We start from the raw sequence: 45,087 nt of genomic DNA, 5'->3' as shown, positions 1-45,087 counted from the left end.
GCGGAACGGATGAAACAAATTCCGGAACAGTACAGGGGCAACTTGTTACTTGCTTTCGTACAATCTCCCCTGCCAGGTATCGCGTTCCTTCAGGCGTTTCTCCACCTTAGCCACGAATTCATTATTTTTTAGTCCCCAGCGCGGGGCAATCAGCAACTCAGGTGGGGCCTGGCTGATAAACCGCTCCACAATAATTTTCGGGTTGAGCAGCTCGAGGTAATCCACCGCCAGTTCGATGTATTCTTCAGCAGAAAAAAGGTGAAACTGTTCGGGATTTTCACGGAACTGTTTTTCCATTACCGTGCCTTTGTGGATTTGCAGTTGGTGTAATTTTAAGTTATTAACAGGGAGTTGTGAAATAACTCGTGCCTGATTCAGCCAGTCTTCCCGGGTTTCACCGGGAAGTCCCAGGATCAGGTGTGCACCATTATTGATTCCTCTGCGGTTGGTTTCTTCCAGCGCCCAAACCGATTCAGCAAAAGTATGCCCCCTGTTGATTTTCTCCAGCGTGCTGTCGAGATGCGATTCCAACCCGAATTCCACCATCACATACACTTTTTTGCTCAGTTCTTCCAGGTAATCGAGTAATTCCTTTTGCAGTGCATCAGGCCGGGTGGAGATGACAAGACCCACTATTTTTGGGTGTTGCAGTGCTTCTTCATACAGTTCAATCAAATTTTTCAGCGGTGCGTAAGTGCTGGTGTAGGCCTGGAAATAGGCCAGGAACCGTATCGATTTGTATTTCTTCTCAAAAAAACGAATGCCCTGTTCTATCTGGCTGGTCACGCTGTTCTCGAGGTTGCAGTAGGCAGGTTTAAACGTTTTGTTGTTGCAGTAAGTGCAGCCGCCATACCCTTTTTTGCCGTCGCGGTTGGGGCAGGTAAATCCGCCGTCAACCGACACCTTCTGCACCCGCTCCGAAAACAGGTTCCTGAAATAGGTTGAAAAATCGTTGTACCGTTTTGAATGCCCCCAAATGAATTTGTATTCCGTCATTGTTAAATTATTTGCCGTGCAAAATTACTTAAAAATTATCTGCTGAAAATGTTAGCTTTACCTGTTCAAAAAATATTGAAAACTTTATGCCTTCAGAGGGTGTTGAAAATTTTAAATAAAGATTCTTATTTCTATTTTTAAGTACTTTAAAATGACTATATATGCTTTCGAAAAAAGATGAACAACAAATAAAAGAACGGGGAAGCCGGCCTGAGACCGTGCTACAACAAATTGAAAATTTTAGGAAAGGCTTTCCTTATCTTGAAATAAAAGAAGCTGCAACCCACGATAATGGCATCATCAGCCTGAGTGAAGAGGAGGTAAAACAAAACGGTGATTTTTTTGCTGAAATGATTGACCGCGGAATTACGCCGCTTAAATTTGTGCCTGCATCAGGAGCTGCCAGCCGGATGTTTAAAGCGTTGTTTGAAGCTTTGAAAGATTGCGAACAATCAGATACCCCCGATGAAACGTTGGTGAAAAGCGCCGCTGCCAGGCAATTTCTGGCTAATAAAGAAAAATTTGCCTTTTATAATAATTTGGAAATTGCCGTGGGGGAGGGGCATGTGAAGAAAAATTGTCGGAGCTGGATTGATTTTCTGCTAAATGAAAAAGGATTAAATTACGGCTCGCTTCCCAAAGGGTTGCTGAAATTTCATAAATATCCGGATGGCGAGCGCACTCCTTTTGAAGAGCACCTGGTTGAGGCTTCAAGCTATTCAACCGACAAAAAAAATATTGCACGCCTTCATTTTACCGTGTCGCCTGAGCATCAAAAAGGATTTAAGGAACTTCTGAACGAGATAAAAGATAAATACGAAAAGTTACTGAACGTTACCTTCGAAGTTTCATTTAGCTTGCAGAAACCTTCAACTGATACCATTGCTGTTGATTTAAAAAACGAACCGTTCAGAGAGCCCGATGGCAGCCTTCTTTTTAGGCCTGGCGGTCATGGTGCACTCATTGAAAATCTGAACGATCTGGATGCTGATTTGATTTTCATTAAGAACATCGACAATGTTGTGCCCGACCACCTGAAGCAAGTTACCATAGATTACAAAAAAGCGTTGGCGGGTGTGCTTTTAAAATTACAGGAAAAGATTTTCAGGTATCAAAAATTTTTGAACGAAAGGCATCCTTCGGCGCTCGACAGTGCTTTTTTGGCCGAGGCAGCCAATTTTCTGGAGCATACACTGAATATTAAGCCACCGAGAAATCAGTACTATACTGAAAAGGAGGAATTGTACCATTATCTGAGGGAAAAATACAACCGACCGTTACGCGTTTGCGGAATGGTGAAAAACGAAGGCGAACCCGGTGGCGGACCATTTCTGGCCCTGAATCCTGACGGTACCGTTTCGCTGCAAATTGTGGAGAGCACACAAATTGACCCGGAAAGTGTTCAGCAACAAAATATTGTGAAAAATGCCACGCATTTTAACCCGGTTGATTTGGTTTGCGCGGTAAAAAATTACAAAGGCGAAAAATACGACCTGACACAGTTTACTGATCCGGCAACAGGTTTTATTTCGAAAAAATCGAAAGACGGAAAGGATTTGAAAGCCCAGGAACTGCCCGGTTTGTGGAACGGAGCCATGAGCAACTGGAACACTCTTTTTGTTGAAGTTCCTGTTGAAACCTTTAATCCGGTGAAAACGGTCAACGATTTGTTAAGGGAACAACACTTGTAAAAAAACAAGTTTCTTTATTCGGTGTGAATTATTAATTTTGCCCTTTCATTTTTGGAGGATTGATGAATCAGGAAGAACGAAATTTTATTAATGATGAAAACCTGGACGAGGCACTGAGCCGTTTTAAACGGTCATTGGTTTCAGGCAGGAAAAAGTACTTTGATGTTTCTGAATTTGAGGGAATTGTTGAGTATTTGCTCGATGAAGGTGATATAAACGCCTCTGAAATTGCAGCCCGGCAGGGAATTCAAATTCACCCCGGCGCGGTACCGCTCCAGTTAAAGTATGCCCAGGTGTTGCTTAGCAAAGGGAAATATGAAAATGCCCTCAACTATTTAGACCTGGCCGAACAACTGGAAGCTGCCAATCCTGATGTGCACCTTATGAAAGGTTCGGCATGGCTGATTCTGGGCGACGACCGCAATGCAGAAAAGTCATTCAGGCGCGCCCTGAAAGCAGGAGCAACCGAAGAAGACGATATTCTCTACCACATTGGAGCTGCCTATATTCAGGCCGGCGAAGTGGAAAAAGCAGTGAGCTATTTCGAACGTGCGCTGGATAAGAATCCGGCAAATGAACAGGCATTGTACGATCTGGGCTTTTTCAGCGATCAGTTGGGCGATTTCGATAAAAGTATTGAATATTACAACCGCTACCTCGACAGCAATCCATTTAATTACTCTACCTGGTTTAACCTGGGAATTACCTACAACAAAGCAGAAAATTATAAAAAAGCCATTGAAGCGTATGAATTTTCCCTGGCACTGAACGATACTTTCAGCCAGGCACTGTTCAATATTGCCAATGCGCACGCCAATGCCGGTAATTTTAATGAAGCTATTGAGCGGTATAATGAATTTTTGGAAATTGACCCGGATAATGATGATGCCTGGTGTTACATTGGCGAATGTTACCTCAACCTGGAAGATTATTTCCAGTCGGAATTTTTTTACCAGAAAGCCATTAAGCTGAATCCTGAAAACGATACGGCCTGGTTTGGTATTGGCCTTATTATGTGGGTGGAAAAAAAATACAGCGAAAGCATTGTCTTTATTAACAAAGCGCTGAAGCTTGACAATGATAATTCAGAATATTGGCTCACCCTGGCCAGGGTTTACAACGATTACAACAAATTGGAAAAAGCCACCGATGCCTTGAAAACGGCTGCACGCCTCGAACCCGGAAATGCTGAAATCTGGCTCACATGGGTGGATGTTCTCTTAAAATTCGGGGAGACCCAAAATGCACTTCGCATACTCAAAACCGGCATGAAAAAGAACAGCGATGTGCTGCTTAAATACCGCCTGGTTAGCCTTCTGCTGGAAAATAAAGAGGAAGAACAGGCACTGGCTGTTCTCGATGATGCTATGGACCAGGAATTTGTGCAGGTTAACTATTTGTTCGATATTTATCCCAAAGCCCTCAAAAATAAACGCCTGAAAAAACAGGTGGATAACTACCGCAAAAAATATATGTAGATTTCATTGCTGTCCGTTTTCTTCTGCACAATTATTTTGTTGCAGTTCTCAAGCAAAGATTAGTTTTATAATTAAGTCCCTGATTTAACGATTAATTTGACGGGTATGGAAAGTGGACTACCTACAACGTTCTTCGGAGCGATTGTCCCAATAAATCTCAAAGTCCGCTTTTTTCCCCTTTTGAGGGGAAATGCCTGCGTAAGGAATGTGGGATGGCAGGCAATGGGGTATTGAGGGGGACAAGGACGGATTTATCCGGCCAGGGGGTAAAATATCTTCCAGTACTCACTTTATATTTTGCAGCATTTTACTGGCATTTCTGTTTTTACTGTTTATTTGCATGAGAATTTGAAAATTTGAAAGGCTTAAAATGAATTTGTTCCTAAAGAATTGCTGATTCAATACAAGGCTGAAACCTATACAACTGAAATGGATTATACCCTATTTTTTAGGATAATTTTTCTGAGGGACATGAAATCTGGTTAATAGAATTCCGGAGCAATTAGTAATCAATGAGATTAATTGACCCGTTTAGTGTTTGAGCATCTATTTCGATTTTGCTATTTGTCATTTGGAATTTCTCCATTGTACTTTCTGTACAAATCCGGTCTCAAATTTTTTGTGCGTTCCACCGCCTGTTGGTGTTTCCAGTCGTCCACCATCTGGTCGTTGCCACTGAGCAAGATATCCGGTACTTTCATGCCTTTGTACTCCGCAGGCCGTGTGTAAACCGGCGGGCTGAGCAGGTTATCCTGAAACGAATCGGTGAGGGCAGAGGTTTCGTCGGACAAAACCCCCGGAATCAGCCGCACCACGCTGTCGGTAATTACAGCCGCAGCCAGTTCGCCGCCTGTTAAAACATAATCGCCAATCGAGATTTCTTTGGTGATGAAATGGTCGCGCACCCGCTGGTCAACCCCTTTGTAATGCCCACATAAAATAATGATGTTCTTTTTCAGCGAAAGCGTGTTGGCTTCTTTTTGGTCGAATAGCTTTCCGTCGGGGGTTGTAAAAATGATTTCATCGTATTCTCGTTTTGATGTCAACGATTCAATGGCTTTTTCAATGGGCTGAATGGCCATTACCATCCCTGCTCCCTTGCTGAAAGCATAATCATCTACACGCCGGTGTTTGTCATCCGAAAAATCGCGCAGGCTGTGCACGTGAATTTCAGCCAGTCCTTTTTCCTGCGCCCGTTTTACAATGGAATAATTCAATGGACTTTCCAGCATTTCGGGCAAAACTGTAATAATATCGATGCGCATAGTATTTTTTTGCAAAAGTAAAGATTTATTCGGGTTGAGCAGGAATCAAAATTTTGCTTTGTTTGGGAGAAATACAACAAGTATGTAAGCATCTAATAATTTAAATGTTTATATAAAATGACATAAATGCAGTTGGTCTTGTCTGGATGTGGTCATATTGTCATAAAAGACAATTGAGTATTAAATGTTTTGGCAGATTTTTGGGGTTGGAACATGGATTGATAATGAAGAACTGAAATTGAAAATAAAAAATTGAAAATAAAAAATTTTAGGAGGAAATGATATGAACTTAGTAAGATTTGAAAATCCGTACCGTACCGTAAACCGTAATTTAGTTGACGATTTGTTCAATAATTTGTTGAGAAACGATTACGATGAAAACTACCTGAACGATTGCAATTGTAAACCAGCTACCAACATTTTGGAAAAAAACGATACGTTCAAAATTGAACTGCAGTTGCCCGGTTTTAAAAAAGACGATGTTCAGCTGAATTATCACGAAAATATATTAACCGTGAAAGTTGAACTTCCTGAAAATAATGAAGAAGAGAATAAAAAAGAGGAAGAATTCAAATACGAACGTCGTGAATTCGGAGTTTACAATTTTGAGCGCAAGTTCAGAGTGCCGAAAACTGTAGATGGCGAAAAAATTGAAGCTCATTTTGAAAACGGAATACTGGAACTGGTACTTCCCAAAAAAGAGAAAGCACTTGAAAAAGAACCGGTTGATATAAAAATTAACTAAAGCAGGGTAACAAATAAAAAGCAGAGGATAGGTAGAAAGGCCTGGCATTATGCCGGGCTTTTTTTGTACCTTTTTTTGGGATGTTGTTAAAGAATCTTTTTTAAATTTAAATTAAGTGTTATTTTTACTTTTTATAAACTTCGGAAATCAACTATAACAAAACAATAAAAATCATGCTTGAACAACTGAAAGAACAAGTATTGCAGGCTAATCTCGATTTGGTGAAACACGGCCTTGTTGTTTTCACGTGGGGAAATGTTAGTGGAATCGATCGTGAAAATGGCATGGCAGTAATTAAACCCAGCGGAATTCCCTACGAAAAAATGCGGCCCAAAGACATGGTTGTGCTCAATTTGTACGGGCAGGTTGTTGAGGGGGAATTGAAACCTTCGAGCGATGCACCAACCCACCTGGTGCTCTACCGTCAATTCGAAAATATTGGCGGAGTTGTACATACCCATTCCGAGTGGGCCACAAGCTGGGCACAGGCCGGTTACGATATTCCCGCCCTGGGAACAACTCATGCCGACTATTTTTACGGCGAAATCCCCTGTACGCGCAAAATGACTCATCAGGAAATTCAGGAAAATTATGAACAGGAAACCGGGCGGGTGATTCTCTCCCGTTTTAAAGGGTTGAACCCCGATGAAATTCCCGGAGTGCTGGTAAACAATCACGGGCCTTTTGCCTGGGGAACCGATGCGGACAATGCCGTGCACAACGCGGTAGTGCTCGAAGAGGTGGCCAAAATGGCTTTCCGCACATTGATGCTGAACCCCGAAGCAGAAATGGGTAAAACCCTGCTCGACAAACATTTCCTCCGCAAACACGGTAAAAACGCATATTATGGACAATAAAATTCTTAAAAATATGGACGAAAAATATACAATAGGTTTGGATTATGGTACCGATTCGGTCCGTTCGTTAATAGTGAATGTGGAAACAGGCAAAGAAGTGGCCAGTGTAGTTTACAATTATCCCCGCTGGAAAGCCGGAGAATATTGCAATCCGCCGGTTAACCAGTTTCGCCAGCACCCAAATGATTATCTTGAAGGGCTGGAATATACCATAAAAGAAGCGTTGAAACAAGCGCCTGAAGACGTGGCCGGGAAAGTGGTGGGAATTTCTGTCGATACAACTGGGTCCACACCGGTGGCGGTGGATGAGAAAGGCATTCCGTTGTCGCTGACCACCGGTTTTGAAGAAAACCCCAATGCCATGTTCGTGCTGTGGAAAGACCACTCCGCAGTGAAAGAAGCAGAAGAAATCAACCAGCTGGCCCGCAAATGGGACATCGATTTCACCAAATATGAAGGAGGGATTTATTCCTCAGAATGGTTTTGGGCGAAAGTGCTGCACATTATTCGCGAAGATGCAGGAGTTTTCAGGGCAGCTTATTCGTGGGTGGAACACTGCGACTGGATTCCTGCAGTTCTCACCGGAAATACCAACCCGAAAACTTTGAAACGCAGCCGTTGCGCAGCAGGGCATAAAGCCATGTGGCACGAGGCATTTGGCGGACTACCTTCCGAAGAATTTTTAACGGCACTCGACCCGATGCTGGCCGGACTGCGCGAACGCCTCTACAAGGAAACTTTTACCTGCGACGTGGCTGCAGGAACTCTCTCGGAAGAATGGGCTGAAAAACTCGGACTTCCCAAAAATGTAGTGGTGGGGGTGGGGGCTTTCGATGCCCACCTTGGCGCAGTTGGAGCTGAAATTGAACCGTATTATCTTTCAAAGGTGATGGGAACTTCCACCTGCGATATGTTGATTGCCCCGTCGGATGAAGTAGGCGACAAACTGGTGAACGGCATTTGCGGCCAGGTTGACGGCTCCATTGTTCCCGGCATGGTAGGCCTGGAGGCCGGGCAATCGGCTTTTGGCGATATTTATGCCTGGTTTAAGCAGGTGCTGGAATGGCCGCTGACCAACATCCTGGCAAAATCGGATTTGATAGATGAAACCACCAAACAAAAGCTGATTGAAGAAACTTCGGATAAAATTATTGCTGAATTAAGCGAGGCTGCTGCTAAGGTTCCGCCGGAAGAAAGCGGAATTGTGGCACTCGACTGGATGAACGGACGGCGCACACCCGATGCCAACCAGGCGTTGAAAGGTGCAATCACCGGGCTGAACCTCGGCTCTGATGCGCCTCGGATTTTCCGTGCACTTGTGGAGGCCACTGCATTTGGTTCTAAAGCCATTAACGACCGTTTTATGGATGAAGGTGTTCGCATCGATGGTGTTATTGCACTGGGCGGTGTGGCTAAAAAATCACCGTTCGTAATGCAAATTGTGGCCGACGTGCTGGATATGCCCATTAAAGTTGCCCGTTCCGAGCAGGCTTGTGCACTGGGATCCGCAATGGCAGCTTCAGTTGCAGCAGGAGTTTATGCCAATACTTCTGAAGCACAGAAAAAAATGGGCAGCGGTATTGAAACCGAATATCATCCAATTCCTGAAAATGTGGAGAAGTACAAACTGTTGTACGAGAAATACAAAAAACTCGGAAAGTTTATCGAATTTGATTATTAGGCCGGGGAAAACACTATTGATTAAAAATGAGCTGATTTTTTTTGGTGAACAAACTAAACCTGGAATCTGAAAGCGTCTTGAGTGCTTTAAACAGGATGGAAGCGACAGGTAATTTCTGCCAAAACGATGAAAAAAATACAATTTACCGGATTATTTTTTGAATAAATCAAAATTAATTAATATGTTTGTAGTGCAATGCGTTCTGCATTGCATGTGTGTTTGGGGGTTAAAATTGAGGGCAGCTGTTGAGCTGTCCTCTTCTTTTTTATATACCTTGCATCCCAAATTAAATTTATGAAGAATCACAATTTACACTGCCCAAAACCTGAAGTGGGCTTTGTCAACATGTTTTTGATTTATGTTGAAAAGCATTTTTGAAACCAATCAAAATTTTATAAATTGCAGCACAGTACAGCACAGCACAACGTGAGAAGTGAAGAGTATTTCCACCTTCATTTTATTACGGTGGACAGACAGTCTCACTTGACAACTCTTCACCTGGTGACTTTAAGCTCACCTGGTGAATAATATAAAATGCAATGCAAATTACTCATTCAAAAATAAATAACTATGGCAAACAGATTAATCGGGAGGAATCCCAAAGTAGGTATCCGTCCTGTCATCGACGGACGTGAACGGGGCGTACGCGAATCGCTCGAAGAACAAACTATGAACCTGGCAAAAGCCGCAGCGCAGCTCATTGAAGAAAACCTGCGTTTTCCGGGTGGGGAAGAAGTGGAATGTGTAATTGCTGATACAACTATTGGCGGTGTGGCTGAGGCTGCTTTTTGCGCTGATAAGTTTGAACGCGAAGGGGTAGGGGTGTCGTTAACGGTTACTCCATGCTGGTGCTACGGCACCGAAGTGATGGATGCCAATCCGCTTGTTCCCAAAGCTGTTTGGGGATTTAATGGCACTGAACGGCCCGGTGCAGTTTATCTCGCGGCAGCACTTGCCGGTTACACTCAAAAAGGGTTGCCTGCATTTGGTATTTACGGCCGCGATGTGCAGGATGCCGGCGATAATTCCATTCCTGAAGATGTGAAAGAAAAAATTATCCGGTTTGTGCGTTCGGCGCTGGTCGTGGCTCAAATGAAAGGAAAATCGTACCTCTCGCTGGGTTACACATCAATGGGAATTGCCGGCTCAATGGTGAATCCCGATTTTTTCCAGGATTACCTGGGCATGCGCACCGAGTTTGTGGATATGAGCGAAGTGAAACGCCGCATTGACGAAGAAATTTACGATAAGGAAGAATTTGAAAAGGCATTAAAGTGGACCCGGGAAAACTGTACTGAAGGCGATGACTACAATAAGCCCGAGGTTCAGGTTGATCGTGACCGAAAAGACAAGGAGTGGGAGACAGTGGTGAAGATGACACTGATTTTCCGCGACCTGATGATTGGTAACCCGAAATTGAAAGAGGCCGGTTTTGGTGAAGAATCAAATGGAAGAAATGCCATTGCAGGCGGTTTTCAGGGGCAACGCCAATGGACCGATTATTTACCCAACGGCGATTTTTCTGAAACCTTGTTAAATTCATCATTCGACTGGAACGGTATTCGCGAAGCTTATGTGTTAGCTACCGAAAATGACAGTCTCAACGCCGTTCCAATGTTATTCGGCCATTTGCTCACCAATACGGCGCAGATTTTTTCTGATGTGCGTACCTACTGGAGCCCCGATGCTGTAAAACGGGTTACCGGCAAAACGTTAACGGGGGTGGCAAAAGACGGGATCATCCATCTTCTCAATTCAGGTTCAACAACACTGGATGCAACCGCCCAGCAATGCGATGAAAACGGTAATCCGGTAATGAAACCTTTCTGGGATATTACGGAAGAAGAGGTTGAAAAATGCCTTGCTAAAACCCGTTTTTGCCCTGCCGATCGCGAATATTTCAGGGGAGGCGGTTTTTCCAGCCAGTTTAAAACCGAAGGCCAGATGCCGGTTACCATGTCGCGCATTAATATGGTAAAAGGGCTCGGACCGGTTCTTCAACTGGCCGAAGGCTATACCGTTGAGCTGGACGATGAGGTTCATGAAATACTGAATGAACGGACAAATCCAACCTGGCCAACCACCTGGTTCGTGCCTCGGATAACCGGGAAAGGTGCCTTTAAAGATGTTTATTCGGTTATGGCCAACTGGGGTGCCAACCACGGGGCTATCAGTTACGGGCACATTGGTGCCGATTTAATTACCCTGGCATCAATGCTGCGCATTCCGGTAAATATGCACAACGTGGATGAAGACAAAATTTTCAGGCCCAGTGCATGGAATGCTTTCGGTGAAGATAAAGAAGGATCTGATTACCGTGCCTGCGCCAATTTCGGGCCGGTTTATAAATAATAGCTGTGAGGTTGTCTCAAAAGTCCTCATAGATGTCATTCTGAGCGAAGTTCCTGTCGATGACATATTTATGTAATATAATGTTTGTAAATAAATTGATAAATGACAAAAATCAAATTTCAAATAAGCACCAAAATCAAAAAAAACAATTTTCGAAACAAGACATAGTTAAAAATTTTGGAATTTAAAGAAATGCAACATTGGAATTTATTTGTGATTTGTGATTTGTATTTTGGATATTACTGTCATCGTCTCATGCCAACATGACAAATTAGCTTGAACCTTAACTTTTGAGACAGCCTATTCAAAAGAAAATGAAAATACCTGAATTACATATCATTAAACCGGCCGGGCAAACCAAAATTCAGCAGTTGGTGCATTCCATCACGGAAGCCATCAGCAATGGAACGTTAAAAGAAGGTGATGTGTTGCCTTCGGTGAACCGGCTGAGCAGCCAGAGCGGTTTTTCGCGCGACACGGTTTTTAAGGCGTACAGCATCCTGAGAAAACGTGCCGTAATAGAATCGGCACCCACCAAAGGCTATTTCGTGGCCAACGAAACGTACAAGGTTTTTATGCTGCTCGACGATTTTAGCGCGTTCAAAGAGCAGTTGTATCAATCGTTCCGCAAAAACCTGCCCGAAGCCTATTCGGTGGATTTGTTGTTTCATCATTACAACGAAGAAGTTTTTTATCAGCTGATTCAAAACAGCCTGGGGCGCTACAGCATGTATATTGTTATGAATATCGACCACCGAACCATTTCACCGGTTTTGGATAAAATCGATCCCAACAAATTACTGGTGCTCGATATGGGCAACGCTTCCGGAAGAAACAGAAATTATTTGGTACAGGATTTCAATCGGGCGGTTTTGCAATGCCTTGAAAAAGGGTTTCCGCAGTTGAACAAATACGATGAGCTGATAATGGTTTATTCGGAAAAAGATACGCCTCACCCGGCTGAATCAGTTACTGCTGTAAGGCGGTTTTGCGAAAGCCATCAAATCGCTTTCAGAAAAATAAACCGTGTGAATGCTGTTCCGTTAAAAAAGGGACAGGCCTGGTTCGTGATCCGCGATGCCGATTTGGTGGAGGTAATAAAAAAATGCCGGGTCAATAAACTGAAACTCGGGCAGGATGTTGGGGTGATCTCCTATAACGACTCTCCCATGAAGCAAATTGTCGGTGGCGGAATCTCAGTCATGTCAGTCGATTTCGAAAAGATGGGTGAACTGGCAGCCCGTTTTGTTAAAAATAAACAGCCCATTGAAAAAGTATTGCCAACTTTTTTAACTTTGAGGGAATCTTTGTAAGAAGTTGTCTTCATGGTTTTGTTTTTTTAAGTTATAAATTTGGATAATTACAGTTTCCAATGAATCAAAGAGATAAACATATTGCTTCTCAAATAAGAGCTAAAATTAAGGAAGTTGACCCAAATGCTAAAGTCGTTTTGTATGGCTCAAGAGCACGCGGCACTTCCGGGAAATCTTCCGATTGGGATGTTTTGGTCTTGCTCGACATAGAAAATGTGGATTTGAAAACCGAACAGAAATTCCGGCATTCGCTTTTTGATTTGGAACTGGAGATTGAAGAACCCATTTCCGTTTTTGTTTATTCCAATAATCAGTGGGAATCGAAATACAAAGTGACCCCGTTTTATAAAAATGTGAAAAGAGAAGGTATCGTTTTGTAAAATGGCTAATCTAAAAGATTATATAAATTATCGGGTCGAACGAGCTGAAGCAACTTTTCAGGATGCTGTTATATTGTATAATACGAAGAGCTGGAATTCATGTATTAACAGGTTGTATTATGCAAGTTTCTACATGGTTAGTGCTTTGCTTTTAAAAAATGAAATCGAAGCCAAAACTCATAATGGAGTTCGGATTAACTTTTTCAAGGAATTCATAAAAAACGGTGAAATTGATAAAAAATTTGGAAAACTTTACACCGATTTATTTGCCTGGAGAAATGAAGGTGATTATGCTGATTTTATCGATTTCGATGAAGAAATTGTAAACTCAGTTTTACCTTTTACGAAAGAGTTTTTGGAGTTACTTCGAGAAAAAATAGATCAAAATCAACTATTTAAACAAGACAATTAAGATTATGAAAATGGATAAATTTACAGTGCTTTTTTTGTTTTTGGTGTTTTCATTTAATATAAATGCACAAGAAATGTTTCAGAAATATGAAGGCCAAAACATTGGAAATCCAAAGTTAAAAGGGGATTTCAGTTTTGATAAAAGGGAACAGTCATTTACCGTTGAAGGATCTGGGTACAATGTCTGGTTTGATCGAGATGAGTTTTATTTTGTGTCGCAGGAAGTAGAAGGAGATTTTATTTTTTCGGCCAGGCCTGAATTTGTAGGCGAAGGTGTTGACCCACACCGGAAATTGGGACTGATGATCCGGAATACCAAAGAGGAAGATGCTGTTTATATGGATGCAGCCGTTCATGGCGACGGCCTCACGTCGTTGCAATTCCGCGACAAGCGTGGCGGGGAAACCCACGAGATTACGTCAGAAATTAAAATGCCTGATTTTATTCAGGTGGAAAGAGAGGAAGATGAGTTTATTTTCAGGGCTTCGAAAAATGGTGCACCGCTGGTTGAGGTGGGGCGGGTTGTCCTGGCTATGTCGCCATCGGTTCACGTGGGGATGTTTGTGAGTTCGCACAACGAAGAGGTGAAAGAAAAAGCGAAGTTTTGGAATGTCCGGTTTGAAAAACCGGCTGCCGAAGATGTTGACGGGTATCAAACCCCTTCACCCAGCAGGCTCGAAATCATCAACATCGGGTCGGGCATTCGCGAAGTGATTTACGAAACCGAAACCCATATTGAAGCGCCCAACTGGTCGCGGAACGGAAAGTTCCTGGTGTATAATTCCGGAGGGAAATTGTATAATTTCGATTTGAAAAAACGAACACCGGAATTGATTAACACCGGAGATGTGACGGCCAACAACAACGATCACGGAATTTCTTTCGATGGAAAAACACTGGCAATAAGCAGCAGCACAGAAGATAACGGTCAGCGCCGTTCCATTATTTACACGGTTCCGATTGAAGGAGGTACCCCGTTTCGGGTTACATCCAATGGTCCGTCGTACTGGCATGGCTGGTCGCCCGACGACGAGTGGCTGACTTATTGTGCCGAACGCAACGGGAATTATGATGTATATAAAATTCCCGCAACCGGAGGCGAGGAAATCCGACTGACCACTTCCGAAGGACTGGACGACGGGCCCGAATATTCACCCGACAGCAAATACATTTACTTCAATTCGGTGCGCAGCGGAAGCATGGAAATATGGCGGATGAAACCCGATGGTTCGGAGCAGGAACAGGTGACAGACGACAAGTTTCAGAACTGGTTTGCCCACCCGTCGCCCGACGGAAAGTGGCTGATTATGATTTCTTATCCTCCAGAGGTTCCGGCTGGCTCGCACCCGCACAACAAAAGGGTAATGTTGCGGTTAATGCCGGCAAACGGTGGCGAAATCAAAACGATTGCCTTTTTATACGGCGGCCAGGGAACCCTTAATGTACCTTCGTGGAGCCCCGATTCGAAAAAAGTGGCTTTTATGAGTTATACGTATTAATACTTTTTGGGGAACAGAACCTATTGAAATGAAACTGAAACACCTGATATATTATTCTATCCTGATCTATTCACTCGGTGCTTGTACAACCGTACCCGGAGAAGACAGCATCTTAATGGAACGAACGCCTACTCTGAAACCCGATTATTCAGCAATTACCATCCCGTTCAATATTGCGCCGCTCAATTTTTTTGTCGAAGAAAAAGGCGATGCCTTTTTTGTGGTTGTGGAAGGAGCAAATGGTTCTTCGCTAACTGCTTCATCGAAAAACGGGAAAATTCAGTTTAATGAAAAAAAGTGGAAAAAACTGCTGGAACAAAACCGGAACAGGCAACTGGTTTATACTGTTTATACCGAAAATGATGAAGAATGGCGCAAGTTTCAGTCGTTTAATCAAACCGTAGCAGATGCCGAAGTAGATCCTTTTTTATATTACCGGCTTCTGCACCCGGGTTACGAGAGCTGGACCGAAATCAGCATTGTCCAGCGAAACCTCGCGAGCTTTCGTGAAAAAACAGTGGTTGAAAATAATGTACTGGAACAAAACTGTGTAAACTGCCACTCGTTCACCCATCAGAATACCGAAAAATTTCTGTTTCACGTGCGGGGCTCTCATGGCGGTACCTATTTCTGGGATAACGGCGAATTGCGAAAAGTTAACCTGAAAACGGAAGAGATGGAAAACGGGGCGGTTTATCCGCGCTGGCATCCATCGGGGAACTACGTGGCTTTTTCGTCGAATAAAGTGGTGCAGCAGTTTTATGCGTCCGAATCGAAAAAAATCGAGGTTTCCGACCTGAATTCATCGCTGGTAATGTACGATACCCAAACCAACGAGATGATGGATGTGCCGGTTGACAATAACCAACTATACATGGACACTTACCCGGAATGGTCGCCCGACGGGAAATACCTCTATTTCTGCCGTGCCGGCCAGATTGGCGAGGAATACGATTACCGGGACATTAAATACAATTTGTGCCGGGTTCCCTTTCAACCTGAAACCCGGAAATTCGGGGAGACTGAGCTTGTTTTTGATGCTTCTGCTGAAAATTCCAGTGTCTCTTTTCCGCGAATTTCACCCGACGGTAAATTGCTTGTTTTTACCCTGCACGATTACGGCTGTTTTCCGATATGGCATAAAGAAGCCGACTTGTATTCCGTTGATCTCGCTGATTTTACCGTATCGAAATTGGATAATGTAAACAGTGGTTTTACCGAAAGCTACCATTCCTGGTCGTCAAACGGACGGTGGCTGATGTTTAGCAGCAAGCGCGGCGACGGGCTTTCAGCAAGGCCATACATTGCCTGGGTGGATCAAAACGGGAAGGCCGGGAAACCTTTTGTGGTGCCACAGGAAGATCCCCTGTTTTACAGCCGGTTTATAAAAACCTTCAATATTCCTGAATTTGCAACCACTGAAATTTCATTTACCCCGGGTGAACTTCGACGGACAGCCGAAAGCCAGGCTTTACAGGCCCAATGGGCAGAAATTGAGAAATAAATGATTTAGATTGATGAGCGCAACTAACCTGAAAACCAGCCGATTTTTACACCTTTTCACTTACCTTCTTTTTTTTGTCGGAACAGTATTCTATTTCTACTGGTTTGCCAACTATATTTTCTTTTATCAGGAAAAAGCATCGCTGTTTTTGGTGTCTTTTTCGTATTTAAAAGAACATTTCGATCAGCCGGGCGGCTTTTTGGAATACCTCGGAAGTTTGGTATCGGCATTCTATTACCACAAACTTACAGGGCCGGTACTGATGGGGTTGATTATTTTCGCCTCGGTTCGTTTGGTGGCCCGGATTGCAAAAATCAAAACAGGAAGGCCGGCAACTATTTTCCCGTTTTTAATTGGGGCGGGAATGGTTTACCTGCAGGCCAACTACCAGTATGCTGCAGTTAATACTATTGGAATCTTCCTGCAACTGTTGTTATTTTATTGCACATTACGGTTTTTCAGTATGAAACTGGAATGGATTCCGGTGCTCCTGTTTCCGCTATGGTACATTTTAACCGGCGGCTTTTCGTGGATTTTTCTTGCGCTGTTTGTAGTGCATCTGGTAGTAGAGAGGAATGAGCACTGGTGGAAAAAAATAGTATCGGTCCTGATTTTAAGCGCAGCCGTTTTTTACATTTCAATAGAATTTCTGTTTTATCAAACGCCTGCCAATCTGCTGGTTCATCCCATTGAAGCACAACAAACAGGAATGCAGTTAAAAGAACTTGCTGTCCTTGTTTTTATTATTCTACTGCTTCCGGTTCTCTCAAAATTTAAAATTAGCAGTCATCAGAAAATAAAGACAAAAAAAATCAACTGGATCCAAGGTGTACCTTTTGTTGTTTTAATTGGTTTGGCGTTTGCGCTTGTTCCCAAAACCGACAAAAAAAACAGTCACTATTTTCATGTGGAAGAGCTGTTTTACAAGCAGCAATACGAAAAACTGATTGCTTTTAATGAGGCGTTTCCATCCACAAACAGGCTTACTATTTTTCTGAATAATATTGCGCTTGCCGAAACCGGCCAGCTTACCGAACGACTTTTTGAATTTCCGCAGGATCCAAATGGCGGAACGCTATTCCTGGAGTGGAAAATGGTGGGCGAAGTTTTAAAGCGCGGCGGTTACTTTTATTACACGGTAGGAATAATTAACGAAGCGCAGCGCTGGGCTTATGAATATATGGTGATGCGCGGCTACACTCCCGAAGGATTGAAAATGCTGATAAAAACAGAATTGATTAACGGAAATTACGAGGTGGCACAGAAATACATTCACACATTAAAGCAATCGGTTTTTTACCGAAAAGAGGCCAACGCATTTGAAAAACTGCTGTTTGACGATGAAGCTGTGAATGCCCATCCCGAACTGGGCGAAAAGAGACGGTTGAAACCGGAATCCGATTTTTTTGTGCTTTCGGATAATCCGGCAGCTAACCTCGAACACCTTGTTTCCACCGATTCAACCAATGTTTTTGCACTGGAATATCAGTTTGCCTGGCAACTGCTGGAAAAAGACATTGAAGGCATTGTTGAAAATCTGCCGTTGCTCGAGAAGTCCGGTTACAGGAGAATTCCCCGTCATATTCAGGAGGCTGCAACAGGTTACAAACAGCTTCAAATGGGAACTTTCCCCGAGTTGGAGTACCTGCGAATCGATCCACAGATTGAGCAGCGTTTCAGGCAGTATTACCAGGTTTTTCAGCAAAACAGCTCATCGCGAGAGCAGGCACAACGGACGCTTTACCCGAATTTCCGTACAACATTCTGGTATTACCTGTTTTTTAAATAAATTTTAGTCCACATCTTTATTTCTGAAAAACGCAACAAACAGAATAAGAAGCAGTACGGAAAACAATGTTGTGATTCCCCAGATTGCATCCCAGTTATATCCTGCATCAGTATGATAATAGTCGATAAGTTTGGCACAAAGGAAGTTGCCTGCCAGTAGTCCCAGCCCGAAAGTTACGAGGAAAATGAAACCCTGTGCCTGAGATTTCAACTGTTTGGGCGCTTTTTTATCGATGTAAATTTGACCGCCCACATAAAAGAAACCGAAAATGAGCCCGTGAATTAAAATACCGATGTAATACATCCAGGGTTGGGTAACTACGCCACCTGTATAAAATGCCAGATATCGAATGGTTAAGGCAACAAGGCCGTAAATCATGGTTTTGCGTAAGCCGAATTTTTTAATGGCCACCGGCACCAGCAGCATGAAGCCCATTTCGAACAGTACGCCCCAGTTAATGGTAACTGAAATGTATTTTGTGTCGATGAATAAAAGGAATTCCGAGAAATAGGAATAATACATGGCAAACGGGATCATCGACAGGAAGGAGAGAACGATGAAAATAGCGAAATTCTTGTTTTTCATTAATTGCACGGTTCCCAGTCCGAATGCATCGATGAGCGTGGCTTTTTGCCCTTTTGCCAGTGGTGGTGTGTCGGGCAGGGCAAGGTTGGTAAATGCAGCAATGAAACTTACACCGGCACCGCAATAAAATGGAATGTTGGTCCCGTCGAAATCGATGTTTAAAAACCGGATGAAAATGACACTGAAAATACCCGATGCCACCCATCCGATGGAGCCAAACACCCTGATTTTCGGGAAGTCTTCCGACGGCAGGTGCGCCATGGCAATGGCGCTTGTCAGGCTCCACGAAGGCATGTAGGCCAGCATGCCCAGCAGCAGGCAGAGGAATAAAATATTGGGGTTGTTGGTAGTCCCTGCCCAGAGCAGCATAGCAGCATGAATAAAATTCAAACCTGCCAGTACTTTTTGCGCTGCAAAAAAACGGTCGGCCAGCATTCCTACCAGGGGTGAGGCCATGCAGCCAATGGCCATCGAGCTTAGAATAAGCGCTTTTTGGGTGCTCCCAACTTCAAGGTTCGTGAGGTAAGCTGCCAGTGGTACCCACCAAACGGCGTACATCATATATTGTAGGAGCATCATCGAGGAAAGTTTGAATTTAATCATGTTTCTGGTTTTATTCTTATTGTGTTTTTTACTAAATGAATTGGTGCAATTTAAAAAGACCGGCCCATTGAGCCGGTCTTTCTAATTTTTATCTAACTAAACTAACTGGTTAATTATAACCGGGATTTTGTTGTAATTGCGGTGCTTTGTTCATTTCAGTTCTTGAAATGGGCAGCCAGTAGAATGTATCATTCCATTGTCTGTCGTCCACGCTTTGTGATGTGTCGTAGAACCATTTTTTGCTGCCATCGGCATAATGGTAAATTTTCATGTGATATACATCTTCAATTACCTCGTCGGCAATCATCCATTTCCGCATCATGTACCAGCGGTCACCTTCAGCAAACATTTCAAGCTGACGCTCTTTGCGGTACCACTCCCTGGCCTGATCCTGATCGGAAGTTACCCTGTCGGGTAATCCGGCACGGTTACGCACCCTGTTCAGGGCATCCAATCCTTCCTGTACCTCACCAAGTTCAATACAAGCTTCGGCATAGTCGAGCAATACTTCGGCATAACGCATTTCTATCCATGCGTTTTCGTTGTTAAAGTGCTGGCCAACTGTTGCCGGGTCCTGGTATTTTTTCAGGTAATACCCGTTTTTGGTTCCGTTCCACGATTCGATAAAACTTTGCCGGGTATCAAGTCCTGCCTGGTCAATTTCATCCTCATTGGGCGCGGGCTTCATAAAATATCCGGTTTGAATACGGCCCTCCGGGTCAATTCCCTGGCCGTCACTTGGCCGTTGCATCCATTGGGCACCATCGAACAAAACGGTAGCGTAAAAACGTGGTTCGCGGCCTACATAAGGATTCCTTTCCGGATCTTCAGCCAGCTCTTTGGCTGTGAATTCGCGCACGGTAGTGTTACCCGGATCGTATTTGTCGAACTGGAAAGGAGTTCCGTCAGCCATTTCAAACTTGCGGACAACGGGCTCATTCGGGTCGTTGTTACCCCAGTTGTGGTAGCCGTTTGGTCCCCACCAGCGGTTTTGGGTGGTGGTATTACCCTGCGACTGTAAGTGCTGAACACCCCAGATAGCTTCATCATTCCATTCTCCTTTTTGGGTGAAAATGCTGAAGAAATTATCGGCGTATTGCATCACAACTTCTTCTGTCATTTCAGCTGGCGGATCATCAGTGGTTCCTGCCAGTGCATAATGCCCGTACTGGCCATCGATAACTGCTTTGGCAGCTGCTTTGGCTGCTTCCAGCCTTTGCGTGCGTGATCCGCTCTGGAAAGAAACCAGCGGATTGGATGGTTGATAACCACCGTTCATTAAAATACCGGTACTCCAGCTCAGAATTCTCGATTTCAAAGCTGCGGCAGCTCCTTTGGTGGCACGTCCCTGATCCATGCCGTCTTTTTCGGGAAGCAAAGAAATAGCTTGATCCAAATCAGCCAGGATAAAAGCCAGTGTTTCATCGATGGATGAACGCTGAACAGAAAGGAAATCTTCTCCCAGTTCAAAAGGTTCTTCAATGAGAACTACACCGCCATACGAGCGCATCAGGTTCACATAGTCAAATGCCCGGATAAAAAAAGCTTCTCCTTTCATTCTTTCTTTCAATGTTTGGTCGGGCGTTGTTTCAGCAGGAACATCATCAATATTGGCCAGAAAAACATTTACGTTTTTAATATTGCCATATAACGACCAGGTTATCCAGTTAAAACGCCAGTTGCCAAAATGGCCCAGTTGGTCGGGGCTCATGGTTCCTTTAATGTTGGTATATTCTCCGGGACGGTGAATACACAATACCTCATCGGTGGCACCGGCAAGTATATCTTCCCGCAACCCGAGCAGCATATTATTGTCAACGCCAATATAGTCGTAACATCTGCCCAGGTAAGCTTTTGTTAAGTTAATATCCTCGAATACCGATTCCTCATTGAAGGCATCCACGGCTTTCTGATCGAGCACATCCTCGCAAGATGTTGCAAACAGCAGCATCGTTGCCATTATCGAATAGATTATCGTTTTTTTCATATTCTTCATTTTTCAAATTACTTAAATGTTTTAAAACGTTACCCTTGCTCCAATTGCTAAAGTCCTGATAGCCGGATAGGTCATCGGTGCTCCGATTTCCGGGTCAAAGTTCTTTTGTGCAGCATAAATCAGGAACAGGTTGTTTCCTGAAAAGTAAACACTTGCCCTTGAAATTCCTGAAGTACCAAACACACTTTGCGGAATGTGGTAAGTAAGTACCGCATTTTTCAAACGGCAATAAGCCATGTTGTCGTAGTGGTAGGTACTGTTGTTCACGTCAAATGCCCAGTACGCATCGTCGCGGTTATAAGCCCTGGCCACATCGGTATTTCTGTTTTCAGGTGTCCAGCGGTTGTCGAAACTCCACTGGAAGTAGTTTCCGGCTTCCCCGCGTCGTCCGTCCTGGATATTCATCCGGTAATAAGTTCCCTGGCCTTGTGCCAGTACCGAGAGCGTCCAGTTTTTATAAGTTGCATCAAGTGAGATACCGTAGAAAATTTCCGGTGCATCGGTTTTATCCAACAGAATACGGTCGTCGGCAGTAATTTCACCGTCACCACTCACGTCTTCAAAAATCACGTCACCCGGTCCGGCATCGGTCCAGCTTGGTAAGGCATCCACTTCGGCCTGATCGGCAAAAATACCGATGGCATTGTAGAGCAATGTTGCACCGTAGGGATGACCTGTACGCTGTTGCCACGGAACTGCCCTTTCGGGTTCGTCCATAAATACCACTTCGTTGTGGTTGTAGGCAATGTTACCGGATAAATCTAAACGGAAATCGTTGTTGATTTCCTTGTGGTATCCGGCAATGATTTCAAACCCGCGATTATCCACCTCGGCGATGTTTTCATCAGGCAGTGCCAAGCCGGTAAATCCGGGAACTGAGGCATCTCTTGAGGCAAGAATATCTGATCGTTTGCTGTAGAAAAAGTCAGCATCTAACGAGAACATGTTGTCGAGCAACTGGGATTCGAATCCTAAGTTATAGGTGGTTTGTTTTTCCCAGGTGATGTTTGGGTTGGCCACACCTTCCTGCTGAACCACTGTTTCAACCACTTTGCCTGAGCCCATAGTCAAACCGCTTCCCAAAATGTATTTATTCATGTACTGGAACGGATCGCCCGGATCCATACCAATTCTACCGTAAGTGGCTTTCAGTTTAAAGTAATTGATGAAATTGAGATTTTCCTGCCAGAAACTTTCTTCTGAAGCTCTCCATCCTAACAGTAATCCGGGGAAGTTACCCCAGCGGCTGTCGGGTGGAAATTTCAGTGAACCGTCGCGGCGGAAGATGGCTTCCATTAAGTATTTACCCTGGAAACTGTAATTGAGACGACCGATCCACGATTTACGGGCGTAAATATACATGCTTCCCCAGTTGTCTTTATCAGCATCGGCACCTGCATCCAGTGTTTGTACCACATCCGAAATGTAATATCTGCGGAATGCACCGAAATAGTTAGATTTTTGATCAAGTTGTTCAAAAGCCCCGAATAAATTTACAGAGTGATCTCCAAATTCGCGTTCGTAATTAAAGCTGAAATTGGTCAGCTTTCTGATGTTTCTGTCGTAATCTTCAACAAGTTCCGGAGCAGAATAACCACGTGGGGTGGGTGTGAGTTCCATTTCGGTAATAAACCCTTCCGAGTCACGTACAGCAGTATCCCATTTCGGGAAATAGAGAATCCACGGTTTACGAAATCTTTTGCGGTACCAATTTGTAATATCATAAGTAAACTGACCACTCAAGGTTAATCCCTCAATCATTGGCGGCGTAATTGTACCGCCAAAAGTCAGTTGATTAATATATGATTTCTGGTCGTCGTAACCACCTTCCAGTGTTGAAGTTACCACAGGGTTATCACCGTATTCGATATCGGGTCCCGGTTCTCCTGTTGGCCAGAATGACCACTGGGTGGGAACCAATCGTGTAGATTGTCCGTAAATGTCACCTGCACTTTTCGTTGGGTACAGTTTGTTATTTAGGTACCCGGCATAATCTATTGATGTTTTTAACCAGTCAGTGATAGGAACATCCAGATTTGCCCTTAGGTTATACTGTTTGTAGTTGGTTGATTCCTGTTTATAAATGGCTTCTTCGTTTTTATACCCGAAAGAAACATAGTAACTCATCCCGTTGGCAGTTCCACCATTGAGGCTCACGTTGTGTTTTGTGGTGGTGGTCCAGTTGGCAATCAAGTCACCCACCCAGTCACTGTTGGGATGTTCCCACGGGTCGCGGCCACTGTAAAAGAGGTCGATATCCTCATCGGAAAAAGTCCTGGGCTTGTTTTCATAATCCTGGAATTCGCTGAGCATGGTGGCATAGTCACCGGCATTGGTAACTTCAGGAAGTACGGTTGGCTGCATGAATCCCTGGTAGAACTGATAGCTCAACTGCGGTTTCCCGGTTTGTCCCTGTTTGGTGGTTACAAGGATTACACCGTTTGCAGCAGTAGCGCCGTAAATAGCAGCCGAGGCATCTTTCAATACCGAAATACTTTCAATATCAACCGGGTCGATATCACCAAGCGAACGCCCGGGAATACCATCCACAACTACCAGTGGTCCGGTATTATCACCTAAGGTAGTACGACCACGAACAAGAATTCTTGCCGAAGTTTGTCCGGGTTCACCACTTCCCTGTATTACAACCGACCCGGGCATACGGCCCGATAGGGCGTTTGTAACGTCAGATGAGGGGATGGACTCAATTTTTTCGCCACTAATTGAGGTTACTGATCCTACAATGTTGGCTTTTTTCTGCGAAGCATACCCTACGGCAATAACTTCCTCCAGCCCAATGGTTTCGGCTTGCATCACCACATCGATGTTGGTGCGATTACCAATAGCTACTTCCTGTGTCCGCATACCTACAAACGAGAAAACAAGTGTTCTTGCATCGTCTGGTATTTCCAGCGAGTAATTACCATCAGCATTAGTAACAATCCCGGTAGTTGTTCCTTTTACTACAACAGAAACACCGGGCAGCGGCGCACCATCTTCATCGGTAACAGTTCCGGAGATTGTCCGTTCCTGCTGGCCAACTGATGATGATGTGGCCGGACTTGCTGATTTTTCCTCTTCGGGAAATACAATCACCTGACGATCGATAACTTTGTAAGCCAATTTATGCTGGGGGAGGATTTCATCGAGGATTTCCTCGACCCTGGCATCGGTTGTGCTCAAAGTCACCTTTTGGTTGTCGTTTACAACGTCATTGTTGTAAATGAACTTGAACTCACTCTGTTCGGTGATTGTTTTGAATACTTCTTTCAGGCTGGCTTGTTTCACCTTCAGGTCGAATTTAACCGACTCGGAATAGGTGCTGGCCTGAACATTTACCACCAGCGCCATCAATAACATCAGCGCTATTGAAACCCGGTGGATTTTTTTTAGCTGTCGCAAACAAAGGGACAGCAAACCTTTCGTGTTTTGTTCCATACAAAAATGGTTTAGATCATTAAACAATAATAAATTAAAAACTCACAATTATCTTTCTCAAAGGCAGGAGGTGTTTAGCCTTCTGCCTTGTCGATTCTAATTGATTTAGGTATTTTTTTATTTCACAGAACGGATAAATATACCGTCGTCAGTAATTTCGTAATTAAATGCTTTTGCCTCTTTTAAGAGGTGTAAAATTTTTTCCAGTGGCTCTTCCTCAAATTCAGCCGTGAACCTTAACTTTCCGGTTTGCTGATCGCCAATATAAACAGGTGTTTCAAATTTTCTTTCCAGCGTGTTGGCAATGCTGTAAAGCTCTTCGTTGGAAAAACTCATCAGGCCGTTTCGCCATGCTGCAGGTTTGGTGGCTTCAATGGCTGAAACATTTATTTCGTTTTGGTTTTCAGAAAACCGGGCTTTTTCCCCGGGATTAAGATTTAATTCTTTTTCAGTACTTTCTTTGGGGGCTAATTTTACTTTTCCGTGGTAGAGCTCAATCTCCTGGTCTTCCGTATCAGGATAGGCAATAATGTTGAATTTTGTCCCCAGTACAGTGGTTTTCAAATTGCGGGTCTCCACAATAAATGGTTTTTCGGCATCGGGTTCCACTTCAAAGTAGGCTTCGCCCATGAGCTTCACCCATCGCTCTTCGCCCCGGAAAGGTTCAATTGCCAGTAAAAATGATTTGTTGTTTAACCAGACTTTGGTGCCGTCCGATAAAACAACCTCCTTCACTTCACCCGGCCCACAGTAATATTCGTTTACGCTATAACTTTGTTCGGCCCGTGTTAAAAGATAAGCTGAAAAACCGAGTGAAAAAATCAACAAGATAGTTGCGGAAATTTTATAAATCAATCCAGCATTAAAGCGGGAGTTAGTCTCGTATGTGAAACCCAGCTTTTTTTCGGATTTTTCAATGATGTGGTGTGGTTTGCTGGCCGGAAAATAGAAATTCCAAAAATTTTGCAGAAGCTGAAATTGTTTTTTCAACGAATGGTTTGCCGAAAATTCATTATGGAGCATGGTCTTTTCCTGCTCCGAAATTCCGGATGTTAATTCTTTGGAAATGAGTTCGTATATTTTATCTTCACTTGCCATGTAATCGTTTCTTGTAATACGACGTAGAACTCCGGAATTTTACCTAAACAGAATTGGCATTTTTGAAGGTTAAAATAAGCTGGCTTGTTTTAAAGGTTGGGGTTTGTTTTTTTTCCTGTTTTTGATGCCAAGTATGGCGGTTAGTTTTTTTATGGCATAAACCAGGTGGTTGTTTACTGTTTTTTCTGATACTTCCATCACTTCAGCAATTTCTTTATATTTCATCCCGTTTATTTTGGCCAGGGTGAAAGCCATTTTACATTTGGGCGGAAGTTGGTCGATGGCTTTATGGATTTGAGAAAGTGTCTCTTTGTCGATATATTCAGTTTCAGGGTCCTCAACAGGTATAAAACAGAAATTCTCCATCCCGTCGATGGAAATTACTTTGTCATTTTTTTCTTTTCGTATGTGTGAGATGCAGGCATTTTTTACGCTTACAAAGAGGTAAGCCCTGAGGTTACTGATTTTCCATAATTCGGTACGGTTTTCCCAGGTTTTTACAAAAACATCGCTGACAATTTCTTCTGCAATTTCTTTTCTTCGAAGAATACTGGTAGCAAAAAGGAAGAGTTCATCGGAGGTGCATTCCATAAGTTGCCTGAATTTTTTTTGATCTCCCCTGGCAATGAGGTTGATGCTATTTCTGTCAAAAGGCATATTTTTAAAGTTAGGTTGTCCGTTCACTTAAATAGTTGTTCAAAAATACTCAATGCGTTCCAAATAAAAAAGTATTATTCAAATTTATTGAGCAGGTTTTATTTGAACCAATTAAAAGTGAAACAGTTAAAGCCCCAGTTTATCATCGATTTGCTTCATGGCATCGAGCGAAAGCGCGGCAAATTCAGGCAGTGGGATTCCTATTTTCTCACATTCCAGTATGTTTTCGCGTTTTACTTTCCATCTTCTTCTCTTGAAATCATGTTACTTTTGTTTTTCCTGGTTTTATTTTTGTGGTGCGGTATCTCATCTTGTCGTTATTCATTTTGTTGTTTTAATTTTAACAATTAGCCGGTTGTGCCGCTAAAATAACTATTATACTCGGAGAATGGACGAAAAACCGTGTACTAAACAACATAAATACTATTTTTGCGTTTTGAACTCAGAAAAGCTGTAAAAACTTTTAAACTATGATTTCAGGAATAAGTAAAAATTTTGCTTTACTGCTATTGTCTTTCATTTTTGTAAATACTGGCTTCTCCCAAAATAATGTTATAGATGATGAAGAAAAACAAACCCTTGAATTTGGAATTGATTTATTGAAAAGGTATTTCGGTGAAGAAAAGTATTGGCATGTAACTCAAAGTGAGACGGGGGAATCAGTTCGCGGGTTGGTTAATTTTATTGAAAAAGAACCCATTGATACAATCCTGTTTAGTCTGGAAGACGCATTGAATGATTCTGCCAAATATTTCGTTTACCGGCTGCCCGAACATGTGCCCGATAGCTTGAGTCTTCCGGGGTATTACCCGGCTGCCGACCTCCAAAATGACATTGACAGTTTATGGGAAAAACTGAGGCAAAAATATATTGAACAGGAAATAACCGTGCCCCTGCAACTGGTTACAGATATTGAGGAAAAGGCAGGAACAATACCTGTAGGAGAAAGCGAGAAACTTTTCAGGGAAGGAATTTATACTTTTCCTGACAGCCTTCAGATTCCGGATGTAATTCCGGATTCACTGATGCAATCGCCCGATGATTTTGCCCGGATTTTGCGCCTCGACAGCATGCGTAACCGTTACATGGAACAAATAAGAAAAGAATATAACGACTCAGTAATTTGGGCTTACCGCGATTCAGTTGTTGAGAATTACCGGAAACAGCGGTTGCAGGAAGAGTTTAACACCCGGAAAAACCGATTAACCGATTCGGTGAAAGCAAATAATTTTGAAGTGCTGAAAAATTACAACGATGCTGTTGTAAGGGCGGTAAACGATTCAATCTCTTTGATACTGGATGAATTTATCGAATATGCCGATTTTATTGATACCACACGACTGCGGATGACCAACCTGGTGGGTGATGAAGCATCTGTTTTGTTGCAAAATAACAACCAGTATTTTTCGCGTGTGTGGCTGAAAAATGAGCAGAATGATTCACTCCGGTTACTGGTGAAAAACCTCGACAAACGAACCATTCAGCTGCTTATTGATGATGGTGTTACATTTAGCCGTTTCACCCCAAAAGAAACCAAGGAGTTCGATTTTAAAAGCCTGAACAGGGATATTACCGGATTTTCGGGTGTGGGCCAAAAATACCAGGTACTTACTCCGTGGCGCATTGGAGGTGACGGTTCGGTGGGCTTTACCCAAACCTATATTGAAAACTGGAAAAAAGGGGGGCAAAGTGCCCTCTCGCTTTTAATGGTTTTAAAAGGGTTTGCCAATTATTCAAACAGCGACGGAAAGGTGAAGTGGGAAAATTCTGTCGAATTCAGGAACGGTTATATCCGGACGGGGGGTGCTGAATCGCAGCTGCGAAAAAATGACGATAAGTTTGAAATTACTTCACGCCTTGGTTTAAGTGCGTTTAAAAAGTGGTACTACAGTTCAGAATTTAACTTCGAAACACAAATATTCAACGGGTATAATTATCCGAAAACTGATGAATCGAAGCCAATATCCGCTTTTTTTGCACCGGCCCGTACCTATTTTAAAATCGGTCTCGACTATAAACCGAATAATAATTTCTCACTTTTTCTTGCCCCGCTTACTTTAAAGAATGTTTATGTGAGGGATACCCTTAAAATTGATCAGACAAAGTTTGGTATCGGCAGGGGTGAAAAGGGTTTCTGGCTCCCGGGTTTGAATGCCGACCTCACCTTCAGAAAAGACTTTACCCCCGAAATTTCTTATGAAACGAAATACAAAATGTTTGTGAATTTCAAAGCCCCTTTCACGAAATTCGATATTAACTGGGAAAACCAGGTGGTTATGCAATTAACCGATCACATAAACATGAGGTTGTTCGTGCACATGATTTACGACGATGATGTGAAGTTCCCGATTGAAAATGACCAGGGCGAAGTAATTGGCGAAAAGGCCAAAGTTCAGCTGAAAGAGTTTTTCACCGTTGGTTTTTCCTATAAGATTAACCGTCAGGTTACCCGCACACGCCGAAATTGATTCTCAGGTTGAAATGAACGAACGTCAGCTTTTTGTCATTTTAACTCTGTGGAGTTAATTTAATCTCTTTCGGTTAAAATAAACAGTATTTACCTGGTAAATTACGCAATAATTTTTGCGATTGTGTGGCATGCAAACCCTACTGTCCCGGAACGATTACTTTTGCGGCCTTTTTGATTTGTTTTTTTGTTAATGTGTCATTTTTACACAAAAGTATTATATTTACCCAAACAATTCAATTCAAAAATATTTTAAACGAAATCTGATAAAAGTAATCCAAATGAAGAACCATCTGATTTTAACACTTATGATTGCTGTTTTTTTATCTGCTTCCACCTACGCGCAGCAATCGCTGTTTGGTGGCGAAGAAATTGTTTCACCTGAAATTCATGACGATAATTCGGTTACTTTCCGGGCGAATGCACCTAATGCCGAAGAAGTGAAGCTGGCAGGAGAATGGATGCCTGCCGAAGGCTGGACATCCGGTTCGGCTGCTATGGAAAAGGGCGAAAACGGAATCTGGAGTTTTACCACCGAACCGCTGGAGCCTGAGTTGTACAGCTATTCATTTATTATTGATGGCTTTAAAACAACCGACCCGAACAATCCGTTTATCGTACGCGATGTGGCCTCGGTAATGAACATTTTCATCATTGGCGGCAAACAGGCCGATCTGTACAAAGTGAATAACGTGCCGCACGGAACCGTTGCACGCCGCTGGTACGATTCGCCGTCGCTTGACAAGACACGCCGTCTGACCATTTTCACCCCGCCGGGTTACGAAAACAGTTCCGAAAAATATCCGGTATTGTATCTGCTGCATGGTGCCGGCGGCGACGAAGAAGCCTGGATTACACTTGGCCGGACCGCTCAGATTATGGACAACCTGATTGCGCAGGGAAAAGCCAAACCCATGATTGTGGTAATGCCCAACGGAAACGTGATTCAGGATGCTGCGCCCGGCGAAGGAACCGATGGTTTTTACAAACCACAGTTTATGGTGCCCAAAACCATGGACGGCACCTACGAAGCTTCATTTCCTGACATCATGAAATTCGTGGAAAGCAACTACCGTGTGAAAGCCGAAAAAGCCAGCCGCGCCATTGCTGGCCTTTCCATGGGAGGATTTCATTCGCTGCACATTTCGCGCTACTATCCCAATACATTCGATTATGTGGGACTTTTTTCGGCTGCTATTTTGCCCAACCAGGATGTTTCGCATGAAGTGTATCAAAACATCGATGAAACACTGAAACGGCAAATGGAGAATGGCTATGAACTCTATTGGATTGGGATAGGAAAAGCCGATTTTCTGTACGATGCCGTGAAACAGTACCGCGAAAAACTCGACAGCATGGGCATGGAATACATCTACCGCGAAAGCGAAGGCGGCCACATCTGGCGTAACTGGCGGGTGTACCTCTCTGAATTTGTACCGTTGTTATTTTAACCCGGCACTTTCTGTTTATGTAAAGTCAGCTGCGGATTACCAGTTCCCGTTAAAACCCTCCTTTAGCGCTTTATTGTAATTTTCCAGGTTGAACTCATACAGAAATGGTGCCTTGTATGCACCGCCTGTTTTGCGTTCATCCAGTTTGTTCAGAATTTTATATGAAAGGATTTTTCGCTGAAAATTGCGGCGGTCGAGGCTTTTGCCCAGAATGGTTTCATACAACTTTTGCAGCTCGGGCATGGTAAATTTTTTGGGCAGAAGATTGTAGCCAACCGGCTGATAACTGAGGTGCAACCGCAGTGTTTCCAGCGCTTTCCCCAGAATTTGCCGGTGGTCCATCATCAGACGATCAATTTCATCCAGGGCTTTCCATTCGCATTTGTTAGAAAAAAAATCGGGCTGGGGATGTACTTTTTCGAAATCGACCAGTGCATAAAACCCAGCCGAGATGAAACGCTGTGAAAACCATTCAGGGTTGGGATCGGAACCCGACTCCTGCAAATCTTTTATTGCAGGATTGGATTTTGAACGATGTGGATCGCTAAATACATGAAATTGCTGCAAAAAAATGTTGTCCAACCCGGTGCGTTCTTTCAGCACGCGTTCTGCCGCTTCTTCAAACGACTCCTCTTTTTTAACAAAACCACCCGGCAGCGCCCGTTTTTTCGTGTATTTCATCTGAAGCAGTAAAACTTTCAGCTGGTTTTCATGAAATCCGAAAATGACGCAATCGAGCGAAATATGATTGAGATATTCTTTAAAATCGAACTGATGCATCTGCTATTTGATCTGTTGAATATAATTTGATTACAAAGAAAATAAAAATCTGTATTTTTTTGCTTAATATAATTTAAAAAACTATCATTGTGTCTCTTTTACACAATAGATTTAACTTTGAAATGAATTATTGTTATTCCATAAAACTTTTTAAATAGGAAAAAAATGAAGATTAAGTTTTTCTCACTCTCAACTTCTTTTGTTTTAATTACGGTTTTTGCGTTTCTTACAACTGAATTGTTTGCGGTTAAGACGGTAAAATCCAGTAAAAAAACAGTGGAAGAGATCATTGCTTCTATGACGCTGGAACAAAAAGCACAGCTTGTAATTGGCACGGGCATGTACTTTGAGATGCCGGACTCTGTTCGCGAACAAATGCCATCCGTGTTTGGTGGGGGCAATCGTGAAGATACACCATACAATCGGATGGTAGATAAAATTCGCAAGTTCGTCCCGGGTGCAGCGGGAACTACTGCCCAATTTCCGAAGATTGGCATTACCAGCCAGGTACTGGCCGACGGGCCTGCCGGCTTGCGCATTTCACCTACCCGTAAAAATATAGATAGGACTTTTTACTGCACTGCTTTCCCGATTGCCACTGTTCTCGCCTCTTCGTGGGACACGGATTTGGTGCAGAAAGTTGGGAAAGCAATGGGAAACGAGGTAAAAGAATATGGCGTGGATGTTATTCTTGGTCCGGGAATGAATTTACAACGCGATCCGCTTTGCGGCCGAAACTTTGAATATTTTTCGGAAGATCCGCTGGTAACAGGAAAAATGGCAGCCGCCATGGTGAAAGGTATCCAGTCGAACGGCGTGGGAACTTCAGTCAAACATTTTGTGATGAACAACCAGGAAACCACCATTAAATTCTTCAATTAAAAAGGTCGCCACTTTTGGAGCTACCTCGCTTGAAATTATTTCAGGAGGAACCGGTAGCGGCGATGTAAATGAGGCTTACACGGTTTCATTGTTCGATGGGTTAAACAACAACGGATTAATCCCTGATAGTGAATTATCGGAAATTTATACCGAACATATCAAAGCTGAAAGGGCGAAAAATAAAAGGCCAAGCAATCCTATTGCCGCATTAATGGGAGCAATAGAACCCGTTGATGAAATGGAAGTTTCGAAAGAACTGGCTGCAAAAATGGCTGCAAAAAATGATGTGGTGCTGATTACCATTGGCCGAAATGCCGGCGAAGGTGGCGACCGTAAAGCCGAGTCTGGCGATTTTTATCTTACTGAAACTGAAAAGGAAATGATTCAAACTGTTTCTGAAGCATTTCACCAAAAAGGGAAAAAGGCTGTTGTGATCCTGAACATTGCCGGTGTTGTTGAAACAGCCAGCTGGCGCGATATTCCCGATGCAATTCTTTGTGCATGGCAACCGGGGCAGGAAGCCGGGAATTCGATTGTAGATATTATTTCGGGCTCTGTCAATCCTTCAGGGAAACTGGCCATTTCATTTCCGATAAAATACGAGGATTCACCAACTTCTGAATATTTTCCGGGATATGCCATTGAACAGGAAGGCGAAGCAGACGATACACCCGACCAGTCAGGATTTTCTTTCATGCGTCGCGTTCCCTGGGAAGTCGTTTATGGCGAAGATATTTATGTGGGATATCGCTACTACAATACATTTAAAAAACCTGTGGCGTATGAATTTGGTTACGGTTTGTCGTACACCAATTTTGAATACAGCAACTTAAAACTGAATTCCAAAACCTTTGACGGTGAAGTAACAGTTTCGGTCAAAGTGAAAAATACGGGAGATGTTGCCGGTCGCGAAGTGGTTCAGATTTATGCAGGTGCCCCATCGGGTAAGCTTGAAAAACCGGCAGAAGAACTGGTTGCGTTTGGAAAAACCAAATTGCTAAAACCCGGACAGAGCGAAACGTTGAAATTTAAAGTTGACACAAAAGACCTGGCCTCGTTCGATGAATCTACATCATCATGGCTGGCCGAAGCAGGAGACTACATAATCAAAGCAGGAGCTTCCTCTCGCGATATCCGTGAAAAAGCAACGCTGACGCTTAAGGATGATTTCAAGGCAGGAACAGTTTCAGATGCATTGGTGCCAACACGTGAATTTGATAAATTGAATCAACGTTAATTTTTGCACCTATGAAAAGACACTATCAGCTGATTTGCATAATAATTATTTCATTTTTAGTCTTTTTTTATGGTTGCGAAAGTCAGCAGGAAATCCCGGTTTTTGAAAAAGTAAAAACTAAAAATGGTTACGTAAGCGGCGAATACCTCAGCAATGAAGCGATCACTGTTTTTCGTGGGGTGCCTTTTGCTGCACCTCCGGTGGGTGAACTGCGTTGGAAAGCTCCCCAGCCTGTTGCATCGTGGGACGGAGTGAAAGAGTGTATCACATTTTCAGCCAGCACGGTGCAGCGGACACCCGCTCCGTTTTCTATGTGGACACAGGAATTTATTGCGCCACAAGGACCCATCAGCGAAGATTGTCTCTATTTGAACATTTGGACAGGTGCCGAAAAACCTGGTGAAAACCGGCCGGTTTTTGTGTACATCTATGGCGGCGGTTTCTCGAGCGGTTCAGGAGCTGTTCCCATTTACGACGGAACGGAAATGGCTAAAAAAGGAGTTGTTTTTGTCACCATCAACTACCGGGTGGGAATGCCCGGTTTTTTAGCACATCCTGAACTAACAGAGGAAGCTCCGTACAATGCCTCCGGAAATTATGGTCTGCTTGATCAGATTGCTGCGTTGGAGTGAGTTCAGAAAAATATTGAAGCATTCGGTGGCGATCCGAACAATGTAACCATCGGCGGACAGTCTGCTGGTGCCTTTAGCGTGAATAACCTGAATATGAGTCCCCGTCCCTGGGAAGAGGTGGATTATAAACTGGCAGATAACATGTCATCATACTGGGTGAATTTTGCAAAAAACGGCGACCCAAACGGAGACGACCCGACTTTGTGGGAAGCATGTACTCCTACCAATAAAAAAGCTATTATCTTTGATGAGGAAATTGTTTGTACTGAAATCCCCAACCTTGAGCTACTGGTGTTTCTCGAGAACTTTTACAGTGCATAATTGGCTGAAAATTAAACTAAAAAACTTGTGAGAATGAATAATTTAATTCAACAATTCACATTCAGAAATATTTTTTTGCATACTGCAGTGCTGCTTTTTATAGCAGGATGCGGCCCCAAGTGGCAAGAAGTTTCAAAAGAGGGTTATAATCTGGTGAAAAATGAAGGAGGCCAAACATTGGGTTACTCGCCGGAATCGGGCGTAAAAATCATCACCGATAAAGGTTTTGCTTTCAAAGATTTAAACCGAAACGACGAATTGGATTCCTATGAAGACTGGCGGCTGGATGTGGATTCCCGTGCAGAAGATTTGGCCGCGCAAATGAGTGTGGAACAGATTGCCGGGCTGATGCTTTACAGTGGTCACCAGTCGATACCTGCCGGCACCCGGAGAGGTTTTGGCGGCGGTACTTACAACGGAAAACCGCTTGGTGAAAGTGATGCTAAGCCAAGTGATTTAACCGACCAGCAAATTCAGTTTTTAACCGAAGACAACCTGCGGCATGTGTTGATAACTTCGGTACAGTCGCCCGGAATTGCAGCGCAGTGGAACAACAACATGCAGGCGCTGGTGGAAGGACTTGAATTGGGAATTCCCGGTAATACCAGTTCCGACCCACGCCACGGCAGCGATTCGTATGCCGAATACAATGCCGGAGCAGGAGGCGATATTTCCCGCTGGCCCGGCACACTTGGCCTGGCAGCTTCTTTCGATCCGGAGTTAATGCAGCAGTTTGGCGACATTGCCTCCCGGGAATACCGCGCGCTGGGGATTGCCACGGCACTTTCGCCGCAAATCGATTTGGCCACCGAGCCCCGCTGGAGCCGTTTTGACGGAACGATGGGCGAAGACCCTGATTTGGCGGCCGACATGGCACGTGCCTACGTAGATGGATTTCAAACTTCAACAGGTGATGCTCATATTTCCGGCGGCTGGGGTTTCAACAGTGTAAATGCAATGGTAAAACACTGGCCGGGCGGTGGTCCTGAGGAAGGCGGACGCGACGGGCATTTTGGCTACGGCGCTTATGCCGTTTATCCGGGAGATAATTTTGAAGATCATCTGAAACCTTTTACCGAAGGCGCATTCGATTTGAATGGTCCCACTCAAAAAGCTTCTGCAGTTATGCCGTATTACACCATTTCGTGGAACATCGATACGGTTTATGGCGAAAATGTGGGGAACGCCTTCAGCAAATTTATTATTGAAGATTTGCTGCGCGGCACTTACGGTTATGATGGTGTGTTGTGCACCGATTGGGGAATTACAGGGGATGTTTCCAATGTGTACGAGTTTCGCGGGAAATGCTGGGGAGTGGAAGAACTGACGGTGGCCGGGCGGCATTACAAAGCACTGATGGCCGGAATGGACCAGTTTGGCGGAAACAACGAAATGGGACCGGTGCTGGAAGCTTACAAAATGGGGGTTGAAGAACACGGCGAAGATTTTATGCGCCAACGGTTTGAAAAATCGGCTGTGCGGTTGCTGCGGAATATTTTCCATGTCGGATTGTTTGAAAATCCGTACCTCGATGTGGCCGAAACGGAAGAAATTGTTGGTAACCCGGAATTCATGAAAGCCGGATACGAAGCCCAGTTGAGGTCTGTGGTGATGCTGAAAAATCACGATGATGCCCTTCCGCTTGAAAAACAGATAGAAGTGTTTGTTCCTCAGAAATTTATTCCTGCTTCCACCAACTGGTTTGGAGTGGAAACCCCCGAAAGATGGGAGGATGGAGCCAGTCCTGAAATCGTGAATAAATATTTTGAGTGGGTTGATTCACCCGAAGAGGCCGATGCAGCGCTGGTATTCATCGATAGTCCGCAGGGCGGCACCGGATATTCGTTGGAAGATTTGGAAAAAGGTGGCAACGGTTATGTTCCCATCAATTTGCAATATGAACCCTATGTTGCCACGCACGCCCGCGAAGTGAGCCTTGCCGGCGGGAGTCCGTTCGAGGATTTCACCAACCGTTCGTACAAAGGGAAAACGGGCACTTCGGCCAACAGCTACGACCAGAAAATGGTAAATGACACCAAAGCTAAAATGGGTGCAAAACCGGTGATAACTGTTATCGATGTGTCAAATCCGGCGGTGATGGCGGAATTGGAAAAAAACACCGATGCCATTCTGGTGCATTTTGGGGTGAGTGACCAGGCCGTTTTAGATATTATTTCGGGAGCTTTTGAGCCTTCCGGACTGCTGCCGTTCCAGATGCCGGCCTGCATGCGTACCGTGGATGAACAGTTTGAGGACACACCCCGCGACATGGAACCCTACACCGACTCCGAAGAAAATACCTGGGATTTTGCCTTCGGCCTGAACTGGCAGGGCGTGATAAATGATAAAAGGGTGGAGAAGTACCGATAAAAAATGTGAAATGAGAAATTAGTTGCTGTGTACTTAAGATGCTGGTTTTGAGTAAATCACGATTCTTTTTTCTTTTTCCGGATTTTGATTAATACCATAGGGATGGCAGAAACGGCAAAGCCAATTATTACAAAGCTGATAAACAGGTAGTTTACATTGAATTTAAAGTTATTGCACGCGAAAGCTGCAATAATTAAGATGACATTGGTAAATACAATAATCAGTGTTACTTTAAAGTGATGCGGTACCAGTGAAAGCAGTCTGTGATGAATGTGATTATTGTCGGGTGAAAATGGTGATTTTTTTTATGCAGGGGGGCGTTCTGTGAAAGATTTCAATATGCTGCCAGAATGTTTTTCCAACTCACTTTTATTTGTGCCGTAATTATACTGGCAAAGTGATTCAAAACCGCCACTTTGGTAAGCCCGGATCCAATGATTTACCGAATGATGGTGAAGTCCACTTAGAAATCCAGTAACTTCTGATAAAAGTAAATAACATACTATTGTGAATAAACCAAAGTGTGTACCTTCAAACTTCATTAATTGTATAAACTTATCCCGTTTTTAGTATAGCTGGGACAAAGTCAAAAAAGCACAGGCCTTTCATTTTAAGGGCGGGCAAGGCGCAAAAACCGGTACAGGCGGACATCTTCCGGGAAATAAAGTAACTGGTGAAATCGCTGAAGTCAGAGGGTTGAAAGAAGGCGAACCGGCCATCAGTCCTGCCGCTTTTCCCGATTTGTTTACTGCCAAAGATTTTGCTGATTTTGCCGATGAGGTAAGAAAACAAACCGGAGGAATTCCGGTAGGTTTTAAAATAGCAGCCAGCCATACTTTAACCGTGACATGTATTATTTAACCGGAATTGAATACGGAGGGATTTCAGAATAGAAAAGAAGTTTCCCGCACCTGCCAGACGCAGGCTGGGATGGCGCGGATGAACGCAGAAATGAATAAAGGTTTCAAAAGAAAAATCAGCGAAAATTAGCGAAATCAGCGGGAAAAAATAATATACTTTGCGACTTAGCGGCTTTGCGAGAGAAAAAAATACTCACGCCAGGGCGCTTAAACACTAATGAAAAATTCAAAACTACAACAATGACAATGAAATCATTCACTTGTATCCTTCTCCTATTAACACCGTTTTTTATGAATGCCCGGAACAATCCGCGAAATGTTGAGCTCAACTGGAAAACCGACACAACAAAACATGCTGTGCCGCTGAATGAAAACAACATTTCCAAATCGAAACAAATCGGTTCGGTTACTGTTTTCGACCCGCGCATCGAGGAGAAGCTGCTCACCTTCAAAAAAACAAAAAAAGGGTTTGCTGACGACGAAACCGGCTCGGTATGAAGCATTACCGGAAAATGTATTTCAGGGAAATTAAAGGGAAAGGAAATTCGTCCGGTGTCGCACGGTAACCACTTTGCCTTTGCATGGTTTGCTTTTCACCCGGAAAGTGAAATTTATGACCAATAATTTTTACATTTGAGCTGAAAAATCGTGAAACAAAACAAAGTATTATGGTTTCGCCACTGTTGAATCATTTGCTAATTCCATTCATCATTGCGATGCTTCTTGCCATAACTATGGGAGGAAGCGGAACAGCCCCCTCATTTTCGGCAGCTTACGGCGCAAATGTTATTCGTAAAAGTTTGATCCCTGGTTTATTTGGAATTATGGTCTTTGTGGGGGCGATTGTTGCCGGCAAAGGAACAGCCACAACGGTAGGAAAAGACTTGCTGGCCCCGGAACTAATGACTTTTTCAGTGGTTTCTGTTGTTTTATTTGCTGTTGCTGTTTCATTGCTGATAGCCAACCTGGCAGGCATCCCCCAGTCAACAAGCCAGGCAACTGTGCTTTCGGTAACTGCTGCTGCACTTTATTTCAACGAGCTAAACACTTCAAAGTTATTTACTGAGATTATTCCCACCTGGTTTATTTTACCCGTAGTTTCATATTTTATCAGTTTTTTCATCGGAAAATACATTTACCGGCCCATGCGAAGAAGGGGATATACGCTTCCCAGGGCCCAGAATGAAAATCTGAAACCTGTTTATAACGCAATTTTGGTAATTGTTTCGCTTTATGTTGCTTTTTCAATTGGTTCAAACAATGTGGCCAATGCGGCTGGCCCTATTGCATCGATGACGATTAACGAGTTAAACCTGAATACCGATTCTAATTTTGTTCTGATAATGATTTTAACTACGCTAATAGTTGCCCCTAGTTTTGGAATAGGCAGCTCAATTTTTGGTCATAAAATCCTTCAAAACACCGGAAAAGAAATTGTCCTTTTCGGGAAATTCGAAGCTGTAATCATTGCAGTTGTATCGGCAAGTCTTTTATTGTTTGCTTCGGTAGTAAAAGGAATACCTACTTCGCTGGTGCAGTTAAATGTGGCTTCTATCCTGGGAATTGGTGTGGCAAAACTGGGGGCAAAAAATATCTTCAGGAAAACCCAGGTGAAACAATTTTTTGTAATGTGGCTCATTGCACCAATCATTGCCTTTTCACTTTGTTTGCTCTTATTATATGTAGTTGATTTAACCGGATATTTAACTTTTTAAGATTTTTTGCGTGTCAATAAAATACTTTTCTACCCTGACCTGCCCCAATTGCGGCCACCAAAAAACCGAAGAAATGCCCACTGATGGCTGTCAGTTTTTTTATGAATGCGAAAACAGCAAAACCGTATTGCGTCCAAAACCAGGCGATTGCTGCGTGTATTGTTCATACGGAACGGTGAAATGCCCTTCGAAACAGGGAGCATGAAAATTCATTAAAAAAAATCAGATTTTTTTGTCTTTTTTTGTCAGGAACGTGTAAGTCCTGCGACTATTAAAACGTATTTACTAAATTTTAAAGATTATTTCGTTATGAGAAAATTGAAAGTATTACGTTTTGCAGTATTAATTGGCGTTGTGGCTTTTATCAGCGCCTGTCAGGAATCGTTAATCCCCAATGAACAGGAAGTTGCGCTAAAAAAAGCATCACGCACTTTTCCTGAAAATTACTCTTCAGCAAATTACCCTGAAGTGGTAGAGTTTACTAAAAGTGAAAGTTCAGAAACAGGGCTCGTGTATGAAGTCCTTCCTGGGCCAGCAGCTATAAATCCCAACATGTCCCCGACACCGTTTTCGAACAACACCCAAACAACAAATGGATCCTATCAGTTTGAAGTCGCTGACTTAACTCCTGAAGATTCACAAGATTCAAAAGACGCAGTAAAATCTGTCAATATAAAGTTTACCGGAAGCGATGGAACTACTTATTTGATAGATGAAATAAGGGTAATCCACAAACCTTTGGGAGCTGGCGATCACACCTTTTTTGGAGGAGTTGGCCTGAACAAAGTGATGCACGGAAATACCGGAATTGGAAACCCGTTAATGCCAAAATTGCTTTCATACATTACGCTGTGGGGAAAAACCGACTTGAAAAATGCGACAACAGGAGAAGTTATTGCCTCCAACAGAATTATACATATCATGACCTCCACCGACGTACGTGATGAAAATCTTGATTTGATTACCAGTGTTGAAGATGACGCTTCGGATTATAATATCAAAAATGCCCAGACACATATTATACTTCCGCCGCAGGATATGCAAGGCAACATGAATCCTGTTCCGGGTACAGCCCATGGATTTCTACACATGATGTTTGAAAATGTTAAGCTCGGTGGAGGCGAAAGAGATTGGAAATTAGCTTATGAAGTGCTTCCAGGTCCTGCCGCCATTAATTCCGAAATGTCACCTACCCCATTCTCCAATAGAATTGGAATAGGTGCAGGTTCTTATAAGCTCCATGTAAGAGACCTGACAGAAGATGATTCTGAGAATTCGAAAGATGCCGTATTGCAATTTCACCTCACATACAAAAGGCAAAACGGCGAAACATTTACGATTGAAAACATAAATGTTATACATAAAGAGGAAGGTAGCGGCGACCATACTTTCTTCGGAGGAGTTGGACAAAATAAGGTCATGCATGGAAATACCGGGATTGGTAATGGCCTGATGCCTAAACTGACTTCATACATTACCCTTTGGGGAACGGCTGATTTAAAAGATGGGAATGATAATATAATAGCCAAGAACCGATTGATCCATATTATGGTTACTGGTAAAGTAAGAGATGAAAATTTGAATTTAATTACAAATGTGAATGAAGATATGTCTGATTTGAGCCCGGACAAAGTAGAAACACATGTTATTCTGCCACCCCAGGATTTGGAGGGGGATATGAGTCCTGTTCCCGGTACAGGCCATGGATTTTTGCATCTTATGTTTGAGAGTGTAGATTTGAAAAGGTAAATACACACTTAGCTTTAACATAGAGCCTTTTCTAAAAGATTTACATTTGAGATAAATCAGGAAAAATTTTGAGAAATTTATTTCAGCTTCTGCAAGATAATACTTTGTATTTTGCAGGAGTTGAAATAATTTTTTTGTAATGAACCAAAACCAACTAAAAACCACTGCTGAAAAAGCTGCCGCACGCACCGAAGCCTGGATGCTGCGCTACATTGCTGAAGAAAACCTGTATAATCGTGAAATTACCAACCCGTTAAAAAACTATAAATGGCCGCTGGCACTAATTGCCCGTGGCAAAAAGCAAGAAGCCCTTCAATTAATGGATTGGATAAAAAGGAACTGGCCGATTCTATCGATTCTATTCTTCCCTTTTTTGAAAAACTAACTAACCAAAAAATTGAAAACAACAAATTCTGGCTGCGGATGGCTCACGACGGCTTGCTGATAAAAACAATTCCCGAAAATGCCGAACCGAAAGAATACGTCATTTATATTGGAAACGAGGAAGAGTGTTACTACTTTTTGGGAGCAGCCTGCTATTTTCTGGCCCGGTACATGGAAACGTTTGACAACAAAATTTTACCATTGGCTGAAAAATATGCTGATCTCCTTGAGATGGCCGGTGAAAAAGCGCTATCCACTATCTGGGCCGCTAAAGTGGCGCCGGGATGCACGGCTTTGTATTCAGTTACCGGAGACCAACGGTTTCTGAACCTGGCACAACCGGTAATTAAAGCTGTATTAAACGGACAGCATCCTGATGGCTACTGGGTGAAAAGCGGAAAGCCCTGGGTAACCGTTTCGGCAGAACAATGTTTTTGGCTGACGGATATATCGGCACGTATACAGATTACAGTATAACCAGAATCGGTATTGTAAAAACCCCAAAAACTTTATTCCCAAAATGATTGAATCTTTGAACTGAATAATACTGTCGTATTAACACTATTGGCAGATTTTTCGATTAAACTTCAAAACAAATTCTATCGGAAAACTTCTGTTGATCGCATTGCCCAAATGTGGAAATTCTTCTCACTCTCAAAAAAATACTCATTCTAATATCCGGGAACTATCATTCTCCAACCACGCGGCATCGCTGAAATGCAGACTTGTTCTAAGATATTGATTACAGTTGTGGTACAATGTTCGATTCTTCTAAACAAAAAAATTAATCATGAATAGTTTCAACAAAAAACGACTACAAAATCAAACTGCAATTGTTACCGGTGCCGAATCGGGCATCGGGAAAGCAATTGCCATAGAACTGGCCCGAGAAGGAGCAAATGTGGTTGTCAATTACATAGCAGATGCGGATGAAGCACAAAAGGTGGCGGATGCCGCAAAAAAGGCGGGCGGCAAAGCCATGAAATTCAAAGCAGATGTAAGCAAGGAAGGCCAGGTGAAAGAGATGTTCAGCAAAACCATTGAAACCTTTGGCCGGCTGGATATTCTGGTAAATAACGCTGGCATACAAAAGGATGCCGCCATCGACGAAATGACACTCGATGAATGGCAAAATGTAATTGATGTAAACCTCACAGGATATTTTTTATGCTCCCGCGAGGCCATAAGGGAATTTAAAAAACAGGAAATTGATGAAAACATCTCGGTGGCAGCCGGCAAAATTATTTGCATCAGCTCGGTGCACGAACGCATTCCCTGGAAGGGCCGCGCCAACTACGCGGCATCGAAAGGCGGAATTATGCTGCTGATGAAGTCGATGGCTGTGGAAGTGGCTGCCCATAAAATCCGTGTCAACAGCATTGGACCGGGAGCCATTAAAACGCCTATCAACAAAGAATCGTGGGATGAACTGGAGCAGTCGATTCCCTACGGACGGGTTGGCGATCCGGAAGATATTGCCGGTGCCGCCGTGTGGCTCGCTTCCGATGAGTCGGATTATGTAACCGGCACTACCTTGTTTGTCGACGGCGGAATGACGTTATATCCTTACCTCGCAGCGGGAAATTAATAACTTATAACAGATTTACATGACCTACAAAATAAGAGATCTTGGAGTAATAAGTGACAGACGCAGTGGCGCAATAGTAGCTAAAAACGGCGATATTTGCTGGTATTGCCCCGGGCAATTCGACAGTCCTTCGCTTTTTGCTTCTTTGTTAGATAGCGAAAAAGGAGGAGTCTGGTCGGTCAACCTGCCCAAAAACTATGAAGCAGAAAGACAATACATTGAAAACAGCAGTATTCTGGAAACACGTTTTACTGCAGAAAACGATGCTTTCACATTAACCGACTGGATGCCGTTAGATGATGACTTTTCAGGAATCTGCAGGATGTTTTCGGCTTCATCAAAACCGATAGAAAACAGTTTAATCCCGGTGCCCGGTTATGGTCAGGAAGAAATAAAAATCTGCAGGATAAACGATACCACTGTCAGTATTAACGATACCTTTTTCCTGATGATTTCTCATCCGGTAAAAGTGGAAGAAGAAAAAATAACATTCGAAATTCCTGCAAATGAAAAGGGTTGGGCTGTTCTGACCGATAAACAAATGAAATTTGAAGACGACCGGCAATTAAAAGGTTCGCTGCAAAAAACGCAAAAATCCTGGGAGAAATTGAATTCCGATTTTAGTTATGAAGGCCCTTACAAAAAAGAGATGCTGGATTCACTGAGAACCATCAGACAGGTAACCCACGAGGAATCCGGGGGAATTATTGCCGCTCTCACCACCTCGCTGCCCGAGGTTCCCGGAGGCGAACGGAATTACGATTACCGGTACGTATGGCTACGCGATGCGTCTATGATTGTCAGTGCGCTTACACGGGCCAAAATCAACAGCGAAGATGAAAAACGTTTTCTCGATTTTATCTGTTCTGCGAGGGGAAATTTGAAAGATTACTCCACCACACCTTTTGTTACCGTAACCAAAAAAGCAGCTCCTGCCGAAAGTTATCTTGATTTTTCGGGGTACCTGGACAGCCGGCCTGTTCGCGTTGGCAATAATGCAAATGAGCAGTTGCAGCTCGATGCAGGAAGCAATATTCTGCTGGCGGCCAAGCTGATATACGGTAATACAAATACGCGCGACCACTGGAAAGTAGTTGAAGAAATTGCGGATTTCCTGGCAGCAAACTGGCAGCAGGACGATTACGGCATCTGGGAAGAGGACATTGCCCGGCAGTTTACCTCGAGCAAAGTGATTATGGCGGTGGCGCTGGAATTTATTTCGGAATATTCCGACGATGAATCCCAAAAGAAACGCTGGCTGGAAGCTGCAAAAGCCATTAGGCATTTTGTAAAAAATGAATGCATCACCAACTCAGGGAGTTATGCCGTGTTTGCCGGAAGTGAGGAAGTGGATATCACCGCAACGCTTTTCCCCGAATGGGATTACTGCCCGGCCGACACCCCCGAAATGGTGCAGACCGTAAAAGAACTGGAAAAGGATTTCAGCAAAAACGATTTGGTTTACCGGAACCTGCTGCTGTTCGACGAGAAAAAAGAAGGCGCTTTTCTCGCTGCCAATTTCTGGATGGCCCAGTACTGGATCATGCGGAAAAATAGGGAGAAAAGTAAAAGGTACATCGATGCTGCATTAAAATACCAAAATGACCTGGGGCTGTTTGCCGAGGAAGCCGACCCGGATTCAGATACCATGCTCGGAAATATTCCCCAGAGTTTTGTGCATGCTTCGTGCATTGGGGCAATTATCGATTTTAACAATACTTTTGGAAATAATTCAAAAACGAAATAAAACAGAAATGAAAAAATTTGATGCAATTATTATCGGTTCAGGTCAGGCCGGCACACCACTGGCATTTAAACTGGCCGCCGAAGGAAATAAAGTAGCTTTTATTGAAAAAGACAAATTTGGCGGAACGTGTGTCAACGACGGATGCACCCCCACGAAAGCTTATGTGGCCAGCGCCCGCCGTATTTGGGATGCTAAAAACGGTGCGGCACTGGGAATAAATATCCCCGATGGAGCATCTGCCGACTTAAAGAAAATAAAAAGCCGCAAGGATGAAATCGTGCAGGAATCGGTTGACGGGATAAGTTCCGGTGTGGAGAAGGAAGATAACATCATTTTTTTTAAAGGTGAAGCACAGTTTACGGGAGAAAAAACAGTTTCGGTGAACCGGGAAGAACTTACGGCATCTGAAATTTATATCAACACCGGGGCCAGACCAGTTATTCCCGAACCATTTGAGAAGTTGGACTACCTTACCAACGAGACCATACTTCAGCTTGAAGAATTGCCGGAACACCTGGTAATTGTCGGAGGAAGTTACATCGGGCTGGAATTTGGACAAATGTTCC

Annotated in this window: 36 protein-coding genes and 2 pseudogenes; 30 read left to right on the top strand and 8 right to left on the bottom strand. The window is 43.4% G+C overall.

Annotated elements, in window-relative coordinates; all coding sequences use genetic code 11:
• Positions 1 to 45 precede the first annotated feature (45 nt).
• A complete protein-coding gene (gene mnmL / locus ACTCNA_RS07745; protein ID WP_462947328.1) occupies positions 46 to 996 on the bottom strand; it encodes a tRNA modification radical SAM protein MnmL/YtqA in 951 nt (316 codons plus the stop codon).
• 161 nt (positions 997 to 1,157) lie between these two features.
• Here mnmL and ACTCNA_RS07740 point away from each other — a divergent pair, with 161 nt between their 5' ends.
• A complete protein-coding gene (locus tag ACTCNA_RS07740; protein WP_462947327.1) occupies positions 1,158 to 2,687 on the top strand; it encodes a DUF4301 family protein in 1,530 nt (509 codons plus the stop codon).
• Positions 2,688 to 2,749: 62 nt separating this feature from the next.
• Positions 2,750 to 4,165: a tetratricopeptide repeat protein gene (locus ACTCNA_RS07735; protein WP_462947333.1), complete on the top strand. Its 1,416-nt coding sequence runs from the start codon at positions 2,750 to 2,752 to the stop codon at positions 4,163 to 4,165.
• Between the two features lie 560 nt (positions 4,166 to 4,725).
• Here the strand turns inward: ACTCNA_RS07735 and trmD are convergent.
• A complete protein-coding gene (gene trmD, locus ACTCNA_RS07730) occupies positions 4,726 to 5,445 on the bottom strand; it encodes a tRNA (guanosine(37)-N1)-methyltransferase TrmD (protein ID WP_462947326.1) in 720 nt (239 codons plus the stop codon).
• 268 nt (positions 5,446 to 5,713) lie between these two features.
• On the opposite strand from trmD, the gene ACTCNA_RS07725 reads away from it, so the two are divergent.
• The 10 genes from ACTCNA_RS07725 (at position 5,714) to ACTCNA_RS07680 (ending at position 17,961) form a co-directional block, all read left to right on the top strand.
• Positions 5,714 to 6,175 carry an Hsp20/alpha crystallin family protein gene (locus tag ACTCNA_RS07725; RefSeq protein WP_462947325.1) on the top strand — a complete coding sequence of 154 codons (462 nt, stop codon included), beginning with the start codon at positions 5,714 to 5,716 and terminating at the stop codon, positions 6,173 to 6,175.
• Between the two features lie 173 nt (positions 6,176 to 6,348).
• Entirely contained in the window at positions 6,349 to 7,032 is a 684-nt protein-coding gene (gene araD, locus ACTCNA_RS07720; RefSeq protein ID WP_462947324.1) for an L-ribulose-5-phosphate 4-epimerase, read from the top strand.
• Positions 7,022 to 8,713, top strand: coding sequence for a ribulokinase (locus ACTCNA_RS07715; RefSeq protein WP_462947323.1), 1,692 nt, complete (start codon positions 7,022 to 7,024; stop codon positions 8,711 to 8,713). The genes araD and ACTCNA_RS07715 overlap by 11 nt, the downstream gene beginning before the upstream one ends.
• A gap of 570 nt (positions 8,714 to 9,283) precedes the next feature.
• Complete coding sequence (locus ACTCNA_RS07710; RefSeq protein WP_462947322.1) at positions 9,284 to 11,065, top strand: L-fucose isomerase; 1,782 nt, start codon at positions 9,284 to 9,286, stop codon at positions 11,063 to 11,065.
• Positions 11,066 to 11,379: 314 nt separating this feature from the next.
• A complete protein-coding gene (locus tag ACTCNA_RS07705) occupies positions 11,380 to 12,378 on the top strand; it encodes a GntR family transcriptional regulator (protein ID WP_462947321.1) in 999 nt (332 codons plus the stop codon).
• 59 nt (positions 12,379 to 12,437) lie between these two features.
• On the top strand, positions 12,438 to 12,758 hold the full coding sequence (locus ACTCNA_RS07700) for a nucleotidyltransferase domain-containing protein (protein ID WP_462947320.1): 321 nt from the start codon (positions 12,438 to 12,440) through the stop codon (positions 12,756 to 12,758).
• 1 nt (position 12,759) lies between these two features.
• A complete protein-coding gene (locus ACTCNA_RS07695; RefSeq protein WP_462947319.1) occupies positions 12,760 to 13,170 on the top strand; it encodes a HEPN domain-containing protein in 411 nt (136 codons plus the stop codon).
• A 10-nt stretch (positions 13,171 to 13,180) separates the two neighbouring features.
• Complete coding sequence (locus ACTCNA_RS07690; RefSeq protein ID WP_462947318.1) at positions 13,181 to 14,668, top strand: TolB family protein; 1,488 nt, start codon at positions 13,181 to 13,183, stop codon at positions 14,666 to 14,668.
• A 28-nt stretch (positions 14,669 to 14,696) separates the two neighbouring features.
• Entirely contained in the window at positions 14,697 to 16,172 is a 1,476-nt protein-coding gene (locus ACTCNA_RS07685; protein WP_462947317.1) for a TolB family protein, read from the top strand.
• Between the two features lie 13 nt (positions 16,173 to 16,185).
• Positions 16,186 to 17,961, top strand: coding sequence for a DUF6057 family protein (locus tag ACTCNA_RS07680; RefSeq protein ID WP_462947316.1), 1,776 nt, complete (start codon positions 16,186 to 16,188; stop codon positions 17,959 to 17,961).
• Positions 17,962 to 17,964: 3 nt separating this feature from the next.
• Here ACTCNA_RS07680 and ACTCNA_RS07675 read toward each other — a convergent pair whose 3' ends face one another.
• The 5 genes from ACTCNA_RS07675 to ACTCNA_RS07655 all read right to left on the bottom strand — a co-directional run bounded on the left by ACTCNA_RS07675 (position 17,965) and on the right by ACTCNA_RS07655 (position 26,338).
• Positions 17,965 to 19,149 carry an MFS transporter gene (locus tag ACTCNA_RS07675; protein ID WP_462947315.1) on the bottom strand — a complete coding sequence of 395 codons (1,185 nt, stop codon included), beginning with the start codon at positions 19,147 to 19,149 and terminating at the stop codon, positions 17,965 to 17,967.
• 109 nt (positions 19,150 to 19,258) lie between these two features.
• Complete coding sequence (locus ACTCNA_RS07670) at positions 19,259 to 21,136, bottom strand: RagB/SusD family nutrient uptake outer membrane protein (protein WP_462947314.1); 1,878 nt, start codon at positions 21,134 to 21,136, stop codon at positions 19,259 to 19,261.
• A 30-nt stretch (positions 21,137 to 21,166) separates the two neighbouring features.
• Positions 21,167 to 24,583, bottom strand: coding sequence for a TonB-dependent receptor (locus ACTCNA_RS07665; RefSeq protein WP_462947313.1), 3,417 nt, complete (start codon positions 24,581 to 24,583; stop codon positions 21,167 to 21,169).
• 117 nt (positions 24,584 to 24,700) lie between these two features.
• A complete protein-coding gene (locus tag ACTCNA_RS07660; protein WP_462947312.1) occupies positions 24,701 to 25,681 on the bottom strand; it encodes a FecR family protein in 981 nt (326 codons plus the stop codon).
• A gap of 69 nt (positions 25,682 to 25,750) precedes the next feature.
• Positions 25,751 to 26,338: an RNA polymerase sigma factor gene (locus ACTCNA_RS07655; RefSeq protein WP_462947311.1), complete on the bottom strand. Its 588-nt coding sequence runs from the start codon at positions 26,336 to 26,338 to the stop codon at positions 25,751 to 25,753.
• Positions 26,339 to 26,808: 470 nt separating this feature from the next.
• Here ACTCNA_RS07655 and ACTCNA_RS07650 point away from each other — a divergent pair, with 470 nt between their 5' ends.
• Complete coding sequence (locus tag ACTCNA_RS07650) at positions 26,809 to 28,806, top strand: DUF3078 domain-containing protein (protein ID WP_462947310.1); 1,998 nt, start codon at positions 26,809 to 26,811, stop codon at positions 28,804 to 28,806.
• Between the two features lie 280 nt (positions 28,807 to 29,086).
• A complete protein-coding gene (locus ACTCNA_RS07645; protein ID WP_462947309.1) occupies positions 29,087 to 30,256 on the top strand; it encodes an esterase in 1,170 nt (389 codons plus the stop codon).
• A gap of 36 nt (positions 30,257 to 30,292) precedes the next feature.
• Here the strand turns inward: ACTCNA_RS07645 and ACTCNA_RS07640 are convergent, their stop codons facing one another.
• Entirely contained in the window at positions 30,293 to 31,036 is a 744-nt protein-coding gene (locus tag ACTCNA_RS07640; protein WP_462947308.1) for an NUDIX hydrolase, read from the bottom strand.
• Between the two features lie 165 nt (positions 31,037 to 31,201).
• On the opposite strand from ACTCNA_RS07640, the gene ACTCNA_RS07635 reads away from it, so the two are divergent.
• The 16 genes and pseudogenes from ACTCNA_RS07635 to ACTCNA_RS07560 all read left to right on the top strand — a co-directional run.
• Positions 31,202 to 31,918: a glycoside hydrolase family 3 N-terminal domain-containing protein gene (locus ACTCNA_RS07635; RefSeq protein WP_462947307.1), complete on the top strand. Its 717-nt coding sequence runs from the start codon at positions 31,202 to 31,204 to the stop codon at positions 31,916 to 31,918.
• The gene (locus ACTCNA_RS07630) at positions 31,914 to 33,155 is read left to right on the top strand and encodes a glycoside hydrolase family 3 C-terminal domain-containing protein (protein WP_462947332.1); all 1,242 of its coding nucleotides are present in this window, start codon (positions 31,914 to 31,916) and stop codon (positions 33,153 to 33,155) included. The genes ACTCNA_RS07635 and ACTCNA_RS07630 overlap by 5 nt, the downstream gene beginning before the upstream one ends.
• A gap of 11 nt (positions 33,156 to 33,166) precedes the next feature.
• Positions 33,167 to 33,880, top strand: a pseudogene (locus ACTCNA_RS07625) (carboxylesterase family protein); the annotation flags it as partial.
• Positions 33,881 to 34,108 (top strand): carboxylesterase family protein, encoded by a 228-nt coding sequence (locus ACTCNA_RS07620; RefSeq protein WP_462947331.1) that lies wholly within the window; start codon positions 33,881 to 33,883, stop codon positions 34,106 to 34,108.
• Between the two features lie 33 nt (positions 34,109 to 34,141).
• A complete protein-coding gene (locus ACTCNA_RS07615) occupies positions 34,142 to 36,478 on the top strand; it encodes a glycoside hydrolase family 3 protein (RefSeq protein ID WP_462947306.1) in 2,337 nt (778 codons plus the stop codon).
• 594 nt (positions 36,479 to 37,072) lie between these two features.
• Positions 37,073 to 37,339 (top strand): annotated as a pseudogene (locus ACTCNA_RS07610) (glutamate synthase-related protein); the annotation flags it as partial.
• 290 nt (positions 37,340 to 37,629) lie between these two features.
• Complete coding sequence (locus ACTCNA_RS07605; RefSeq protein ID WP_462947305.1) at positions 37,630 to 37,836, top strand: hypothetical protein; 207 nt, start codon at positions 37,630 to 37,632, stop codon at positions 37,834 to 37,836.
• A 3-nt stretch (positions 37,837 to 37,839) separates the two neighbouring features.
• The gene (locus ACTCNA_RS07600) at positions 37,840 to 37,962 is read left to right on the top strand and encodes a hypothetical protein (protein ID WP_462947330.1); all 123 of its coding nucleotides are present in this window, start codon (positions 37,840 to 37,842) and stop codon (positions 37,960 to 37,962) included.
• A gap of 44 nt (positions 37,963 to 38,006) precedes the next feature.
• The gene (locus ACTCNA_RS07595; protein ID WP_462947304.1) at positions 38,007 to 39,053 is read left to right on the top strand and encodes an anion permease; all 1,047 of its coding nucleotides are present in this window, start codon (positions 38,007 to 38,009) and stop codon (positions 39,051 to 39,053) included.
• A 10-nt stretch (positions 39,054 to 39,063) separates the two neighbouring features.
• Entirely contained in the window at positions 39,064 to 39,258 is a 195-nt protein-coding gene (locus ACTCNA_RS07590) for a GDCCVxC domain-containing (seleno)protein (protein ID WP_462947303.1), read from the top strand.
• A gap of 104 nt (positions 39,259 to 39,362) precedes the next feature.
• Positions 39,363 to 40,802 (top strand): hypothetical protein, encoded by a 1,440-nt coding sequence (locus ACTCNA_RS07585; protein ID WP_462947302.1) that lies wholly within the window; start codon positions 39,363 to 39,365, stop codon positions 40,800 to 40,802.
• A 139-nt stretch (positions 40,803 to 40,941) separates the two neighbouring features.
• The gene (locus ACTCNA_RS07580) at positions 40,942 to 41,187 is read left to right on the top strand and encodes a hypothetical protein (RefSeq protein WP_462947301.1); all 246 of its coding nucleotides are present in this window, start codon (positions 40,942 to 40,944) and stop codon (positions 41,185 to 41,187) included.
• Entirely contained in the window at positions 41,127 to 41,663 is a 537-nt protein-coding gene (locus ACTCNA_RS07575) for a hypothetical protein (RefSeq protein WP_462947300.1), read from the top strand. The genes ACTCNA_RS07580 and ACTCNA_RS07575 overlap by 61 nt, the downstream gene beginning before the upstream one ends.
• A gap of 313 nt (positions 41,664 to 41,976) precedes the next feature.
• Positions 41,977 to 42,774, top strand: a complete 798-nt coding sequence (locus ACTCNA_RS07570) for a glucose 1-dehydrogenase (protein WP_462947299.1) — start codon at positions 41,977 to 41,979, stop codon at positions 42,772 to 42,774.
• Between the two features lie 19 nt (positions 42,775 to 42,793).
• Complete coding sequence (locus tag ACTCNA_RS07565) at positions 42,794 to 44,521, top strand: glycoside hydrolase family 15 protein (RefSeq protein WP_462947298.1); 1,728 nt, start codon at positions 42,794 to 42,796, stop codon at positions 44,519 to 44,521.
• A gap of 7 nt (positions 44,522 to 44,528) precedes the next feature.
• On the top strand, positions 44,529 to 45,087 hold a 559-nt coding region (locus ACTCNA_RS07560), incomplete at its 3' end, for an FAD-dependent oxidoreductase (RefSeq protein WP_462947297.1).

Source organism: Tangfeifania sp., from assembly GCF_055108615.1.
The sequence above is the reverse complement of the archived record's forward strand: the minus strand, read 5'-3'. Positions and strand labels throughout refer to the sequence as shown.

Bases quoted from the DNA above. Each gene is read 5' to 3' on its own strand.
- mnmL (WP_462947328.1), bottom strand. From the start codon at position 996: ATGACGGAATACAAATTCATTTGGGGGCATTCAAAACGGTACAACGAT.
- ACTCNA_RS07740 (WP_462947327.1), top strand. From the start codon at position 1,158: ATGCTTTCGAAAAAAGATGAACAACAAATAAAAGAACGGGGAAGCCGG.
- ACTCNA_RS07735 (WP_462947333.1), top strand. From the start codon at position 2,750: ATGAATCAGGAAGAACGAAATTTTATTAATGATGAAAACCTGGACGAG.
- ACTCNA_RS07725 (WP_462947325.1), top strand. From the start codon at position 5,714: ATGAACTTAGTAAGATTTGAAAATCCGTACCGTACCGTAAACCGTAAT.
- araD (WP_462947324.1), top strand. From the start codon at position 6,349: ATGCTTGAACAACTGAAAGAACAAGTATTGCAGGCTAATCTCGATTTG.
- ACTCNA_RS07715 (WP_462947323.1), top strand. From the start codon at position 7,022: ATGGACAATAAAATTCTTAAAAATATGGACGAAAAATATACAATAGGT.
- ACTCNA_RS07710 (WP_462947322.1), top strand. From the start codon at position 9,284: ATGGCAAACAGATTAATCGGGAGGAATCCCAAAGTAGGTATCCGTCCT.
- ACTCNA_RS07705 (WP_462947321.1), top strand. From the start codon at position 11,380: ATGAAAATACCTGAATTACATATCATTAAACCGGCCGGGCAAACCAAA.
- ACTCNA_RS07700 (WP_462947320.1), top strand. From the start codon at position 12,438: ATGAATCAAAGAGATAAACATATTGCTTCTCAAATAAGAGCTAAAATT.
- ACTCNA_RS07695 (WP_462947319.1), top strand. From the start codon at position 12,760: ATGGCTAATCTAAAAGATTATATAAATTATCGGGTCGAACGAGCTGAA.
- ACTCNA_RS07690 (WP_462947318.1), top strand. From the start codon at position 13,181: ATGGATAAATTTACAGTGCTTTTTTTGTTTTTGGTGTTTTCATTTAAT.
- ACTCNA_RS07685 (WP_462947317.1), top strand. From the start codon at position 14,697: ATGAAACTGAAACACCTGATATATTATTCTATCCTGATCTATTCACTC.
- ACTCNA_RS07680 (WP_462947316.1), top strand. From the start codon at position 16,186: ATGAGCGCAACTAACCTGAAAACCAGCCGATTTTTACACCTTTTCACT.
- ACTCNA_RS07675 (WP_462947315.1), bottom strand. From the start codon at position 19,149: ATGATTAAATTCAAACTTTCCTCGATGATGCTCCTACAATATATGATG.
- ACTCNA_RS07670 (WP_462947314.1), bottom strand. From the start codon at position 21,136: ATGAAAAAAACGATAATCTATTCGATAATGGCAACGATGCTGCTGTTT.
- ACTCNA_RS07665 (WP_462947313.1), bottom strand. From the start codon at position 24,583: ATGGAACAAAACACGAAAGGTTTGCTGTCCCTTTGTTTGCGACAGCTA.
- ACTCNA_RS07660 (WP_462947312.1), bottom strand. From the start codon at position 25,681: ATGGCAAGTGAAGATAAAATATACGAACTCATTTCCAAAGAATTAACA.
- ACTCNA_RS07655 (WP_462947311.1), bottom strand. From the start codon at position 26,338: ATGCCTTTTGACAGAAATAGCATCAACCTCATTGCCAGGGGAGATCAA.
- ACTCNA_RS07650 (WP_462947310.1), top strand. From the start codon at position 26,809: ATGATTTCAGGAATAAGTAAAAATTTTGCTTTACTGCTATTGTCTTTC.
- ACTCNA_RS07645 (WP_462947309.1), top strand. From the start codon at position 29,087: ATGAAGAACCATCTGATTTTAACACTTATGATTGCTGTTTTTTTATCT.
- ACTCNA_RS07640 (WP_462947308.1), bottom strand. From the start codon at position 31,036: ATGCATCAGTTCGATTTTAAAGAATATCTCAATCATATTTCGCTCGAT.
- ACTCNA_RS07635 (WP_462947307.1), top strand. From the start codon at position 31,202: ATGAAGATTAAGTTTTTCTCACTCTCAACTTCTTTTGTTTTAATTACG.
- ACTCNA_RS07620 (WP_462947331.1), top strand. From the start codon at position 33,881: ATGAGTCCCCGTCCCTGGGAAGAGGTGGATTATAAACTGGCAGATAAC.
- ACTCNA_RS07615 (WP_462947306.1), top strand. From the start codon at position 34,142: ATGAATAATTTAATTCAACAATTCACATTCAGAAATATTTTTTTGCAT.
- ACTCNA_RS07605 (WP_462947305.1), top strand. From the start codon at position 37,630: ATGAATGCCCGGAACAATCCGCGAAATGTTGAGCTCAACTGGAAAACC.
- ACTCNA_RS07595 (WP_462947304.1), top strand. From the start codon at position 38,007: ATGGTTTCGCCACTGTTGAATCATTTGCTAATTCCATTCATCATTGCG.
- ACTCNA_RS07585 (WP_462947302.1), top strand. From the start codon at position 39,363: ATGAGAAAATTGAAAGTATTACGTTTTGCAGTATTAATTGGCGTTGTG.
- ACTCNA_RS07580 (WP_462947301.1), top strand. From the start codon at position 40,942: ATGAACCAAAACCAACTAAAAACCACTGCTGAAAAAGCTGCCGCACGC.
- ACTCNA_RS07570 (WP_462947299.1), top strand. From the start codon at position 41,977: ATGAATAGTTTCAACAAAAAACGACTACAAAATCAAACTGCAATTGTT.
- ACTCNA_RS07565 (WP_462947298.1), top strand. From the start codon at position 42,794: ATGACCTACAAAATAAGAGATCTTGGAGTAATAAGTGACAGACGCAGT.